Here is a 57,528-nt window from a genome sequence, read left to right as displayed (position 1 = left end):
GACGGGACCTGGCCGCCTTCCTCATCGACCACCTGTCACGGAAGGACCCAGCCGTGTCCCCGACCGCCGACTCCCTGGACATCCGCTACGCCGCCCTTTCCGACACGGGGCTTGTCCGCGAGAGCAACCAGGACACCGCCTACGCCGGATCCCGGCTGCTCGCTGTCGCCGACGGCTGCGGAAGCCAAGGAGCCCCTGCCGGCGCGGCCGCCATCGACGCGCTCAAGCACCTCGAAACCGAGGGCCTCCCAGCCGGCAATCTCCTCAACGCGCTCGACGACGTCATCGAACAGGCCAAGCAGGCCGTGCACGACGTCGCCGCGACGGGCACTTCATCCGGAGATACCGGCACGACACTCACCGCGATGCTCTGGACTGGATCACAGCTGGCCCTCGTCCACATCGGCGACTCCCGCGCCTACCTCCTGCGTGGCGGAGAGCTGTTCCAGATCACCCACGACCACACCATGGTCCAGTCGATGGTCGACGAAGGACGCCTCAGCCCGGAAGAAGCCGCCTCCCACCCCCAACGGTCGCTGCTGGTCAGGGCCCTGGGCCCAGGAGCCGACACCACCCCCGACATGCGCCTGCACGACGCCCGGCGGGAAGACCGCTACCTGCTCTGCTCCGACGGCCTGTCGACCGTCGTACCGACCCAAGACATCCACCGAGTGCTCTCCGAGACCCGTGAGCCCGAGCAGGCCGTCAGCGAACTCATCGCCCTCGCCAACGCCGCCGGCGGCCCCGACAACGTCAGTTGCGTAGTCGCCGACGTCATGGAACTCCAGCAGGAGGAGCGAGCGGCATGCACTTCGACTTGCACCACATCCGCTCCCAGGAACTCATCCGCGAAGCTGACGAGTACCGACTCGCCCGACAAGCCAGGAGAGCCAAGCCGGCTCCCCGCACCAGCGCAACCAGAACAGTGCGACCTGCCCCCGTCGCCTGCTGTCTTGGCTCCCCGGCTGGACACTGAACATCACGCTGTCTGCGGTTGAGCGGGACGCCGCCCACCATCTCTCCCACTCAATCTCAGGCAGCGTCGGGGCGATGCCACCCGCCCGCCCCGGAGGTGGATGAGACGGGCGTTCGTCGCCTGTCTTCCTCATCCGTCCAGTGGATTGTTCCTGCGGCTCGCAGGTCGGACGCGAAGGGCCGTCAGCTGATCTGTTCGGCCAGGGCGAGGATGATGCCGGAGGGACCGCGGAGGTAGCAAAGGCGGTAGATGTCCTTGTACTGCGCCACCTCGCCGATTAGTTCGGCGCCATGGGCGCGCAGGCGGGCGATGGTGTCGTCGATGTCGTCGACGGCGAACATGACCCGGTGCAGGCCCAGCGTGTTCGGCGGCGGGTTGTGCGATCCGCCGCCGATCGCCGAGGGGGCGTGGTACTGAGCGAGCTCCAGCTTGCCGTGGCCGTCCGGGGTCCGCATCATCGCGATGTCGCTGCGGACTCCGTCGAGTCCGACGGCCTGATCCGCGAAGAGGCCCTCGATCTGTGCCTTGCCTTCGACCTCCATGCCCAGTTCGGTGAAGAAGGCGACGGCGGCGTCCAGGTCTTCGACAACGATGCCGACGTTGTCCATCCGCTGAAGCGTCATGACGGTACTCCCTCTGCGTTGCGCGGCCCTTCGAGGCCAGGTACACCGAGGACGGAGCCAGCGGCCCGTTCTCGACACCCAGGATGATTCTTGCTGGTCAGGGGCGCCTTCTGCTGAGCTGATCACCTGCCGGACAGCCCGCTTCACGAAAGCACCAGGCTAGTACCCAGCCGTAGACCGTGATCTCCGTCAACGGGCTGTTGCGGTGAACGCCGGCGCCGGAGCCAGGCCGACGCCGCTGTCGGTCGACCGGCTGTCTTGCCGGGCATGCAGGCAGTGAACTGGGATGAGGTGCGACATCGGACCGTCGCTCTCTACTCGCGGCAGAGCACGGTCAGCCAGGCCACCGACCGCGCAGGACCTTACAGGATCTTCAACCCGGGAGAAGAGGAGAAGAGAGGGGGACGTGCGGGCACGGACCTCGCGGAGAAATGTGCTGTGCTCCTGCGGTCGCAGGGGTGCGGGACCACCGTGCGACCGACAGGTTCCGGTCCGTTCCGTGCTTCGCTGGGCGCATGGGCCGAAGCGAAGATGCGGTGCTCGAGCACAACTTCTTCACCGGTAGGATCGGCGTGATGCGCCCAGGACTTTTCCTGAGCCTGTCGCGGCTTGCCGCAGTCATGCTTTTCACCCTCTTCCGGCTGGAGTTCGGCGGACGGAGCGGGCTGGGCAACGGCGGACCGCAGGGGTTATCCGTTCGCCGCCTCGACCGGGCGACGCGAGCGGGAACCATCACCGGGCACCAGCGCAACCTGTTCGGCCGGTGCTCGGGTGGCCGGAGAAGTCCTGCGACCGTCCCGGGCCCACGGGGTGGCGCGTACGTTCATTGGTTCCTCACTCGTGGGTGAGGATGTTCCTTCGGGGGATTCCGTCATGTCCTACAGTCCTGTCGGCAGACCCGCCGGCAATCCCGCACTGCGCTCGGTCAGGGGTCTGGCTGTCGCCGTCTCAGTACTGCTCGGTGTCGCCGCTGCGGTGGACATCTTCGCCGTCTGGGCCGGTGTCGACCTGTACAGCCACCTGGGCAGTGCGCTGACCGGTCACACCGACCAGGCCGTTCACGACGCACGCGTCCTCGACGCGGCCGGGAAGGCCCAGATCGGTGCCGTTCTGGTCACGGGGGTCGTCTTCATCGCCTGGTTCCACCGGGTGCGCGTCAACGCCGAGTACTTCGCGCAAGACGTGTGCACCATGGCCCGTGGGTGGACCATCGGCGCCTGGCTGGTCCCCGTCGGCAACCTGTGGCTGCCCTACCGCGTCGCAAGCGAGATCTGGCAAGCCAGCGCCCAGAACACATCCGACGGCTCCTGGCGCACCGTGTCCAAGGCCCCGGTCACCGCCTGGTGGACCCTGACCATCACCTCCGCCGTCATCGGCCGGGCCGGCTCCGGCCTCACCGACTCGGCCACCACCCCCGCCGGCCTGCGTCACGCGGTCGCCTTCGCTGAACTCGGCGACCTCCTCAACGCGGTGGCAGCAATCCTGGCCATCGTCTTCGTCAACAGACTCACCCGCATGCAACAAGTGCCCAACCCTTCCGCCGCGGCCGCCGCCGTCCAACCGTGGCCGACATCCTGAGCCTGCCAGGCCCGACCTCCTGCCGGTCGGCAGCCCGGATGCCGCACGCATCGGATGGCTCATGACGAGGCGTCGGCCCACGCCGAGGCCAATGGGCCGGCGGGCGGGGAGGGCAGGCGTCGCACTGCTATGAGCGGTGTTCCTCGCGCCCGGCCCGGTGGTGAGGGCCGCAGACGCCGGAGCCGCGCCGGTGCTCACCCGTCGGCAGTGCGCCCGTGGTCTCCACCAGTGCCGCACACTGCGCTCGCTTGGCGCTGTCGACCATGCGATCGCTGTCGGATGCGGCGTTGGCCAGGCTCGCGCAGCACACGGTCAGCAGGACGGCACCGGCCAGGAAGGGCAGGCTTCGGCGCGCCGGAGGCGGCGCCAGCAGGGCCCGTACCCGCTGGGGCACCTCCCCACCGGTCGCGGCCAGCAGGGCGGGGCGGGATGCGCCCGCGGACGCGAGGGCGGCGCGCCCCACCGCACGGGCGACGACCACCCGGTCGCCCACCTGCGCTGCGGCCTCCTCGTCGGCCCAGCGCTCCAGGACGAAGGCGCCGGTGTCGGCCAGGGGGCGCAGCAGCGGATTCACAGCAGCTGCGAGCCGCCACAGGCGCAGGAAGAGGTGGTGCCGTGCGCGCAGGTGGGCGCGCTCGTGGGCCAGCAGGGCGTGGCGCTCGTCGTTGCCGAGACAGCGCAGCATTCCCCGGGAGACCACGATCCGTCCGGGCGTTCCCGGAAGGGTGAACGCCAGGGGAGCGTCCTCGTCGAGCACGGCCAGCTCCGTGTCGCCGGACAGCCCGGCGCACTCTCGCCGGACGCGCAGGACCTGACGGACCTGGCGGAGGGCGGTGACGCCCAGCGAGATGGCGCTTGCGGTCAGGGCAAGCGCGCTGATGGCCGCGACGACGAGGCACACAGGGTCCTCGGCGCGCAACGCGGTCACCGACCAGTGGCCCTCGGCCGCGACCTGGGGAATCTGCGCGATGCCGGTGAAGGCCAGCAAGGCGAGCGATCCGGTCCAGCCACCGGCCGTGACGAGTGCGGCGCAGGCCAGGGCCCAGGCGGCGGGACGCGGGCTGAGCCGCCGCGCCAGACGCGGCGCGAGCAGCGTGAGCACGGCCGCGACGCCGAACGGAACGTAGACGCTGATCAGCACCGGCTCACAGCCCCCCGCCGGAGCCCTCGCCCCGTGCGTCGTGCCCGGACAGCAGATGGTGCAGCAACTGCTCGTCCTGGGCGGAGAGTTCGGAAACGAAGCGGGTCAGCACCGCCTCGCGGTCGGAGCCTTCCTCCAGCAGCGACCGCATGCGCCGGGCCGTGTGTGAGGCCTCGTCGCGGACCGGTGTGTAGGCGTATCCGCGGCCCTGGCGGTGCCGGACGAGCATGCCCTTGTCGTGGAGGCGGGAGAGGGTCGTCAGGACGGTGGTGTACGCCAGGCCGCCCGGAAGCCGCCCGAGGACCTGGCGGGCGGTCAGTGGGCCGTCGGCGGCCCAGAGCGCGGCCAGCACATCGCTCTCGAGCTCGCCGCGCGCTCGCCTGCCTGATCCACCAGGGGGCTCCTCGTCCCTCGGGTCGCTCACCGTCCGCCCTTCCTCGCGCTTGGTCAGAACAGGCTACCCGGTCACCTCCTACTAGTTGTAGGAGATATGCTCCGGGCTTCGAAAGGCAACTACTACATCTTGTAGAGTTCCCAGCTCTCCCGACGGGCGGAGGACCAGCCCATGCCCCACGCCGGACGCACTCTTCCCCTGCCCGCACGCGCGGGCGCCGCACCGCGCCCGCGGAGCGAGACCATGCCCTCCCTCCGGATTGCGATCATCTCCGCGAGTGTCGGCGCGGGGCACGACGGTGCCGCCGCCGAACTCGCCCGCCGTCTTGACGAGGACGGCTTCACCGTGGACCGGTACGACCTGTTGGACCTGCTGCCGGCCCGGCTCGGCCGGGCCGTCCAGGAGAGCTATCACCGGATGCTCGTCCGTGCGCCGTGGGCCTACCAGCGCATCTACGCCGGTACCGAGCGTGCCGGAGGCGGCGGCCCGGCGGCGCGGGCACTGCTGCGATCCGCCGAGGACCGGGTGCTGCGCGCCCTGCCCGCGGGGACCGGCGCTGTTGTGTCCACCTACCCCGGAGCCAGCCGGGTGCTGGGCAACCTGCGCCTCTCGGGGCGGCTGACCGTCCCGGTCCTCACCTACCTGACCGACTTCTCGGTGCATCCGCTGTGGGTGGCGGACGGCGTGGACGTCCACCTCGCGGCCCACGCCGTGCCCGCCGCCCAGGCACGGGCCGCCGGCGCCCGGGACGTACGGGTGTGCGGACCGGTCACCGGCCCGCGGTTCAGACCCTGCGACGAAGAGGAACGCGGCCGGGCGCGGGCCGGGTTCGGGCTCCCTCCGCACACTCCGCTCGCCCTGTTGGTCGCGGGGTCCTGGGGTGTCGGACCACTCCGGAAGGCGGCACTGGAGGTTCGGGAATGTGGCGCCGCTGTCCCGGTCGTCGTCTGCGGACGGAACAAGGCCCTCGCTGAGCGGCTGCGCGCCGACGGTATCGAACACGTCTACGGTTGGGTGGACGACATGCCCGGCCTGATGCACGCCGCTGACGTGCTCGTCCAGAACGCCGGAGGGCTCACCTCCCTGGAGGCGTTCGCCGCGGGTCTGCCGGTCGCCAGTTACCGCTGCATACCCGGACACGGCCTGACCAACGCCGCCGCCCTGGACGAAGCAGGCGTAGCCGTCTGGATCCGTGACCCGGCCGACCTCAAGGCCGTACTGCACGACCTGATCGACGGCCCACTCGGGACACGTCGGCGCGAGGCGGGGCTGGCGTTGTTCGCCGGGGCGCCGGACGACGGCCCGGCAGCCGAGATAGCACGCGTGCAGCGCACCGGACTCCCGCAGCCGACTCCCCGGTCCACCGCTCGTCGGTCCGCCGCCCCCCGGCGGCTCGCCACCACGGTCGCCGCCGCGTGCGCCGTGTGGGGGTGCGCCGTCGGAACCGCAATCGCGACCGCGTACGACGGCCCGGAGCTGGCGCGCGCCATCGGCCACAGCCTCGACCTGGACGACCTTGTCCGCCACCACGACCCCCGCCCGGAAGGCCACCACTCGTGAGTGCCACCCGCGACTTCCGCACGCTCGCTCTGGCCGCCCTGCCCATGCTCGCCGCCGCTCACGCCGCGCCCGTCGTCTCCACGTTCGGACCGCTGCGCAACCGCCTCCTGCCCGGCCTCTCGGGCCGAGGCCGCCCCGATCATGTGGCCCTGACCTTCGATGACGGACCCGATCCGCGCTCCACCCCGCACTTCCTGCGGCTGCTCGCCGCGCACGGGGTGCACGCCACGTTCTTCCTGCTCGGCGAACAGGCGCACCGCTCACCCGGTCTGGTCCGCGAAATCGCCGCCGCCGGTCACGAGATCGGCATCCACGGCTGGCTGCACCGCCCGCTGCTCCTGCGCGGCCCGCGCGCCACCCACGGCGACTTCGCCCGCGCCCGCGACACCGTCGCCGCGATCACCGGACGACCGCCCACACTCTTCCGGCCGCCGTACGGTGTCATGTCGACCGCCGCCCACCTTGCGGCCCGCCGCCTCGGTCTCACGCCGGTGCTGTGGACGTGCTGGGGCGAGGACTGGACGGCGCGCGCCACCCCGGAGTCCGTCCACCGCACCGTGGCACGTGATCTGGACGGCGGTGGCACCATCCTGCTCCACGACTCGGACTGCACCTCCGCCCCGGGCGCCTGGCACTCCGCCCTGGGCGCGCTGCCCCGCATCCTCGCCACCTGCGCGGAACGGGGCTTGGAGGTGGGCCGGTTGGGTGAGCACGGATGGCTTGCATGACCGCCGCTCGGGAACGCTGTTCGGCCGCCGTTCGTCTGCGGTTCACCGGACCGTCCACGTGTGTCCTGTCGCAGCGCATCTGTCAGATGGCAAGCCGTTGACCTGCTGGGAAGCCAGGTCGTTCGAGAAGGCGGAGGCCCGGGGGCTCGAACGACCCGGCATGCGCGGAAGGTGCGGCCTCGACAGAGGAAGGAGCTCCGGTGGAGGGGGCCGGGTTGACCTGGCCGAGTACGGCTTGGACGAACTCGCCGGTCTTCTCGAGCCGGGCTGCGAAGTCGTTCATGTACTCCTTCGGGCCGGTGGAGCGCCAGAGGGCGGTGGTGCGGGGCGGGTTGGTCATGGTGTCGCTTTCCGGCCGGGTCCCGGTGGTGGGAGCGGGGGGAGGGGAATGCCGGTGTCGGATCGCCGACTTCTGTCGGGGGGAGGCGAGGACGGAGGCGCGAGGCGCTTGGGTTGTCGCTGACGCGGTCCGCTCGATGCCGCATACGCTCCGTCCCCTGGATCCGACCGATCCGACCGATGGAAGCACGGTCGAGTTGCCGGTGGTCGTCGGGTTCGACGACGACCTCGCTGCCGAGGGCCTGGCCGCCTGTGCCGGCCTGGCCTCGGTCACCGGGGCCTTGGGCTTGTCCATGCGTGGCGGGCATTCCGCCTGGCGCGGCAACAGGCGCCTCAGGCGTGCCTTTTCCTCGCGGTATTCGCCTCGCTCAAGCAGCCGGAGTCCCACGTTTGCCACGACGACAAGTGCAGGGAGGCAGGCACCCGGTGGCAGCGGTCATCGCGTTTGCTGGATGGAGGGTCGACGTCTTGTCGGCCGTGTTCCGTGACGACGCTCCTTGCCAGGTCCGAGCCGTCACATCTGCTTGACGAAGACTGTAGGGGTGCCCTTGGAGGTGGACCAAGTGGAGCGGCGGCGGGGTCGCGTCGCTGGTCAGTCGGCCGGGGCCTTTGGTGGCTCGGTGAGGGTGTTCGCCGGCAGGGTCTCGCGGACGGCGTCGATGGTGGCGGCGATCAGGCGGGACTGCTGCGGGGGCACCAGGTAGGGGTCTCCCCGGCTGTCGACGGCCGAGTCCATCGCCTCCACCATCAACCGGTAGGGGTCGACTGACGGGTAGGAGCGGTCCCGCCGCTCCTTGTCGGAGAGGAGACGGACGGGGCTGGTACCGGCACAGAAGGCCGGGGTCGACAGGCTCAGGGTGCCCGACGTTCCGGTGACGGTGAGATTCTCCGCCATCCTGCCGACGAGGGAACAGCGGATCTCCGCCGTACCCCGGCCGGGGAACTCCAGCAGGAACTCGGTGGCGGAGTCGGCAGAGCCGCGGTGCCACTGCTGCTGCTTCGCCCACACCACCCGGGGCGCGCACCATCCGAAGGCTGCGAGGGCGGCGGAGACGGCGTAGTAGCCGACGTCGTACAGGGCGCCGCCGCCAAGGGCGGGATCCAGCCGGTAGTTGCCTGTGGCGGGTTCCAGCCCGTCGAAACGGGCGGCGACGGTCCGGACGGTGCCGATGGCACCGCTGTCGATCATGGCCTCCAGGTCGCGCGTGCGCGGGTGCCAGCGGTTCCAGGCGGCTTCGACGAGGAGTCGGCCGGCCCCGCGGGCTGTATCGATCATGGTGTCGACTTCGGCTGCGGACAGGCCCAGTGGCTTCTCGCACAGGACGTGTTTGCCCGCGTCCAGGGCGCGCAGGGTCCACTCGAGGTGGGCGCTGTTGTGCAGGGCGATGTAGACGATGTCGACGTCCGGGTCGCGGAGCAGGTCGTGGTACGACCGGTATACCCGTTCTGGGCGGAGAGCCTGGGCGCGGACGTGGTCGCCGGAGGCCACCGCTTGCAGGACCGCTCCCCGGGCGGCGCGTACGGCGGGGGCGAGGGAGGAGCGGGCGATCGAGCCGGCGCCCAGGAAACCCCAGTTGGCCATGGTCAGCTCTCCTCGTCCGCTGTCACCGGCGCACGTTCCGGTGTTGCGCCGGGCTCGGCGGCTGCCGGGTCGCTCCGCGCCGCCGACAGGTCGAGCACGAGCGTGCTCCAGCCGAAGGAGCGCGCGCCGTGCCCGGCGGTGTCCTCCGGGCCGTAGCACTCCCGGGTCCCGGACGCGGCGACGAGCGCGCGTGTGCGCCGGGCGAGGTCGCCGGCTTCGGCGTGGTAGCCACGCTTTCGGAGTCCCCAGTACAGGTACCAGTTGAGGTTGACCCAGCTCGAGCCCCGGAAGATGGCCTGCGTGTCGAAGTCGGGGTCGTACGAGGGCTCGCTGGCGGCGACACTGGGCACCGGATAGGGCCGCCAGAACTCCTTTTCGTTCAGGAGGTGTTGTTCGATAACGCGTTCGGCGAGGTGTCGGGGGACGGAGTCGAGGAGGATGGGGAAGAGCGAACTGGCGGTGAGCACAGCGACACGGGTGCCCGATATGAGGTCGAGGTCGTGGAAGACGCCGGCGTTGTCGTCCCAGCAGTGCCGCACGAGCGCTGCGCCGACGGCCGCGGACTGCTCCGCGAGCCGGGAGGCCGTCTGCTCGGGCATCCGGGCAGCCCGGGCCAGCCGGGCCAGACAGGCCAGACCGTCGGCGTAGATGGTGTTGACCAGGACGTCGTTCCAGGCGAATCGGCCGAGTCCACGCAGTGGTGTCTCCGGGGAGCGGTCCGTGGAGGAGTAGGAGGCGATGAGGCCGCGCATGGCGGTGTGCCAGGCGTCGTGGACGGCGTGGTCGGGGAGGCCGTCGATACCGAGCGCGGTGTCGTACTTGGGACTGCAGTCGAGGCCCGATTCGTCCGGCTGGTAGATCTCCAGCAGACCGGTCGCCGGGCTGGTGCGGTGTTTCCTGAGCCAGGCGAAGAACCCCAGGAGAGCAGGCAGCACCCGGCTCAGCCACAGTTCGTCTCCGGTCGCCTGGTACACGCGTTCCGCGGCGCGGGCGACGACGGGCGGGGCGATGGTGACGGACCGCCAGCCTTGCCACAGGTCGATCCTGAAGTCGGCGGTGGCCGTGGCGCGCAGGTCGTCCTGCCACAGCACCATGTGCGGCAGGAATCCGGTGGGCGTGGCGGCGCTCAGCAGGCAGCGGATCTCGTCGCGGGCGCGGCGGGTGTCCACGTGGGTGAGCGCGATGGCGTGGTAGCTGCTGTCCCAGGCCCACTGGAACGGGTAGGTTTCCGGGGAAGGACAGGTGTAGTCGTAGGGTCGCTGGGCGGTTCGGGAGAAACCGCTCCGGTGGTTCCTGCGTAAGGTTTCGCGGGCGATGTCCGTGCTGATGCCGGTGAGCATCGTTATCCGATTCCTTGAGGTTCGGGTGACACCGTGCGGTGTCCGAGGGCGAGGAGCAGGGCGGCCAGCGGTATGAGCAGCCCCGCTGCGCCGAACGCGGTCCGCACGCCGAGCAGGTCGGACAGGGAGCCGAGCAGCAGAGGCGCGAGCATGATGGCGGCACCGACGAGGAGCTGGACGCGGGCGGTGGCCCGGTCGGCCTGTCCCGGTGCGCCGCTGACCGCCAGGGAGAGGGTGAGCGGGAAGAGGTTGGCCATGCCGAGGCCGCTGAGGAACAGTCCCGCGAGAGCCACCCAGGTGACGCTGGTGGTCACCAGCGCCAGGAATCCCGCGGCGCTGAGGGCCAGAGCGGCGACCACCAGCCGGGGCGTCGACCGCCGGGGAGCGCCGGTTGCGGTGAGGCTGCTTCCGGCGAGGCGGCCGAGCAGTTCGCCGGCATAGAACAGGCCCATGGATGTGGCGGCTTGACCGGTGGTCAGGCCGACGACCGTGGTGAGTTGTGGTGATCCGTAGAAGACGAGGCAGAACTCGGCGCCTACGACCACGCCGCACAGCGCGGCGAGGATCCAGAACGCCGCGGGAAGCCGGGGGGCCGCGTCCGGGACCGCGGTGCTGGGTGCGGGGTCGTGGGCGCGGGGCCGCAGCGGTTCGCGGCGGAAGACCGCGTACATGGTGACGGCCGCGGCGAGAGGCAGGACCAGGCTCCAGTTCCAGGCGGTGTTCGTGGCCTGCAGGCCGGCGATGACGACAGGCGCGGCGAGTGCGGTCGCGCTCGCACCCGCATTGGCCTCGACCAGGGCACGATCCCGGAGGGGGCCATGCCGATGGTGCTCGGCGAGCACGGCGAGCACGGTGGTCTGGAGCAGGGAACCGCCGATGCCTGCCACGGCCGCGGCCGTGAGCGTGACGGCCACGGAGGCTCCGGTGGCCAGCAGCAGCCCGCCGGCGACGAGGCCGACGGTCGACGCCCAGAAAAGGGTGCGATGGCCGAGGCGCGTACTCAGGCGTTCGAAGAGGGGGTTGGTGAGGACCGCGCCTGCCGCGAAGGCTGTGGAGTGCAGGCTCATCACCGCGTAGCCGAACCGCAGGTCCTGCCGCAGGAGCGGCAGCAGCGGGCCAAGGGCGTAGAGCGTGTAGGCGTAGGTGGCCAGTCCTCCGTACGCCATGCCGGTCAGCCGGTCTCGGACGAAGACGGAATGCCGTACCGGTGGTCCGCTCAGGCCTGCCGCGGTCACCGGGCGGTACCCGCGGGTTCCGTGAGGGTCTGGGCGGTGACCGCCGTTCGGGCCTCGCGCTCCATGTACGCCAGCAGCACCTCGGGGGCGAGCATGGAGGTCTTCATCGAGGCGCCGTCGCCGTAGCCGGTGAACGCCTGCCGGACCCCGGTCTCGTCGTCGAGGGCGACACGGGAGGTGACGAGGGGGCGAGGGTCCACCAGTCCTGTCTCGACGAGGCGCAGGGCGATGCCGGTGATGTTCGCTGACCGGGCCATCGGGAAGGCCCTGACGTCGAAGGGCGTCGACAGCAGCTTGAGCCCCTTGGCGAGGATCATCCAGGTGTTGATCCGCTGGGGGACGGCGGTGGCGCCGTAGATGACGTAGGAGCCTCCCGGCCGCAGCAGGCCCATGGCCTGCTCACGGATGTCCTTGCCTGTTCCCGGGGCAGGTGCGCCGATGTGGGGGAGAGCGTCGAAGACGTAGTCGGCGTACTGGTCGTGGTGGTCTCGGGCCAGGGCGTCCAGTTCGGAGCCCTGGGTATCGGTGTTGAAGGCGAGCGAGGCGCCGTGGCGCAGGACGGTGGCCAGCCGGGCGTCGTTGCGGTCCAGGGCGACGATGGAGCCGGCACCGAGGTAGCGGTCCAGGACCTGAACAGCCAGCAGCGCGCTGGGACCGCAACCGAGGACGACGCAGGTGTCGCCCGGGCGGGGCGGGTTGAGCAGCAGGGAGCGCAGCACCGAGGTGAGGGGTTCGATCACCGAGGCGAGGTCCGAGGGGACGCTCGGCGGCAGCACGACTGCGGCAGCCTGGTCGGCGTCGTAGAAGTTGCGGTGGGTGTACCAGGACGTCTCCAAGCCGAGACTCCCGGGAAAGATCGGACGTAACGCACGGTACTCCGCCATGCCGCCGAAATCGGTCTGCCCCCAGTAGGTGACTCTGTCGCCGACGCTCACCGAGCCACGGAGATTGCGGCCCACCTCGACGACCCGGCCGACGTATTCATGCCCCGGGATGACGGGCCAGGTGTCGGGGAAAAGGTGCCCCCGGAAGTAGGAGACGTCGGTGGAGCATATGGAGACCGCTTCAGTGTGGAGCAGGATCTCGTCGGGGCCGTGTTCCGGGTCGGGGGCGATGGCGCGCTCCAGCTCACCGGGCGCGTTCATGAGGTAGGCGTACACAGCACTCCTTCAAGTGTTCACATGAAACTGGCATAGAGAAGGCCCCATCGCCGTCGCTGCGCTTTATGGTTTCCCGTGACGTGACGTGTCCGGCGGGAGCGAGAAAGCCGACCGTCCCCCGCGGACACGTTCTCAGGAACCGCTGGAGGTCCGGGATGGGGAATCCGGCGAGTCGACTTGGAAGGCGACGTCGAGCGCGTACCGGTCGCCGACGTACCGGGATTCAGCCCATTCAAGCGGACGGCCGTCCTGGTCGAGGATCAGTCGCGTCTCGACGAGGAGGGCGGCTCCCGGCTCGACGTCCAGGTATCCGGCCTGGATCTCGTCGGCGACGTCCGCCCTGATGGAGGAGTGGCCGCGGGTGGGGATCCGGCCCAGGGAGACAAGCGCCTCGTGCATGGAGGCGACGGCGAAATCAACGTGCACGAGGCTGGATAGCTCGCCCGAGAACAGGGCGCGTTCCAACGCGGTTGGAACGTCGTCGGCCAACCGCACACGGTTGATTTCCACCACATGCGCCGACTTCTTCAGAAGAAGCCGATTGACCTCCTCGTCCGTAGCCGCGCGAATGGTGGCGGAAATCAAACGGGACGATGATTTCCGGCCCTTTCGGCGCATTTCCTCACTGAAGCGCACCAGGCTCTCCGCGCGGCGGTGAGTCGGTGGTTCGGCCACAAAAGTCCCTCGCCCCGAAACCCGGTACACCAGGCCTTCGCCGACGAGTTTCTGAACGGCTGCTCGGGCAGTCATCCGACTTACCCCGAATTCGGCACACAGTTCTGTCTCCGATGGAAGCGGGTCGTGAGGTTGCTGATCGGCGATTCGCCTTCGAAGCGCCTGCTCGATTTGGTAGTACCGGGGCGCGAAATCCGCTCCCACTGGGGCCTCCATGAAGAGAATATGCCAGCTAGCCGTATAGTCAACTAGCCTTGATGGCGGAAAGTGTGAGATCTGGTGTGAAATGTGAACAAAAGGGCAGCACCCTGTCGCGTGACCTGGGTCACTTGCAGTGGGGGCCAGGTGTCACAAGGTGGCTCCACCTACAGAAGGCGACCCGGCCGACCGCAGCAGTTTTGGGCTAGCCTGCTAGACGTATAGACAGCTTGCTTGCTAGCGTGACCCCAGCCGGTTCTCGTCGGGGGTTCGCGCACCCGGACTGCCATCGATTGCCTCCGTCGGCCGGACGAGATGGTTTCACGCCAGAAGAACGATCAAATTTGCCACACTCACCATAGGGACGGGCCCGTGGATCCCACCAGCTTGGAAGTGCAGCACGTCGCCAAGATGATCGACCACTCGTTGCTGCGCCCGGAGCTGACCGCCGACGACGTGCTCGCAGGCTGCGCGCTCGCCGCCCGCTACGATGTGGCGTCGGTGTGCGTGAAGCCGTCCGACGTGTCCCGGGCGGTCAAGGAACTCTCGGGCACCGGCGTCCGCGTGGGCACCGTCGTCGGCTTCCCGCACGGTGCCTCCGCCACGTCCACGAAGGTCGCCGAGGCGGCCGAGGCGCTGGCCAACGGTGCGACGGAGCTCGACATGGTGCTCAACATCGGCCGCTTGCGCGGTGGGGAGGACACCGTCGTGGCCGACGACATCCACGGCGTCGTGCGGGCCGCGGACGGCAACGCCGTGGTCAAGGTGATCTTCGAGAACGCCTATCTGGCGGACGACGAGAAGATCCGGGCCTGCCACCTGAGCACCCGGGCGGGCGCCGACTACGTGAAGACCTCCACCGGGTTCGCGCCTGGCGGAGCCACCCTGGAGGACGTGCGCCTGATGCGGGCTCATGTCCCGGCCCACATGAAGGTGAAGGCGGCCGGCGGTGTGCGCACGCTCGACCGGCTGCTGGAGATGGTGGAGGCCGGGGCCGAGCGGTTCGGGGCCACTGCCACCGCCGCCATCCTCGACGACCTCGCGGCACGCCGTTCTGCGACCTGACCGGTCCGACGTCCCGGGGCGTGATCACCACCGTTCGTCGCACGAACTCCCGTGACCTCCGGACGAGCACCCTGACGTCTCGACCGGAGGTCACGGGCCCGCGTCGCCTTCGTGGCCACGACGGGCTGCACCTGGCGGCAGTTGCCGCCGGTCCTCGGCCCGTTCGGGGCCGGTCGCGCACCGCCGTTTCACCGAGCCGACCGCCGCCCGGGTCCGGGCAGAGCCGCACCGTCTCAGCCTCGAGGAGCCGGCGACCTGTTCGGCGTCGGCCAGGACTCCGCCGGCACCCTGCTGATCGCGGCCGGCGGCAACCCCGACCGCCTGGCTCACGAAGCGGAGTTCGCCGCCCTGCGCGGGGCCGGCTCCGTGGAGATGTCTTCGGGCAAGGCCCAACGGCGTCGGCTCGACCGCGGCGGCAACCGTCAAGCCGACACCACCTTGTTCCGTGTCGTCCCCACCCGTGTCCGCCGGCACCCCGAGACCCGCGCCCACCCGCAACGACGGACCGCCGAAGGCCGAGGGAAGCGGAGATCATCGGGCGCCTGAAGCGTTACCTCGCCCGCCGAATCCACGAGATCAATTCGAGCGAGCACCGCTGTCGGCGCCCCTGCCTCAAGCACAGCAGTCGCGGCTCGACAAACAGAGGCTGGCGGCTTGGAGGACGGCAGCGGCGACTGCGTCGGGGTTGCGGACATTCCGAGCCCTGAGCCGGGCGGTGAGGCGGCGTCTGTCGCGGACTTGGCCGTGGCGGCGTATGGCGGCCGGGGTTTGGCGGTAGGTGAGCAGGGTGAGCGCGCCTTTGTGACCGGTGTGGTCGAAGGCCCGTTCCAGAGCCGGGAACATCCCGGTGAGCACGTCGCGGAGCCGGTTGAGCATGCGGACGCGACCGGCGATCAGATCGGTGTGTGTCCGGCGGGTGAGGTGTCAAGGTCGGGTTGCGGGTGGAGGGGTGCGGGTGGCATGTGGAGGGGAGCCGGTGCAGTAGAGGGGGCCGAGGAGTTCGCCGCCACCGTCGAGGACGACCCGGATGATGTGGGGGGCGGGGTCGGTGGATTGCTGGGCGCTGACGGCGGTGCAGACGATTTGGCTGATGGCGAGTGAGGAGAGTGCGCTTACGTCCATGGGAAGGGTCAGGTCTACTTTGCCGGGAGCGGTCCCGGCGTGTACGAGTGCGGGTGTGGTGGGGACTTCGGTGCCGAGTCCGCGGGCCTGTTCGCTGGGCAGGGGGCCGGCGAACAGGGTGTTGATGGCGGCTTCGGGGGTTGTCGGGCCTGCGGTGCGCCGTACCACGGGGGTGGGCCCGGCGGGGCCGAGGAAGTACAGGCTGGCGGTGGTTGTGATGCCGGTGGCTGGTTTGTCCAGGACGGTGAGTCCGCTTGGGCCGACGGTGCATCCGGTGGCGGTGGCGGCGAGAGGCAGCAGGAGGAGGGCGTGGCGGATGGTCATGGGAGGTGCCCGTTCTCGGTGGTGGGGTTGCGGGGGAGGGTGACCTGGAAGGCGGCTCCTGCGTCGGGGTTGTTGCCGGCTGTGATGGTTCCGCCGTGCAGGCGTACGTTCTCGGCGCTGATGGACAGCCCGAGGCCGCTTCCTTCGGAGGGGCTGCGGGCGGAGTCGGCCTTGTAGAAGCGTTCGAAGACGTGCGGCAGTACGTCGGGGGCAAGCCCGGGGCCGTGGTCGCTGACCTCGAAGAGGATGTGCTCGGCTGTGGCCTGGGTGCGGATCCGGATGGGAGGTTGGCCGTGGTGCAGGGCGTTGCCGACCAGGTTGGCGATCACCACGTCGATCCGGCGGGCGTCGAGGCGGGCGCGTACGCCGGGTTGCAACTGAACTGTCAGGTCGTTTTGCCAGTTGCGTCCTCTGAGGGCCTTGAGGACGAGTTCGGCGACGTCGACGTCGTGCAGGTGGAGGTCTGCGGTGCCGGCGTCGAATCGGGTGATCTCCATGAGGTCTTCCACGAGGCGGGCGAGTTTGGCGGTCTCGTCGACGATCAGTCCCACCGCGACGGCGCTGTCGGGCAGGAGGCCGGGCATGTCGTCGACGAGGACATCGGTGACGACCGACATCGCGGCCAGCGGAGTGCGCAGTTCGTGGGAGACGTCGGCGGCGAAGCGGCGGGCGTTCTCCTCCATCCTGCGTAGTTCGCTGACGGTGGCCTGCAGGGCTGCCGCGGTGTTGTTGAACGTGTGGGCGAGGTCGGCGAGTTCGTGGCCGCCGGAGACGGACAGGCGGACGTCGAGGCGGCCGGCGCCGAGTTGCTGGGCGGCGATGCCGAGATCGCGGACGGGACGCAGGACGCCCCGGGCGAGGAGAAGGGCGAGGAGCAGGGCCAGCAGCACGGCGGGTACGGCGCCGCGCTGCGCGGACCACCACAGGGTGCCCAGGGTGTGCTGCTCGGCCTTGAGGGAGGTGACCAGGTAGACCGTGAGCCCTGAGGGGGTGTTGGCGGAGGAGCCGGCGTAGCTCACGCTGAGCGCGACGGTGAGCAGCGGTTCGCCGTTGTGGACGATTCGCTGGTAGCTGCCGGTGAAGGGTGGGCTGGTCGCGCTGTCGCGCAGTTCTTTGCCGATCAGCGGGGAGGGGTCGGTGGGTGCGCTGGCGGTGATGTGGTCGTATTGTGCCAGGACGCGCCAGGTGCGTGAGCTGCCGCCGGCCGCGACGCGTGCGGCGAATCGGGTGAGTTCGTGCTGGTCGGGTGGGAAGGAGAGTTCGGTGGCGGCGGAGTCCACCTGCTTGCGGAACTCCTTGACCACGGTGTCCTGGGCGTCGTGCAGGACGGTCGCCCGTGCCTCGCGCAGGGTGAGGACGGTGGTGGCCAGCGTGCCGGCCACCGCGACCAGTACGAACGCCAGGACCATTCGCGTCCGCAGGCCGTACGGGAACGCGCGTAGCGGCCGCCTCACCGCAGGCCGAACCGGTAACCGAAGCCGCGGACGGTGTGGATGTAGCGCTGTGCGCCGGACGGGTCCTCAATCTGCTTGCGCAGTCTGGAGACGCATGCGATCACCAGTCGTGGGTCTGCGTAGTGGCTGTGTTCCCAGACGGATTCGAGCAACTGCTGGGGGCTGAAGACACGGCCGGGGGCCGCGGACAGTTCCAGCAGCAGACGCAGCTCCATATAGGCCAATTCGACGGGCTGTCCGGCGAGCCACACCTGGCATCCCGCCCGGTCGATCTGCAACTGCCCGTAAACCTCCGCTGGCTTGGGCGACGTGTCGCCGGTTGCGTCGACCCGGCGCAGTACTGCCCGCAGGCGTGCGTCCAGTACCCGGGCGGTGACCGGTTTGACCACGTAGTCGTCCGCGCCGGCTTCCAGTCCCAGCACGATGTCCTGGTCCTGTCCGCACGCGGTGGCCATGACGATGGCGGCCGGTGAGCATGCCCTGATCCGATGGCAGACCTCGTGGCCGTGCATTCCCGGAAGCATCAGGTCCAGGACGACGGCATCGGGCCTGAAGCCGGGAAGCACCGACAGGCCTTCCTCGCCCGATGCCGCGGCCTGCACCTCGTGGCCCAGTCTGCGCAGAGCGAGAAGCAGGCCCTCGCGCATCGACCGGTTGTCCTCGATCAGCAGCACCCTTGCCATGGGGGGAAGTATCACGTGCGTTTGGCTCGAACTGGTGGACGGGAAAAGGGCTGTTACACAATGGGCACGCTGCCCGGGCCCGCTCATGACCGGGTGGCCGCCTTCATGTGCCGGCACGCAGTGCCTCCGCCGGCTCCAGCCGCGCCGCGCGGAGCGAGGGGTGGAGACCGGCCACCAGGCCGACCAGTGCTCCGGACACCGGTGCCCCCAGGGCCAGTCGCATGTCCAGCACGGGTGTCCAGTCCTGGACGAGGCTGACGCCGACGACTGCCAGGATGCCGAAGCTCGCGCCGATGATCCCGCCGATGAGGCCGATCATTGTCGACTCCGCCAGGAACTGGGCGGCGATGTGCCGCCGGGAGGCTCCCAGCGACCGACGCAGACCGATCTCGCCGACGCGTTCCATCACCGTCACCAAAGTGACGTTGGCGATGCCGATGGCGCCGACCACGAGTGAGACCAGTCCGAGGATCACGAACAGGCCGTTGACGTCGTGCTCCACACCGGCGCGGAGTTTCGCCGGGTCCGGCGGTGCCAGCACCTGCACTTTCTCCGAGCTGCCCGGCGAGAGGGCCAGGGGTGCCTGACGGGCGATCAGCGGCGCTGCGCCGAGCCGGGTGGTGACGAGCACGGTGGTGACCCGCGAGATCCCGAACCGCTGCGCGGCCGTCCTGGGGGGCAGGATGACCGAGGATGCCAGCGTCGCGGCGTCGGGCCGCTGGATGTCCCCCAGGATGCCGATCACGAGAAAGGCGTCGTTGCCGATGAAGACGGCCGGGAGGCCGTTGAGCCGGTAGATGCCCAGCTGTCGCGCGGCCCGCTCGCCGAGCACTGCGACCCGGTCGGCCCGCTGGTCGTCGCCCGCGTCGAAGAAGCGGCCCTGCAGCACGCGGCCCTGGGCAGCTTCCGGCAGGGCCGTGCCGGCCGCGACCACCGGCAGGGTCTCAGCGTCGGCGCCCATCGGGTCGATCAGGTTGTTGGAGCGGACCGGTTCGTTGGACGTGTGGGAGGGCTGGGCCAGGGCAGCGGCGGCGACGACGCCGTTCAACCTGGTGAGCTGTGGCAGGGCGTCCCAGGACACCACCGGCGGTGCGGCGGGGTCGTGCGGCTGGGACTCCTCGGGAATGGTGGCGATGAGCCGAGTGGCCTCCGCCGCGCTGAACGTGCCGCTGATCTGGTTGCCGGCGGTGGCGCCGACACCGAGCGTGATGACCAGGGTGGTGATACCGAGCACTGTGCCCAGCGTCGTCAGCGCCGAGCGGACGGGGCGGGCCAGTACCCCCGCCAGCGCCTCGCTTCCCAGGTCGCGCCAGTGCATGCGCGGTCGCTCGGACCGTGGGCGCCCCTTTCCCGGGCGTCGGGCGCTCACCGGCCGTCTCCGGTGCGCAGGACGGGCGTTGTCCGGGCGCTCTCGGCGGTGTCCGCGGTGTTCGCGGCCTGCCGGTTCTGTGCCGCCTGCGCGGTCTGCACGGTCTCGGTGGTGTCCGCGGTCGGCGCCGCCTGCCGGTTCTGTGCCGCCTGCGCGATCTGCGCCATCTGCACGGTCTCGGCTGTCTCAGCTGTCTGGACGGTCTCGGTGAGAAGGCCGTCCTGGATCCTCACCCGCCGCCGGGCCCGCCGGCTCACCACGGTGTCGTGGGTGATGACCAGCAGTGTGGTGCCCTGCTCCTGGAGCTCGTCGAACAGGTCCAGCATGGAGGCGGTGTTGGCGGTGTCGAGGTTGCCGGTGGGTTCGTCGCACAGCAGCAGCGAGGGACCGCCCAGCAGTGCCCGGGCGATGGCCACCCGTTGGCGCTCGCCACCGGAGAGCCGGTCGGGGCGGAAACCGACCCGGTGGCCCACCCCGACCCGCTCCAGCGTCTCGACCGCGCGCTCTCTGCGGGTGGCCCGGTCCGCCCGCCGGTAGACCTCACCGAGCATGACGTTCTCCTCGACGGTGCGGTGGGCCAGCAGGTGGAAGGACTGGAAGACGAATCCGATCCGGCTGCCACGCAGCCACGTTCTGGCCACGTCCCCAAGGGCGGTGGTCTCCACTCCGTCCAGCAGGTAGCTACCGCTGGTCGGCCGGTCCAGCAGACCGAGCGTGTTGAGCAGGGTGGACTTGCCCGAGCCGGAAGGTCCGACCACGGCGAGGTAGTCACCCGAACGGACCGTCAGATTGACATCGCGCAGTGCGTGGACCGGGGGTTCGGAGGAGAAGGTACGGCTGATCCCTTCCAGCCTGATCACCTCGTGGCGGGCGCCGGTCGCCGGGGACGCAGTCACGAACGGCCCTCCTGACCGGTGCCGATGACGACCTGGTCACCGGGGTTGAGTGCGCCTTTCCGCGCGGGGGTCACCTGCACGTCGCCCGACACCGTCAGGCCGGGGGTGACCGCCACATCGGTGCTCTGCCCGTTGCCGCGGGCGACGCGGACCCAGGACTTGCCGTCGGCCTTGGTGGACAGCGCCGATGCCGGAACGACCAGCACCTGGCCCCCCGTGGAACCGACCTGCACTGTGATCTTGACTGACTGGCCGTTGTAGGAGGCGAGTGCACCGGGTTTCTGCGGCACCACGAGCATCGACGTGGTCGCCTGCGTGCTGCCGCCCTCGGAGGTGGCGCCGTCCGCTCCGCCGGCTGACGCGCCACCGGGCCCCGTACCACCGGAGGCCGGGACGCGAGACGTGCTCGCGCCACCGGTGCCGGATGCCGGGTTCTTGGAAGCGGCGGCCACGCCCAGGGCCGTCACGGTGGCGGGGAACTGCCTTCCGTCCGAGGTCTGGATTGTGGCCTTGGCTCCTGCCTTGAACAACTGGGCGTCGGGTGTCGGTACCTGCGCCTGGACCTGCAGTGCGGAGCTGGAGACCGAGCCGATCTTCCCAGTGGCCGGCGCTCCGACCGAGGCGGATACGTCGGTGAGCCGGGCCGGCAGGTCGGGAAGGAAAATGAGCTCCCCCGAGGGTACGGTCACTGCGGTCGCGGCGGTGGCCGATGCGGTGGCTCGGGCCGCGGTGGCCGGTGACGGAGTTGCCCGGGCCGTGGCGGCGGCGGACGGCTGCCGGCCGCCGTCGGGGGAGCCGGGCTGCTCGGAGGCCGTGGCGGGGGTGTAGTGGTGGCTCGCGTACCACAGGGACACGGCCCGTTCGGTCGCCGTGCCGTAGGTGCCGGTCACCGGGGTGGGGAAGCCGATGTCCGTGAGCCCCTGCTGCAGCTGCCGGACGTCGTCGCCGGTGGACCCGCGAGCCAGCGTGCGGTACATCGGCACGTTTCCCTTGAGCACCAGGACCGGCCGACCGCTTACCTCCAGCAGCACCGAACCTTCGGTGATACTGCCCGTCTGCGCCCCCTTTGTCACCAGCGGTTGCGAGCCGGCGCCCTGGGACGGCGCGACCGTTCCGGCGAAGTTGAGCGGGCGGGCGGCGGCGTAGCCGACCGTCCCCTGAGTGACCACGGTGCTGGTCAGAACACGTTTCTCCACGCCCGCGGTGATCAGTGAGGCCGCGGGCGGCCGGTGAGCCGCGGCCGCGTCCGCGGGGGACTGCACCTGGCTGCCCACTGCCCAGCCCACCACGCCCAGGACCACGACGCCGGACACCACGCAGAGCAGCACTTTCTTCGTCGTTGCCATGGCCGCTACAGTCCGTGCTTCTCGTCGTAGTCCTTGGTGCCCGGGATGTCGGCCAGCGCTTCGGCCTGCTTCTTCCTCTTGGCGTTGGCCAGCGGGAAGTAGTCCTTGCCGCACTTCAGATCATCCAGGGCCGCTTTGATCTCGTCGTTCAGCAGCGGCTGGGCCGTGCCCGCATCCAGCCGCCGGCTGAAGGAGTCGGACAGCTGCACCCGCTTCTGGTAGAAGGGCTCCGCCACGACGTGCTCGACCGAGTTGGGGCGGGTGTCGTTCACGACGTAGCCCTTGCCGCGCAGGCAGGAGGCGTACGTCCGCGCGGCGGCCACCAGCTGCGGATCAGTGTTGAACTCCTGGAACTGGCGTTGGTACAGCCCGTTGAGCTTCTGCAAGTCGGCGGCCGGCGGATGCGTGAGCCCGGCCGCCTTGTCTCCCTGGCCGTCGCACGACTTCGGGTCCTCGGAGTCCTTACCGGACCTGTTCCCGCGGAGCGCCTTGTCATAGGCCTGCTTCTGGTCGGGCGAGAGCTTGGCGACGATGTCGTCGTTGGGATCCTTGTACGTGCTGGAGGCGCCATCGAGACGCGGATCATTGGGATACACGTAGCCGGCGAAAACGCCGAAGCCGTACTTCGTGCGGAACGCCTTCATCTCGCTGTAGGTCGTCGGTGACTTGGTGCTTTCCTGCTGCGGTGGAACGGCTGCCACGTACTGGATCCCTGCTTGTGCATGCACGCAGCGACCGCGTCCGCCCTGACGCGCAGCTTCTCCTGCCGGTCCTGGGCGGACAGGCTCCGCAGCGGTGTGGGCTTCGCGCCGCCGCCCGAGGCGCCGCCGCTTCCCGCGGAGTCCGCGTTGCCTCCTCCGCAGGCGGACAACGCCGTGCACAGCGCCGCGGCTCCCGCCGCGCGGACAAGCAGTGAACTTGATCGAAGGCTCATGGCCGGCTCCCGTTTCCCCGTTCGTCCGTGGTGCGGGGTCGCCCGGCCAACCGGCCTCACCCGCACCTCCTTGGCGATCGATGATGGCCATCGCGGAGCATGAGCCGTGCCGCAGACGCTCATGAGCGTGTAACAGTCCAGGACAGTGCGCGAGAGCCGAATGCGCGGTACCGGAGCGCGCCGGCGGGCCTGTGGCACGACCAGGCCCCGGTGTCACGGGAGGGACTGCGGGGCTCGCTCATACCTGTGTTCGTCGCGCCTCACACCAGGGACGCCCTGCTCAGGGCCTTCCGCCCCCGCGTGAGGCCCGACTCGAAGACAAGCACTTGGTGCGGGGCGGCCCTGGCAGCCGCCCCGCACAGGCGCCGAGGACAGCGAGGACGTCGAGTTCACCGAGCTCTTCGCGTGCTGCTGACGCAGATTCCTCGCGTCAGCGCAGGCTGACGAGTGTTACGCCGATAGCCGCGACCACGAGTCCGGTTTGCTGCAGGGAGCTCAGATGTTCTCGATGGATGAAGTGGGCGAGAGTGACGGTCACCGCGGGATAGAGGGATGTGAGCACGGCCGCGATGCTGAGCATCCCGGCTCGCACCCCCAGGAAGTACAGAATGTTCGCTCCTGTGTCGAGGATTCCTGCGGTGAGAGCGAGTGTGATCGCGCTGTTTCCTGAGGCAAGGGGCGGGCCGACGTCGGAAACAGCGCAGGAGATGCGCTTGCGATTCCACGCAATAGTAGCGATGGCGCTCAGCATGACGACCAGGTTGGCGCAACGTGATGTCACCAATGGCCACAGCTCGCTGTCATTTCCTGATGCGCTCAGCAAGACGAAGAAAATTCCGAAACCCACGCCGGATATCATGGCGAGTCCGGGTCCGCCGGCCCATTTGCGAGGGCTGCGTCGCGCCATGGATGACGAATCGGGATCAACTGGCCGCCCGACTTTCAAGTTGACGCAGAGCAAGGCCGTCCCGCACAGCAGGACACCGAACAAGCGCCGCATCGTCAGGCGCTCTCCCATCAGCACGCCCGCAATGACCGGAAGGCCGGCGGCGACGAGCGCCGAGACGGGTGAGACGACGGTCATGGGGCCCAGGGCCAGGGCTCGGTAAAAAGCCAGGAGACCGATACCGCCGGCCAGGCCGGAAGCGAAACCCCAGATCAGGCCCCGGGGCGAGGGAGTGCCGTGCACCCAGGTCGCCGCAGTGACCAGCAGCACGAGTCCTACGGGGAGGTTCATGAGCAGGACGTTCACGGCGCCTCTGTGACGCGAAGCGATGCCACCGATGAACTCGCCCGTACCGTAGAGCAGTGCGGCCCCGAGCGCCAACAGAATTCCGGTCATCCTCCGCCCGTCAGTGATGCTCTGGGCCGGACGTCGAGCTCGGCGACTGCTCGCTCCTGTAGATGGGTGGATAGGCGTGCACGTTTCCTTGGTAGTCCTGTACCCGGTAGGTGTTGTCGCCGACTGCTTCGATGTACGAGGGACCGATCGGTACCTTTCCCTTACCCCCCGGGATGTCGAGCACGTACGTGGGCTGGCAGACCCCGGACACGCGGCCCCGCAGGGCACGCATCAAGGCCTGGCCCTCTTCGATCGAGGTTCGGAAGTGGCTTGTGCCTCGCGCGAGATCACCATGGTGAAGGTAGTACAGCTTCACGCGGGCCCGGACGAGCGATCGCAGAAGTTGTTCCAAAGTCGCAGGATCGTCGTTCACACCTCGCAGAAGAACGCTCTGGCTCAACACGGGGATGCCGGCGTCGACAAGCCGTGCGATGGCGGCTTCGGCCTCTGCGGTCAACTCGCGGGGATGGTTGCAGTGCACCACCACGTACACCGTCTTGCCCGCCTCCAGAGCCCCGACCATCTCCGCCGACACACGTGCGGAGTCGGCCACTGGGACACGGGTATGCACCCGCATGATGCCGACGTGCTCGATCTCGGCCAGCGCCTCGACCAGGTGCCGTATCCGGTCGGGATGCATGATGAGAGGGTCACCCCCGGTCAGGATGACTTCCCAAATCTCCGCACGGTCTCGGATGTAGTTCAAGGCCCCCCGCAGCTGATCTCGGGACAGGTGTTCAGCCCCGGGCCCCACCTTCTCCCGACGGAAGCAGAATCGGCAATAGACCGGGCAGACGTGGAGCGGCTTGAGCAGCACGCGGTCGGGATAGCGGTGAACGATTCCAGGAACAGCCTCGAACGAATTGTCGCCGATGGGATCGGCTAATTCCTCGGGGGTCGTCAATAATTCATTCTCCGTGGGGATGAATTGCCGGGCGATGGGATCTGTGACATTGTCGCGGTCAATGAGGTCCATCAGCTCCGGTGTTACGGCCATGGAAAATTCCTTGGCCACATCGTCGACAGAGGACAATCGGCGCTCATCCAGAAGCCCCTCACGCGCAAGGTCAGCTGCTCGGCGCGCAGTACGACGCTCAGCCACGCTCTCTCCCTCCGTTCGCCATTGCATGCCCATCTTATACAGAAAGAACGCCGGCAGGCGTGCACGCGTATGCGCCAGATCCTTCATTTTTCGACCTGGCCGTCTGCAGTTGAACAAGCACGGCGCAGCCAGTGTATTGCGCGAGGAATCAGACAATGAGCAGCTAGATGTCGACGACATTCAGTCGCCGATTGGTTTCGGGTCGCGCGCCCGCTTATGGCTTGATGGCTTGCCTCATCGCGGCCGGTCCTTTCTCCGGTTCGCCCGCCGCGTGGTGGTTCAGCGGGCAACGGCAGCCCTCGTCCCGATCGACAGGTGGATCGCAGTCGTGGAACGACGCGAGGCCGAGCGGCGCCGGGGCATGAGACGCGGCCGACCCCACCGGACCGGCTGATCCAGTACGGCCCGAACCGCACCAAGGTCAAGTCGCTGCGCAGCAGCCGAGAGCGGCCGGTGCCGACCGGCCACCGGGCAGCGCGGAACCAGGCGAGCGTTCGTGGCAGAGCTGTTCTTCCACTGCCGCCAGCCCGGCCGTCCTGCACCCGCCCGCGTCGCTGCGACCACCCGGTCCATGACCGATGCCTCTCCCGTCAGCAGGAGTCGATCCGCCGACTCCCGCGCGGGGAGCCGATCGCCAGATGGGAGCGGGTCGACGCGGTCCTGCGCGCCCTGTGCGGGATCGGTGGTCAGGGCATCCGGACCGCGGCGCAGCAGGCGCTGCATCGGCCCGGGCCGCGTATGACCGGCCTGTTCGGCCATACGTCAGCGGTTCTTCCGTTCGACGCTCGACAGCAGCCCGCGCAGGTGAGCGCGGGCTGCGGCCCGGGGCTCAACCCGTCTGAACCTGCCCGCGATCCGGGCCATGACCTGGTCGAACGTCGCCCGCCAGCGGGCAGGGTCTACGCTATGGCCCGCGGCCACCGCACGATCTTCAGGAGTCCACACAACCCCCGATGATCACGCGTGGCCTTCCCTCCTGCGGGCTGGGCCTCAGCGTGGTTGCGGAGTCGTTCGCGTGTCAGGCGGTGAAACCGCCGTCGACATGGATCGAGGCTCCGGTGATGTACGAGCCGTCCGCACTTGCCAGGTGGGCGACGGTGGCCGCGATCTCGGCCGCTCCCGCATAGCGGCCCAGAGCCGTGAAGCCGGCGATCACTTCGGCGTTCGGCCCGTCAGCGGGGTTGGTATCCGTGTCGGTGGGGCCGGGATGCACCAGATTGGCGGTGACTCCACGCGGACCGAATTCCCGGGCCAGGCCCTTCGTCATCCCGACCAGAGCCGTCTTGCTCATCGAGTACAGCGCCAGCCCGGGGAAGACCGCGCGTTCGGCGACATTGCTGCCGATGCTGATGATGCGGCCGCCCTGGCCCATGTGACGCACTGCCGCCTGGGACGCTGCGAACGGCGCCCGGACGTTCACCGCCAGGGTGCGATCGATCTCTGCCGGTCCCAGGTCTTCGAGTGGGCCAACGAGGAAGACGCCGGCGTTATTGACCAGGATGTCGAGTCTGCCGAACATCGCGGCGGCCTCGTCCACCGCGGCGGTGAGTGCCTCAGGGACGGCGCTGTCGGCCTGGATGGCCAGTGCCCGGCGCCCTCTGGCCTTGATCTGCTCCACCACCTCGGTGGCGCGTTCCGTGCTGCTCTCATAGGTCAGGACGACGTCGGCGCCTTCTTCGGCCAGCCGTAACGCCACAGCGGCACCGATGCCCCGGCTGCCGCCCGTGATCAACGCCACGTTTCCTTCAAGTCGCTTCATGACGTTGAGCATTGCGGGCACCAGCGCCGGAAGCCGGCGGGAATCCGACCTGACGTTCGGCCTTCCGGAGGGCAACACCATCCTGATCACGAAAACCGGACTGGAGTACTAGCGCCGGCGGGTGCGGAAGCCGCCGGGGGTGTCGCCGGTCTCGCGGGTGAAGAACTTCCCGAAGTTGGCGGGTTCGGAGAATCCGAGCATCCGGCCGATCGCGGCGACTGGCAGATCGGTGTGAACGAGCAGGCGCTGCGCCTCCAGAGCAACGCGGGCGTCGATGAGTTCTTTGGCGGTGCGGCCGGTGGCGGCCTGGCAGGACCGGGTCAGGGTGCGTGGTGAGTAACCGAGTTGGGTGGCGTACCTCTGTACGGAGCGGGTGGCGGCGAAGGAGCGCTCCAGCTCGTACCGGAAGGCACGGAAGACCTCGCCGCCAGCCCTCGCCGAGGCGGCATGGTCCGGATGGGGCAGCCGAGCCAGACGCAGCAGCACCGCTCCGAGGAGCTGGCGCAGCAGTGGGACGGTGAGGTCGGCGTCCGTGTCCTCCCGGCGGTCCTCAAGGGTGTGGTACTCGGCCGCGATCTCGGACAGGGCCCGGTCGAGGACCTGATGGTTGCCCGGGGAGAGCGTCCAGCCGGGCGGGCCGAAGCCGTCGAGGAGGGACGCGAGCTGAGGCAGGCGCGGTGGGAAGGCGGCGGTGAACAGCACCAGCACGGCATCCAGTTCCGCCAGGCGGCCCTCCGCATCGGCCGGGAACCGCTGGACCTGACCGGGCCGCAGATGCAGCAGTCTGCCCGGTGCGCAGGGCTGGGGGGCGAAATCGACCGTCATGGTTGCCTCGCCGCCTCGCACGAGGAGCAGTTGATGGAAGTCCGGTCGGCTCGCGGTGCGGGCGACGGCCCTTTTCAGGCGGCGGCGCAGGACGTCGAACGTCAGCACCTCGATGCCCAGCCGCGGGCGGTCGGGATTGAGGTAGGCGATGTCGATGACGTCGCGTTGTCCAACTTCGACCATGACAGGTCCCGACTCTACCTCGTCGCGAGAGGCCCTTGGCGGGGATCGTGGAGGCGTCGCCGCGTACCAGGGCCTGCGCCGCTGAGCCCGCGGCGCGCTCGTACATCCCTGCCCCGTTGCGCACACACCAGAGAAGGACCCACCACTGTGAAGACTGCGATCACCGATCCCGCACTCCTGCCCGGCGCGTTCCAGGATGCCCTGAACGGCGGTGACGTCGAGGGCGTGCTGGCCCTGTTCACCCCTGGAGCCACCATGCGCACGCCGGCCGGCGAGGTCATTACCGGTCACGAGGCGCTGCGCCGGGAGATCAGCGGGACCGTCGCCGCCCGTGGACGGCTCACCAACATCCCCCGGCACACCCTGGTCGGCGCCGAGGCCGCGCTGCTGGTCACCGACTGGACCCTCGAAGTCACCGCTCCCAACGGCGAGCGTGTCGCCCCGACCGGCACCACCGCCAACGTCGCGTGCCGAGGCGTCGACGGCTGCTGGCGGTTCGCCGTGCTCAATCCGCTCGGCACGGCCTGAGCGACCGCCTGAGCGCGGAATGTGCCGGCCTCCGCCGGCCCGACGGTGGTCCGTCCCGCAGGGTTCCGCGGCACCGCCGGGGCTCCCAGGCACCGCAAATAGCCCCATCAATAATGGCCCATCCTGCTGACAGCCTGGTCGTGCCAAGGTCCCGTCTCTGGGAAAACCTGCCCCGAGGCGGAAGCCGACACCGGTCGTCGGTCGGGGGCGGGCATGGAGGCTGTACATGACGGGAGCGTAGGTCCCCCAACAGGGTCCTGACGCACGCGACGGTGTTCCGCGGCCGGCCGTCCTCGATCCTCGACGGGATGCGGTACGGCAGGCTGCGCAGCTTCATCCCGCACGCGTGTTGGCGGAGGTTCCCCGTGTGCTGGCCGATCTCAAGCGCGAGGGCGGCGCATCCGATCTCGCGGCGGCGGAGCGGCTGTGGTGGCAGCAGTACGTGCCGCTGCTGCACGTCGTCTGCGTGAACGGGCTGCCGATGACGGCGTCCGCCGACGAGCTCGCTCAGGAGGACATCAGCGACATCGGCCGTATCGCAGACGTACGCAGAGGGGCGAAGAGCAGGCGTGCGAGACGACGAGTTGCGGAGGCCCCGGCCGCCGTCTACCGGGCGCTCCCGGCGCTGTCAACCATCCCGGACGGGGATCAGAGCCACCCGCGGCGAACTGCCTGCGCGCCCGCCTGGAACCGGCTCGTCGCCCCGAGGCGGACGGTCAGGTCGGTGATCCGGCGGCGCAGGGTGCGTTCGCTGAGGCCGAGTTGGCGGGCTATGGTCTCGTCCTTCAGTCCGGCGTGGAGCAAGTGGAGCAGAGCACGCTCCGCCTCGCTGAGGTCGGGATGGTCGTCCGTCTCCCGGGCCGCGCTGCCGAAGACGGGCGTGGCCTGCTGCCAACTCGCCTCGAAGAGGTCGACCAGGGCGTCGCACAGCGGTGACCGGTGGACCAGGGCGGCCGTACTGCGCAGGCCGTCGACGCCGGCGGTGAGCGGAACGATGGCATCGCGGCGGTCGAAGACCAGCATTTTCAGGGGCACATGGGGCAGCACCCGGGCCTGCTCCCCGCGGAGCACGAGGTGCTGGAGCAGTTCCGCGCGTTCGGGGATGGCCAGCACCTGGCTCGAGTAGACCGCCCGTGCCCGCACGCCACGGGCCAGCAGCTCCTCCTCGGACTGCAACGCACTCGCGTCAGCCGTGAGGTAGGGCGGGGTGTCGAAGCACAGCACCTCGTGCTCGGCGCCCGCCATCAGCGCGGTCAACCAGTCGGTGATCGCGGTCGGCCCCTCGATGATCTCGACCAGCCCACTCGGATCGGAGTTGAGCTTGCGTTCGTTGAACTCGGCGCCGTAGGCGTCCAGCGCGGCCTCCGCGCGCTCCAGCTCCAGACGGCGGGCGCGGATCAGAGCGGCCAGGCCGATGCGCGGATCCAGCGGGGCGTAGCGGGTGGGTCGTCCCGCCGAGGGGACCGCGAGGCCCGCCGCGACCAGGTCGTCGAGCATGCGGCGGGCCTGTGCCGTGCCGCAGGACTGATGCCTGGCCATTTCGGTCGCGGTCAGTGGCGGCGAAGCCAGCAGATGGCGGTAGGTGCGCTCGGTCGCATCGTCCAGACCCAGGGACTCCAGCACAGGTTCGCCTCCTCATGTATGTCCCGGCCGAGGCGGCGCATGGCCGCTACCGGCTGCTGACCGGTATCGGCCAGCCGTTCGTCTCCCGGTGAGCCGGGCTCGCTGGAACAGTACCGGCATCCCCCGCAGGGCGGTTCACCAGTGCTTCTTCGACACAACCGCCCTGCTCCCACACGAGAGGCGCGTGGTCACTTGAGAATGCGTGGAAAGGGCATACGCTCCGGCATGGTCGCCACCGTGCTGGGGCTCGCCGCCGGCCTGCTGGTCACACCGTCGGCTCAGGCGGTCCCTCAGCAGGGCGCGAAGAGCGTCCGGCTGACCGCCGCCGCGATCGAGAGGCTCAGCAGGCGGTACGAACCCCGGATCGACGGCACGCCCGGGCAGGTCGCCGCCCAGGAGGGGCCCGCGGCTGCCGCCCCGGTGCTGCCGGGCACGAAGCCGAGCGTGCCGGCCGGCCCGGGCGAGCACACGGACACCTCGTCCTCGTCCGTCGCCCCGGGTTTCCAGCGGACCGGTCGGTGGGAGACCGCCCGTGGCTTCGCCGAGAGCCTGGCGCTCGGCGGCACCAAGGACTGGGTGGGCGTCTTCAGCGGCGGGACCGTCGCCCGGTACGACGCCCAGGGCAGGCAGGTGTGGAGCCGCGGAGCCACCTCCTTGTACAAGGACTGGCAGGTGACCCCCGACAACTGGTTCCAGCCCTACCCGTATCTGCCGAGCCTCTATGCCGGCTACAACCCGTACCAGATGTCGGCCACCGGCAAGCAGCCGTACGTGACGGGCGACTTCGACGGCGACGGTGTCCAGGACGTCGCCGTCGCCTACGCGGTGGGCGACTGGCCGTTCCGGCCGTTCTCCTCACCCGGTTCGAAGGTGGACTACGGCACCTTCGTCACCGTCCTGGACGGCCGTAGCGGGAAGACGGCGTGGAGCAAGCTGGTTCCCGGCTACGTCGGCACCATGCTGTTCCAGGACGGAAAGCTGATCGTCGCCAACACGGTCGGCCCGGACTGGGGCGGCGATCCGGTACCCGAACAGGGCGACAGCCGCAGCAATCTGACCGCCTACAGCTTCGGCCACGCCGGTGACGGCAAGCTCACCGGGACCGCCGACTGGACCTACTCGACGCACGCGCCCTGGGCGTACTGGGGCGATCTGACGACGATGGGAAGCGGCCGGATCGCCGCGTCGTGGTCCGACACCCCGATGGACCTGGGAAGCCCGCGCCCGGCGGACGGCAACGTGCTGGTGCTCGAGACCTCCGACGGCAGCGTCATGGCGCACACCAAGACTCCCGGCTACCCGCGCATGCTGGTGAAGGATCCGGGCGCGGACCGTGTTCTGGTGGTCGAGCAGAACGACCCGTTCGACAAGGTGCGCTGGGACCTGACCGCGATCGATGCGCACAGCGGTGAGCGTGCGGTGCTCGCCTCTCGTGAGGGCACCGTGCCGGAGGCCTTCCACGTCCTGCCGAACGCCAGAGACGGCCGGCCCCGGTTCGCTGTCGCGGAGCTCGGCATCGACGCCGACATGTCCGACGGCCAGAGCACCATCTCCGGCTGGGACGCTCAGGGCCACATCCTCTGGTCGTACACCACGGCATCCACGATCGGCGGACCGAACGCCCCGACCATGGAGCTGGCCTCCGACGCGAAGGGCAGCGAGGTGTTCGCCTCGCTGTCCGACCCGACGACCGCCACCGCCGCCACCCCCGCGGGTCCCGAGCACACCCAGCTCATCGGACTGAACGCCGCGAGCGGTCGACTCGACTGGCGAAAGGACGGCGCCGTCTCCGGCGACACGCTCACCCGGTACCAGGGCGGACTCCTCACCGTCGGCTATGACGACACCGCCTACACGGTCAACCCCCACAGCGGTGCGTCGCACGCCATTCCCCTGGCCGGCGACCCGTACACGGCCGTCGCCACGGACGTGAACCGGGACGGGAGCAAGGACCTGGTCGTCGCCGGCCAGAGCCGTGGTGTCTTCGCCGTCGACGGCAGAACCCTGAAGAAGGCGGCGCCGACCGTTCTGTGGCGGGCCACCGTCGACAGCTCGGTGCACGCCCTGCGCCTCCTGCCGAACCCCGGCAAGGACGCGACCGGCGACTCCGTGGTGGCCGCGACCGACCACGGCTTCGCCCTACTGGACACGCACAGCGGTGAGGTACGCGCGAACGTGCACACCGGCGGCTACGCCGCTTCGCTCACGGTCGTGGGCGACGGCCGCGGCGGATCCGAGATCGTCGTCCCGGGCAGCAGCCTGACCGCATACAGCGAGCAGGGCAAGATGCTGTGGACGTACCGGCCGAAGGGGACGGCGGGCAAGAGCCTGGTCTTCTCCAGCGTCACCACGGACGGCGCCGGACACCTGTTCTTCGAGTACGGCGGCACACACCACGGCATCGGCCTGCCCACGCAGGCCACCGACCCGGCGCCGACGGCGGTCAGCCTGGACGCCGCCACCGGCATCCCGAACTGGACCGAGACCCCGACCGGTTCTGATGCCGTCGCGATCGTGCCGACCAACCCCGCCCTGGCCGACCCGAACATCCCGGGCGCCAACGGGCACGGTGTCGCCTTCGCCTACACCGGCGATTTCAGGAACTACCGCCACCTGGTCCAGATCCTCGATGCGCGCTCCGGCGCGGTGATCAAGAACTACGACAGCCCCGGAACGTCGCAGGGCTTCGTCGCGTCCAAGAAGACCGGCCTGGTCGAGATGCGCGAGTTCAACGACTTCGTGTACCCGGCGAACGGCGGTGAGCCCTACGACGTACCCACCTTCCTCGGCTTCCACTCCGCAGTGTTCGCCAGATCCGTCGGCGGAACCGAGGCGTTCGTCGGTGCCTACCAGAAACTGTGGTCCTACGACACTCCCTTCGCGGACAACGACGGCTTCCTCCGCGAGAGCGCGACGGACTTCGCCCTGGGGGCGAGCCAGGTGAAAACAGCGGCGCTGGGCGACGGCCCCGGTGACGACCTGATCGGTCTCGCGCTCGACTGGCGGGCTCTGAACATCGCGGCGCAGTCGATCGGTGACGCCGTCAACGACATCGACTACTTCCCGCACGGCCTGACCACCTACAAGCTCTCCGAGGACGAGCCCACTCGGATTCCGACTCCTCCGAACGGCGACACGTCGGCCGCGGCCCCGCAGACCGCCGCCAAGGCGGGTCAGTTCAACGGCGACCGGATGCGCAGCGCGAGCCCGCTGAAGGACCTCGGCATGCCGATCGGCACGGCCTCGGTCCCCATCGAGATCCAGTCGAAGGCTCCGGCAGCCAAGAGGCTGAGCGCGGGCCAGGACAACGTCCAGGAGGTCGCCCCCGGCTACACCCCGCAGCAGATCCAGGCACGCCTGGGCCTCAAGGGTGACGGCACGGGCCAGACGATCGCGATCGTCGACGCGTACCACTACCCGACGGCGAAGGCGGACCTGAACCACTTCGCCGCGCACTTCAACCTGCCGCAGACCTGCGATACGGCCGGCACGGGCGAGGACTGCTTCGACTTCCAGCAGGTCTACGCGGACGGTACCCAGCCGGACGTGGACACCGGCTGGAACGAGGAGGCGGCGCTGGACATCGAGTGGGCGCACTCGGCGGCCCCGCACGCCAAGATCGTCCTGGTCGAGGCCAAGGATCCGACCATGGCAGCGCTGTCCCGGGCCCAAGACGTGGCCGCGGCGCTGCACCCGGCCGCGGTCAGCAACAGCTGGGGCGCCGGCGAGTTCTCCGAGGAGGCCTTCTACGACGGCCACTGCAAGCTGGCCGACGCGGTCTGCGTCCAGTCCACCGGAGACTTCGGCTACCCCGGCAGCTACTCCGCCACCAACCCCTACGCCCTGGCCATCGGCGGCACCAACCTCCGACTGGACGCCGACGGCAACACCATCGACGAGACGGCGTGGAGGTCCACCGGCGGCGGCCTGAGCTACTTCGAGCCTCGCCCGGCCTACCAGGACGGCGTGCAGCCCTCGCCACTCAGGGCCACACCGGACGTCAGCTTCGTGGCCGACCCCGCCACCGGCGTGCCGGTCTACCTGACGATGACGTACGGCGGCGCCTCCCACTCCATGTGGTTCAAGGTGGGCGGCACCAGCCTGTCCGCCCCGATCTGGGGTGCGATCATCGCCTCGGCCGACCAGCTCCGGGCCGCCGCCGGCAAGCCGCACCTGGCTTCCGACGGTCCGGACGGTGACACGGCGCACACCGATGTCTACGCGCTCGGCAGCAGCTACCTGCGAGACATCACCGCCGGCTCCAACGGCCGATGCGGCGCGGAGTGCACAGCCGGCCCCGGCTACGACACCGTCACCGGCCTCGGCTCCCCCACCGCGGGCGTCGACGGGGCCCTGGCAGCCATGAAGTAGCCATCCGGTGTGAGCACGCAGGGTCCCGGCGTCCTTCTGGACGCCGGGACCTTGAGCTGTCTGTCGTCGAGGCTCTCAGCCGAGGTCGTGCAGAGGGCGCTGGGTGACCTTACGAGCGGCTGTTCGATTGCCGGTGCTTTTCTGATCTTGGGCACCTTCGCCGGCTTCATGGGGTGGAAAGCTGGCCAGGAATACCAGGCGTTGGCGTACCTCCGCGACCACGGCCGCAGGACCGACGCGACCGTGGTCGAGATCACCGGCCGGTCGGAGGAAGGCTGGGCGACCGCCCGTATCACAGTCGCACATCGTCTTCTCTGTGCGCTGAGCTCTAGGCGATCCACGCGGTGGTGAGCGCCTGGACGGCCGAGCCGTCACCGTCCGTGAGTTTCACGGCGGTGAACGCGCGTGCGGCCTCGGAGGTCTGGACCCGGAAGGCGGGCTTCTGGGCCTCCAGCAGTTCGACGATGCTTGCTGCCGCGCCCTGTGGCGTCTGCGCGGTGGCGAAGGCGTCACGGGTACGGGCCAGGTAGGCCCTCAGCGCGGGCGCGTACGGACCGGCCTGCTCCGGCGCTGTGTCGCGGCCGCCCACGTTGCTGACGAACTCACTGGCCACGGCGCCCGGCTCGACCACGCTGACGGCCACGTCGGCCGTCGCCGCTACCGGGGCGAGGGACTCCATAAAGCCCTCGACGGCGAACTTGGCCGCACAATACGCCTCGTTGAACGGCTGGCCGATCACGCCGCCCACACTGGTCACGGTCACCACGCGGCCCTTGCTCACCCGCAGCAGGGGCAGCGCCGCCTTGGTGACGTTCAGGACGCCGAAGAAGTTGACCTCCATCACGGCGCGTACCTCCTCGATGCTCTCCTGCTCCAGCGTGCCGAGGTGGCCCGCGCCGGCGTTGTTGACCAGCGCCTCGAGCCGGTCGAGACCGGCCAAGCAGGCTGCGACCGAGGCCGGGTCGGTCACATCCAGCGCGCGGACCTCGACGGCCACCCCGGCCTCCTGCGCCGCCGCGCGCAGTGCGCCCGCCTTGGCGGTGTCGCGCATGGTGGCGACGACACGCCAGCCGCGGCGTGCGGCGGCGACGGCCGTGGCCAGGCCGATACCGGAGGACGTGCCGGTGATCAGAACCGTCTTCTCGCTGGTCATCAAGGGTTCTCCTCATCAAGAGCAACTGGCGCCACCCAGTAACCGGGGAACTCCCCGGTTCGTCGCAACGGTAACTGGGGAATTCCCCGGTTGTCCAGTTAGACTGAATCACCCGACGAAGGGAGCAGCCTTGACCACCCGACCGAGCCCGTTGCGCGCCGATGCCCGCCGCAACCGGGAGCGCATCCTCGAAGCGGCCGTACGCGCCTTCTCCGAGAAGGGAGCGGACGTCCCGATCGACACGATCGCCAAGGCTGCGGGCGTCGGCTCGGCCACGCTCTACCGCCACTTCCCCACCCGCGAGGCGCTCATCGAGGCGGCCTACCGCAACGAGCTCGCCCGCGTCTGCGACAGCGCCGCCGAACTGCTGGCCGACAACCCGCCGGACAGGGCCATGCGCCTGTGGATGGACCGGTTCATCGACTACCTGGCCACCAAGCAGGGCATGGCAGACGCCCTGCGGGCCGCGGTCGCCTCAGGCGCGGACCCCTTCGCCCAAACCCTGGACAGGCTCAGCACCGCGGTCGGCACCTTGCTGCACGCCGGCGCCGACGCCGGGCTCCTGCGCTCCGACATCGAGCCCATCGACGTAGGCCTCAGCCTCTCCGGCGTCGCACTGATCACCAGCGCCCCCGCCCAACGCGGACGGGCCGGCCGCCTCCTCGACCTGCTCCTCGACGGGCTCCGCCACAGCGCTACGTCGTAGCGTGTGGCCCCAGGTCTCGACCAGTCGGCCTCGCTCATCGGCGGCCCGCCCGGGGTGATCCCGGACGCCTCCGCCGGCGCCAGGTCCTTCTCGGCCGATCAGCAGGTGGTCGCAGGCCGAACCCGGCACCCACGGTTCGCCGATCGGCAGGCCGCGGTCCAGGTGCAGCCGATGCCCACCGCAGTGGCAGCGGGCCGTCGCCGACGACGAGCAGGGAGACGTCGCGGTGCTCCGGCGGAAGGAACCGGAGGGCGTCCGGTGGATCATCCAGGGGCGCAGGCGACGCCCAGCAGGCCGGCCACGGTGGTGAGGGCCGTCCCCAGCGGGAGCGTGACCCGGGTGAGGGCGTGGCGGTCGCCCCGCGTCGGATCCCGGTTGACGATCAGCACCGGCTTCCCGGCCTGGGCGGCCTGACGGACGAACCGGAGCCCGGACATCACCGTCAGCGAGGAGCCCAGGACCAGCAGCGAGGCCGCTTCACGGACCAGCGTGCGGCAGTGCTCGACCCGCTGCGGCGGAACGGCTTCGCCGAAGAACACCACATCCGGTTTGAGGATGCCGCCGCAGACCGTGCAGGGCACCACGTGGAAGTCCCCGACCTGTTCGTCGGTGAGGTCGGCGTCACCGTCCGGGTTGATTCCCGCGGTCACCGGTTCGAAGCCCGGATTGGCCTCTTCCAGCCGCCGGGCGAGTTGGCGGCGCGGGCTGAAGGCGCCGCAGGAAAGGCAGACGACCCGGTCCAGACGTCCATGGAGGTCCACGACACCCTCACTGCCGGCTGCCTGGTGCAGGCCGTCCACGTTCTGGGTGATCAGACCCGAGAGGAGGCCGTGCCGCCCGAACGCGGCCACGGCCCGGTGCCCGGCGTTGGGGCGGGCCCGGCCGAAGGCGCGCCAGCCGAGGTGGCTGCGCGCCCAGTACCTGCGCCGGGCCTGGGCGCTCGCGGTGAAGTCCTGGTACGTCATGGGGGTGTGCCGGCTCAGACTCCCGCCCTCGCCCCGGTAGTCGGGGATGCCGGACTCCGTGGAGATGCCCGCCCCGCTGAGTACCAGCACACCACCGGTGGCCAGTGCATCGGCGACCGGCTCGAGATCCGTGGTGCCCGGTGGCGAATCCTCGGTGGGAGTCCAGCTCAGAGTGGGGCGCGTGCGCATGTCGCCAGGGTACGGAACAGGCCGCGCATCCGGTCGCGCGCACCGACCGGCAGGATGCGGGAACAGGCGTCCGTGCCCCGTACCTTGATCGTGCGCCACCGCACTCCGGGCGCCGGGCAACCAAGAGGATCGTGGCACTCGTCGCGGCTGACGTGCGCCGCCGGAACCTCCCGCTCGCCGCGCACCGTCAACCATCGGCAGCGGCGGCTGACCGGTGTCGACGGGGCTGGGCCGCGAGGCGGTGCCGGGCGGCGAGGTCGGCTGGTTTCGCCCCGGATCGGCGGGTACCCCCGACTCCATGGGATCTTTGGGTTCGCCACTGTTGCTGGCGTTGTTCATAACCAGTGCTGCTGTCATCTGGATTGCGGGTATCAAGCTGTCGGACACCACCGACGTGCTCGCCGAACGGCTGCACCTCGGCAGCGCGCTGGGCGGTCTCGTCCTGCTGGCGATCGCGACGAACCTCCCCGAGATCGCGATCACCGCGAGTGCGTCGATGGCCGGCCAGCTCGATGTCGCGGTCGGCAACATCCTCGGCGGTATCGCCATCCAGACCATCGTGCTGGCGGTCCTGGACGCGGCCGGAGTCCGCCCGCGCGCCCCGCTGACCCGCCTGGCGGCCAGCTTGCAACTGGTCCTGGAGGGCGCCCTGGTGGTGGTCGTCCTCGCCGTTGTGGTGATGGGCACCCAGCTCTCCCCGAACCTGCACGCCGCCCGCCTGGCCCCCGCTTCGACGGCGATCGCTCTCGTGTGGGTGATCGGCCTGGTCCTGCTCAGCCGGGCCGGCCGGGGTCTGCCGTGGCGGGAGGGCGGCGACGCCCCGGACAGCCAGCCCGAACCGCGCGGCCACTCCAAAGGCAAGAAGGAGAGGGCCGCCAGCGACAAGGGCGTGAGCACCGCACGCGCCGGGCTGGTGTTCGGTGTTTCCGCACTGGCCACACTCGTGGCCGGTGTCGTGATCGAACGCAGCGGTGAGGAGTTCTTCGCCCGGCAGGGCCTGAGCGGTGTGCTGTTCGGCGCGACCGTGCTGGCCGCGGCGACCTCCCTGCCGGAGGTCAGCACCGGCCTGACCTCCACGAAGCTGGGCGACTACCAGCTCGCCGTCAGCGACATCTTCGGCGGCAACGCCTTCCTGCCGGTGCTGTTCCTGCTCGCCACCGTCCTCTCCGGCAAACCGGTCCTTCCGGCCGCGCACGACACCGACATCTACCTCACCGCGCTCGGAATCATCCTCACGGTGGTCTACATGGCGGGGCTGGTCTTCCGTCCGCGCCGCCAGTACGCCCGCATGGGCGTCGACAGCATCGCCGCGGTGGTCGTCTATCTCATCGGCATCGCCGGACTGGCCACCATCGCCACCTGACCGAGAAGCGGCCTGCAGTGTGCGTCCGGCGGGGCGCCGGCATCGGGCGCCGGCGATCACCGTGTGACGACGGAAACCGCCCGGCAGCCGGTGGCCGTCGGCCCGGTGGGGCGATACCAAGGCAGTCGGGCAGGCATGTCCGGCGCACCGTTCCAGACGGTGAGAAGCGGTGACCGGCCGAGCGCCCTGGCGGCGGATCCGGCCGGTCCCGGGGGGTGCGGGCAGCGCGGTCAGTGCAGCTGGTCGAGTGCCTGCTGGAAGGCGGTACCGTGTCGGGCTTCGTCCGCGGCGGTGTCGCGGAAGTAGCGGGCGGCGGCGGTGTCACCGGCGGCGGTGGCCCGGGCGGCGAACCCCGGGTACAGGTTGGTGGCCTCGTTGTGCTCCCCGGTGACGGCCTTGCGCAGGTTCTCCTTGGTGCTGCGCACCAGCCCGGCCAGCACCGCTTCGCCGGCGAAGTGTTCGTGCAGTTCCACCGCGGCTGTGCCCTCGAACAGGCGGGCCAGCGCGGCGTTGCCGGTCTGCTTCGCGCGCGCGGCGAACAGCATGTACTTGGCGTGGGCCAGCGCCTCGCCGTGCATCGCGGTGTCCAGATTGGCCTTCGTACGGGCGGCCTTCACCTTCGGCATCCCCGCGGGCACCGACACGGTGTCGGCCTTCGGCGGTGCCGGAATCGTGCCACGGCCGGTGGTCACGACCGTGAGCGCGGTGCGGAAGGCATCACGGTGGCGACCCTCGTCCCCGGCGATCTCGGTGAACAGCTCGGCGGCGTCCAGGTCCCCGTCCTTGCGTGCCTGGTCTGCGAAACCGCGGTACATGACCTGGTGCTCGTACGTCTCGCCGTTGATGGCCTGGCGCAGGTCGGCAGCGTTCGTGCCGACCACTCCGGCCATGGTGGCCGCCTCTGCCAGGTGCTCGTTCAGCTCGGTCTGCGCTGTGCTGCGGAAGAGCCCGCCGATGGCGGGGCGACCCTCGCGGTCGGCTTGAGCGCCGAAGAGGTTGTAGGACGCGTAGGCGAACGCCTCGCCCTTCATGGCGGTGGTGAGGTCGGCGAGGGTCTGCGGGCGCAGAGCCCGGGCAGCGGCGTGCGTCGCCGAGTGGGGCTCGGCCGGCGAGGCGAGGGCCAGGGCCGCGGCCCCCTGGGACGTGGCACCCAGGGTGCACAGGCCGACCAGGAGCGTGCGTATCGAGTGGTGCAACATGATGTCCTCCTCCAGGGGCCTCTCGGAGAGGAGCGCCCCTCCCTCATACGAGCGGGGAGTGCGTGCCCCTGCCTCCTCACGTAACCCACCCGAGTGATTACTCTTGGTCACACGACTCGACGTGGCCGCGCGGTTCCGGGCGCGCGCCGCCCCTTGAGCCGACGCGCCACTGCTGCCGCCACTCCGTAGCCTGTGTGACGGTGGAGACGGAGCCCACCGCTCCATGGACCGCGCCGCAGGCCGGGGCTCCGGCACGAGACCGGCGCCGGCGCGCACACCGTCGTACGCAGCGGAGAACCGCTGGTGGGAGGAGTCGCCGGAGTGACGGGCTCGACCTGGCAGTACGAGGGCTACACGCCTGCCGAGGAACGCCTGCGGGAGTCCCTGTGCACGCTGGGCAACGGTTACTTCGCCACCCGGGGGGCGCTGCCCGAGTGCGCGGCGGACGACGTGCACTACCCGGGCACCTACGCGGCCGGCTGCTACAACAGGCTCACCTCACAGGTGGCGGGCCGCCGGGTCGAGAACGAGGACATGGTCAACCTTCCCAACTGGCTGCCGCTGCGCTTCCGCCTCACCGGGCGGCAGTGGCTGACGCCGGACACGGGCACGGTGCTGGACCACCGCCAGATACTGCGTCTGTCCTCGGGCCTGCTGGAGCGCCGCACCCGGTACGGGCTCGGCGGCGGGCGTACGCTCACCGTGCGCCAGCAGCGCCTGGTGCACATGGCGGACCCCCACCTCGCCGCCCTCCGCACCGAGTTCACCGCGGAGGGCGCCGCCGTCGCCCTTCAGGTCGAGGCCGCTCTGGACGGCGGTGTCACCAATGCCGGGGTGGCGCGCTACCGAGACCTGGAGGGCCGCCACCTCACCCATGTGCACACCGGTACCGACGCACCGGACACCGTCTGGCTGCGCTGCCGCACCCGCACCTCCGACATCCGGATCGGCCTCGCCGGCAGACTGACCACCCCCGCGCCCGTCGTCATCGGGCACCCGTTCCCCCGCGCCGTCCAGAGCCTGCGCCTCGACCTGGACCCCGGCCGGACCGTCACCGTCGACAAGACCGTAGCCCTGCACACCTCCCGCGACCCCGCCATCAGCGACCCGCTGCAGGCCGCGATCGACCGCGTTCGCCACGCCCCCGGCTTCGACGCACTGCTGGAAAGCCACCGCACCGCCTGGCGGCTGCTGTGGCGACGGGCCGACCTCGACATCCCCGGAGAGGCCGGCCGCGTGCTGCGGCTGCACCTCTTCCACATCCTGCAGACCCTCTCGCCGCACACCGCCGACCTCGATGTGGGCGTGCCCGCCCGTGGTCTGACCGGGGAGGCCTACCGGGGGCACGTCTTCTGGGACGAACTGTTCGTACTGCCGTACCTCAACCTGCACTTCCCGGAGGTCTCCCGGGCCCTCCTCCACTACCGCCACCGTCGCCTCGACCGGGCCCGGGACGCGGCGCGCGCGATCGGCAGGCGAGGGGCGCTGTACCCGTGGCAGAGCGGCAGCGACGGGCGCGAGGAGTCCCAGGAGCTGCACCTGAACCCGCGCTCCGGACGCTGGCTGCCCGACCACAGCCGGCTCCAGCGACACGTCGGCTCCGCCGTGGCGTACAACGTGTGGCAGTACTGCGAGGCCAGCGGCGACGCCGAGTTCCTGCACACCAAGGGCGCGGAGATGCTCCTGCAGATCGCCCGCTTCTGGGCGGACTCGGCCGGCTACGACGAGAGCCTCGGACGGCACCGCATCCGCGGCGTGGTCGGCCCCGACGAGTACCACGACGCCTACCCCGGCGCGGGCGAACCCGGCCTGGACGACAACGCGTACACCAACGTCACCGCGGCCTGGGTGCTCACCCGCACCCTGGAACTGGTGCGCACCCTCCCCGAACCCCGGCGCCTGGAACTCGTCGAGCGCACCGGGCTGAACGACGGTGAACTCCAGCGGTGGGAGGAGGTCTCCCGCACGCTCCACGTGCCGTTCCACGACGACGTCATCAGCCAGTTCGAAGGCTACGGCGACCTCGCCGAACTCGACTGGGACCGATACCGGAAGCGGTACGGCGACATCCGGCGCCTCGACCGGATCCTGGAGGCGGAGGGCGACACCGTCAACCGCTACCGCGCCTCCAAGCAGGCCGACGTCCTCATGCTCGGCTACCTGTTCGCACCGGCGGAGCTGCGGGCCCTCTTCACCCGCCTGGGTCATCGGCTGGACGAGGACACCTGGCGGCGCACCGTCGACTACTACCTCGCCCGCACCAGCCACGGCTCCACCCTCAGCGGCCTGGTCCACGGCTGGGTACTGGCCCGTACGCGGCGCGCCGAGGCATGGGCGTTCTGCCAGGAGACCCTGCGTGGCGACATCGCCGATGTGCAGGGCGGCACCACCGGGGAGGGCATCCACCTCGGCGCCATGGCAGGCACCCTCGACTTCGTCCAGCGCGGACTGACCGGCCTGGAGACCCGCCACGGCGCGCTGTGGCTCGACCCCGTGCCCCTGCCCGAGCTGTCGTCGTACGGGTTCGCCATCCGCTACCAGGGGCACTGGGGCGTGCGGCTGCGGCTGGAGCGCGGCCTGCTGGAGATCACGGTGCCGCCGTCCGACCGTTCCGCCATCGACGTCCGGCTGCCGGACCGCGCGGTGTGCCTCCAGCCGGGAGAGACGGGCCGGTTGGTCGTCCGGGAGTGATGCCGGGGTCGTCCCTGACCACAGGCAGGGCACCAGCGTCCTGACCCTCCGTGACCTGTGCGGATCACTGCGAGGAGGTTCGAGGAACCTCTGTCTGACGGGGCCCGGCGGTGCCGGTCGTGTGCGGTGCGACCGCGGGCGGACGACGGACCGTCCCCGGTCGCCGCAGCCGGGTGACGGTGCTGAAACGTGCCGCGCGGCGGCGCAGGTGCCGGTGCCCGAGGGCCGGTTGCGGCCGGGCCGGTGCGCGGGCCGCCCGGTAGAAGACCCGCTTGCCGATCTCCACGAGCAGGAGGTAGACGACGACCATGGCACCCACCGCGGCGAAGAAGCCGCTCGGCAGGAGCTGGAAGCCGAGGATGCGGGCCGGCGGGGTGGCGGGAAGGGCGGCGCCGAGGGCGACGACGCCCAGCGCCGTCAGTGTCAGGGGCAGGCTGGGGCGGCTTCGCCAGAAGGGGATGCGGCGGGTGCGGATGGCGAAGACCACCAGGGTCTGTGTGGCGAGGGACTCCACGAACCAGCCGGTGTGGAACTGGGCCGCGTCGGCGTGGAAGATCCTCAGCATCACCGCGAAGGTCGCGAAGTCGAACAACGAGCTGATCGGTCCGAAGCACACCATGAAGCGCCGGATGAAGGCGATGTCCCAGTGCGCCGGCCGTCGTACCTGCTCCCCGTCGACCTCGTCGGTGGGGATGGCGAGCTGGCTGGTGTCGTACAGAAGGTTGTTGAGAAGGATCTGGGACGGCAGCATCGGCAGGAAGGGCAGGAACAGTGAGGCGCCTGCCGCGCTGAACATGTTGCCGAAGTTGCTGGACGTACCCATCAGTACGTATTTGATGGTGTTGGCGAAGATCCGCCGCCCCTCCGCGACCCCGTCCGCCAGGACCCCGAGGTCCTTCTCCAGAAGGATCACGTCGGCCGCGTCCTTGGCCACGTCCGTGGCCGAGTCCACCGAGATGCCGACGTCGGCGGCGTGCAGCGCGAGCGCGTCGTTGACGCCGTCACCGAGGAAGGCGACGTCGCCCCCGGTCCGCCGCTGGGTACGTACGATGCGGGCCTTGTGCTCGGGGCTGACCCGGGCGAACACCGTGGTGTGCCGGATGGCGGTGGTGAGCTGGTCGTCGTTCATGGCGTCCAGGTCCGTCCCGGTCAGCACACCGACATCGCTCAGGCCCAGGTCGTGGCAGACCCTGGCGGCCACCGCCGGGTTGTCCCCGGTGACGACCTTCACGGTGATCCCCAGGGCGTTCAGCCGTTCGACCGCCTCGGCCGCCTCGGGCTTGGGCGGATCGAGGAAGACCAGCAGTCCGGCCAGGCGGAGGTCGCGCTCGTCGGCGGCCGTGAGGGCGGTGACCGCCCGGGTGGGCCGGGTCGCCACGGCCACCACACGGTTGGCGGCGGCGAACTCGGCGTCCAGCACCTGACGGGCCGTCGCGGGTACCTCCGTGCAGCGTTCCAGCACCGCCTCGGGGGCGCCTTTGGTGATCAGCGAGGTCGCACCGTCGGGATCGGTGACCGAGACGGAGGCCATCCGCCGCTCATGGTCGAAGGGCAGGACCCCGACCCGCTTCCAGGTCCTGACGGCCGAACGCAGGGAAACAGCGGCCGGAGAGTCCCACAAGGCGGCGTCCAGCGGATTGCCGCCCACCGGTCGTCCCCGGCCGTCGATCTCCGTCTCCGTGCACAGCAGCCCCAGGCGCAGCACCTCCTCCGGCGAGGCACCGCCGAGGGGCACGGCCCGCATGAAGTCGATGCGGCCCTGGGTCAGCGTCCCGGTCTTGTCGGTGAACAGCACATCCACATCGCCGAGGTCCTCGATGCACACCAGCCGCTTGACCAGCACCTTGCGCCGGCTCATCCGCCGCGAGCCCGCGGCCAGGCTGGTGGAGACGACCGCGGGCAGCAACTGCGGAGTGATACCGACCGCGATGGCCAGCGAGAACAACAGGGCGTCGATGAGCGGCTTGTGCAGGGCGACGTTGATGATGAAGATCGACGTGGTCAGCGCAGCGGCGACGTACACCAGCAGCATGGAGAACCGGCGCAGCCCCACCTGGAACTCGGTCTCCAGCTGGTGGCCGCTCAACCCGGCGGCGATCTTTCCGAACTCGGCCTCCGCACCGGTGGCGACCACCACCCCGCGGCCGCTTCCGGAGTGCACCACGGTGCCCATCAGGGAGCATCCGGACAGATCCGCCAGCCCCGTGCCGGCCGGCACGGGGGCGGTGTCCTTGGCGGCCGGCAGCGACTCGCCGGTCAGCACCGACTCGTTGCACTCCAGCCCGGAGACATCGAGCAGCCGCAGATCGGCCGGCACGATGTCGCCCAGCCGCAACTCCACCACGTCACCCGGCACCAGCCGGGTGACCTCCACCTCCTGCGGACGACCGTCACGCAGCACGACCGCCCGGTGACGGATCTTCGCGTGCAGCGACTGGGCGGTCTTCTCCGCCCGGTACTCGTTGACGAAGCCCAGACCGACGGAGAGCGCCACGATCACACCGATGATCAGGGCATCGCTGCGATCACCGACGAAATAGGAGACGAAGGCGGCGGCCAGCAGCAGTCCCAGCAGCGGGGACCGCAGCTGGTGCCACAGGACGAGCCAGCCCCGGGCCCGGTGCGAGTGGACCGCGTTGGGCCCCCAGCGCCTCAGCCGCCGTTCCGCCTCCTCCGATGACAGACCGCCGCCGGACACCCCGAGATCGCACAGCACCTCCGCAGTGGACCGGGTGGCCGCCGCAGCGGCACGCCCAGCGGTCCTGGACCGCTGGGGGGCGGTGGTCACCATCGCTGACCGCCTGCCGTGTCCCCGCCCGGCCCCACAGGGAGACGCACCCACGCCGCACCCGGCCCCGAGGGGCCGGCACACACCCACAGATCCAACGGGCCCCTCATCGTGAGTGCGGGGCACGGACGCGCTGATACCGGTGTCACAGCTCCACCTTCGGGCCGCTGCCGCCCACCCCCAAGGGGCCGTCCGGGCCCTGTCTCCGGGACCTGCGGCGCAGAGCCGGAGGTCGAGGGTTCTCCAGGGCCGTTGGTCCCCGGTCCGGGCGCTGTGGGAAGGGACCTTCGGGACCCCGGCGTGGGCTGTTCGCCCTCTGCGATCAAGGAGTGCACGCGGTGGACTGGAGGGGCCGACAGCGGCAACGACAGTGCAGGAGGCACGGCGATGGCGACACTCTCACGCAGGCAGAGGTTCCCGTTCCCGGAGATTCCCGAGTGGTTCGAGTCGTTCCCCGCGCGTTTCGGGATGCCCACGGCGGGCGACCTCTCCGCGCTGCGGATCGAGGACTACAGGGAAGGCGACCGCTACGTGATGCGGGCGGAGCTTCCGGGCGTCTCGCCCGAGGACATCGACGTCTTCATCAGCGAAGGCGTGCTGACCGTCAAGGCCGAACGCACCGAGCGCGATGTGGAGAAGAACCGCAGCGAGATCCGCTACGGCTCCCTGAGCCGCAGCGTCACCCTCCCACCCGGCGCCGACGAGGACGACGTCAGGGCCGACTACGGCGACGGCATGCTGACCGTCAGTGTGGGACTGGGCCGCCAGAAGGCCGAGGCGAAGCGCATCGAGGTCAGGCATGGTGAGTGAGCGTGCCCCCGCGGACCGCACGTCCCGGCGCCTCGGGCGGTGACTCCGAGAAGGGGGCCGAGGGATGAGACACCGCAGTGTGGGCGATCTGATGACGCCGACTGCCGTGAGCGTGCGACCGCAGACCACGGTCAAGGAGATCGCGCGGCTCCTCGACGAGTACGACGTCACCGCGGTTCCGGTGGTCGACGACGACGGCCGGCCGGTCGGGGTGGTGTCCGAGGCGGACCTGATCCGCAAGCAGATGTCCGCCGGCGTCGGGAGCAGCGCCCGGGAGCTGATGACGAGCCCCGCCGTGGTCGCCGAGCCGGGGTGGAACGCGGTGCGCGCGGCACGAACCATGGAGTGTCGCAAGGTCAAGCGGCTGCCCGTGGTGGACGGCGGCGGACGGCTCATCGGGGTGCTCAGCCGCAGCGACCTGGTGCAGCTCTTCCTCCGCAGGGACCGCGCGATCCAGGAGGAGATCCTCGAGGACGTCATCGTCCGGACGCTCGGCCTGGCTCCCTCCTCGCTGACCGTCGAGGTCACCGACGGCAGGGTCACGCTCAGCGGCACGGTGGAGCGCAGGAGCACGGTCCCGGTCGTCGTGCGGCTGTGCGAGAGCGTCGACGGCGTGGTGGACGTGGTCGACCGGCTCGGCTTCGAACGGGACGACACCGCGCAGGAGACTGCTCCGTAGCGGGGCGGGTCCGGTCGGGCTCGTCCGCGACCGGTTCCGCCGCGGTACGGCCGTGGCATGCTCGGCGGCGCCGGCCGCCGCACGGCGGGGCCCACCGTACGACGTGCGCTGGGGCAGGGGAGGGGTGACGCTGTACTTCCCGGGAGCGGACGCGTGCGTCAAGCACCCGGGTGTACGCGCTGCATGCCCTGAACGCGGCTCATGACGGCTCGCATTCAGGCAGAACGGCTGGAGTTGACCATGGCCCGACCTGATGCCCGCCCGCCGATCGTGGTCGGTGTGGACCCCGACCCCGCGAAGCGGATGGTGCTGGCCTGGGCGGCCGACGAGGCCGCACGGCGGGGGGTGCCCCTCCGACTGGTGCACGCCGAGAGCGTGCCGACCGTCGGGTTCGGGCGAGGGGAGGTACCGCCCTCATGGGAGGCGTGGAACGAGGCGCTGCACCGGGCCGGCGAGCGTGTGCTGAAGGAGGCGGTGTCCTTCGTGGAGGCCCGGCAGCCGCAGGTGAGGGTGTCCGGGCTGCTGGCAGAGGGGAACCCGGCGTGGGTCCTGCGGGAGGAGAGTCGTCAGGCCACGGCCGTCGTGCTGGGCTCGTGGCACCTCAGCCGAGCGCGGGAGGTGTTCGGCTCCACCTCCGTCGTCGTCCCCGTCATGGCGCATGCCCGCTGCCCGGTGGTCGTGGTACCGGAGCCGGAGCACGTCACCCAGCAGCCCGCGCACTTCGTCGTGGGCGTGGACGGCAGCCCGCATTCCGCCGCCGCCGTCGACTTCGCGTTCCAGGAGGCCGCCTTGCGTGGCGCCGCCCTGCGCGCGCTGCTGGTGTGGCAGCCCGGGCCGTTGCACTGGATGTTCGACGAGCAGGCGGAGCAGCAGGAGCACCGACGGGTGCTGTCCGAAGCCGTCGCCGGGCGCCGCGCGGCGTACCCGGACGTGGAACTGCATCACGAACTCGTCAGCGGCCATCCGGTGGAGGCGCTGGCCGAGGCATCCGCCCACGCTCTCGGCCTGGTGGTGGGGACCCGCGGTCGTGGCGGCTTCGCCGGCATGCTGCTCGGCTCGGTGAGCCAGGGCGTGCTGCACTACGCCCGTTGTCCCGTCATCGCCGTCCCGCACGCCTCGGCGTGAGCCGTGAACACGAAGTCAGGTGGCCGTGGCGGGCGGCGGGAGACGAGGGCGGTGCCGGCTCGGCAGGGCCGGCGTCTGCTGGAGTCCGGACTCCCGGTGGCGACCGCAGGCACTCTGCCCGCCGGTGGGATCGCGTGGCTGCCGGGCCGCCGCGATGTCGCCGGTGCCTGCTGGGCGGCCGGCCCCGCGCCGGCCCGCGTGCCCGCGGCCGCCCGGGTGGTGGGCGATCTGCGCGGGGGACGGGCCGGCGTCGATGTGACACGGTGCCGGCACCGGCGGGAACCCTGGCGGTCGGCGAGTACCCGAGGGCGGCCCTGGGCGTGGACGACGCAGGCCACGTACGCGCCGGGCAACCGCCCACCGGAGGAACACGAGCTCTACCCCCGCGCCGGACCGGCGACTCGGCCCGGAGACCACCGACACAGCACGCGCCGCGCCCACGCGGGGACCGAACGCCTGGCGGAGCACATCGCCACCCACGTGCGCCTCGCCGACGGGGAAGAGGGCTCCGGCCGGAGCAGCTCGACGACCCGCGCGCCCGGCTGTACGGCCTCCCCGGTGCGCCTGCATTTCGCGCAGGAGAGCTGCGTCTCGCCGGCGCAGTGCCCGTTCATTGACGGCTCACGGCAACTCCGGTACGACGGCCACCGGGCACTGGGCGTGGTGGAGCAGCGTGTGTCCCACCCTGCCCAGGCGGAGTGCATGGGGGTCGTGGCCGCGGCGGGCCCCGATGACCACGAGGTCCGCGGCGGCCGAGCGGTGCAGCAGCACCTTGTGGGCGGGCCCCTCGACCGTGGTCCTCTTCACCCGGGCGTCCGGGTGATCGGCCGCCGGGTCCTGCAGCAGGGCGTCGATCAACGTGGACGCGCGCTCCTGTTGGTAGAGCGCCGGATCCCCGGTGAGCAGGGGGTGCTGCGGGGGTTCGTGCGCCGGACGGCGCCAGGCACGGACGACATCGAGGACACAGTGGCGCACCTCGGCCTCCCGAAGCGCGAACCGCGCCGCCGCACCGCTCGTGCCGGGTTCGCCGGCGCCGAGCAGGATCCGCTCGTGGCTGCCCCGAAGTCCCGCCTCGTCACCGCGGACGACGATCACGGCTCCGTAGGCGCGGCCCGCGACCGCCAGACTGACCGTGCCGAGGAGCAGCCCCTGCAACTCGCCACGGCCACGGCATCCCGTCACCACGGCGGTGGCGTTGCCACTCTCGCGCAGGAGGGCGTCCACCGGGTCCTCGGGCAGCACCTCCGCGGTGACCTCCACGTCCGGGCAGCGGCGTCGGGCGCGTTCCGCCGCGGTGGTGACGACGATGTCCGTCAGCACCTGGTGGGCCGGCTTCTCCAGACCGGCCGAGGGCAGGACACGGTCGTAACGCTCCCACAGGGACGCGTACACGACCCGCAGAGGCAGGCCGTGCCGAGCTGCCTCGTCGGTCGCCCAGTCCACCGCGAGGAGGCTGGAGTCCGATCCGTCGACGCCCACGACCACGGGCAGTCCCATGCCCTCACCGCCTTTCCCTCAGTCCGGGCCTCTCTTCATCCCGGGCTTTCCTCAGTCCGGGGAACCCGCGCAGGACCAGGTACTGCCACCATCACGCCGACCAGGGGCCACAGGAAGGGCATGTTGCCCTCTTCGGTGCGGCATTCGGCCCAACCCGCCCCGTGCAGGGGGTACACGTCCGCGTCCGGAAGACACGGGTCCGCATGGTCCTCCAAGAGGTCCGAACGGCCCTACCCGGCGTCCCGGGCGCCCCACAGTCTGGAAGGCGATCAACCATCCGGACCGCTTCCGGAGGGGGCTCAGTGACCGCACCGCCCTTGGACGTGTCCGTCATCACCGCATTGGTCGAAGACGCGACGGCCGCCCCGTCTCAGCACAACGCACAGCCCTGGAGATTCCGGTTCCTCGCTGGCAGGGGCGTTCTCCAGCTGTACGCCGACCCAGAACGCACCCTCCCGAAGACCGACCCCGACGGGCGCGGCATGCACGTGGGCTGCGGTGCCGCGCTGTTCAACCTGCGGGTGGCCGCGGTGGCGGCGGGCCGGGAACCCGCCACCCGGCTCCTGCCCGACGCGTCCGCTCCCGAGCTGCTGGCCGAGGTGGACCTCACGGGCGACGCACGCCCCGGCGACGATCTCGCCCTTCTCCGCCCGGCGATCCACCGGCGCCACACCAGCCGGCATCCCTTCCGTGAGGACGACATCCCGGCTGCCCTGAGGGACGGACTGTGCGCGGCGGCCCGCCTCGAAGGCGCCCGGCTCGTGTTCCCCGACGCCTGGCACGTGCGATCGGTCCTGGACCTGGTGCGCGACGCCGAGGGCCGGGAGGCACGCGACCCCGGTGTGCGGGGCGAGACGGCCCGTTGGGCCCGGACCGAGCCCGCCGGCGATACCACGACGTCGGACGGGATCCCCGCCGAGGCGTTCGGCCCCCGCCAGTGGGGAGCCGGCTCCCCCGTACGGGACTTCGCCGCCGGCCGTGAAGTTCCCGGGCGCGGTTGGGCCCCGTTCGAGAAGCGGCCTCGGATCGCACTGCTGGGTACGGCGCAGGACCGGCCGCTGGACTGGCTGCGGGCGGGCCAGGCGCTGGAGCGGGTCTGGCTCCAGGCCACCCTGGACGGCCTCGTCGCCTCTCTGACCTCCCAGGCCCTCGAATGGCCCGAACTGCGGTGGGTGGTGCGGGACCCGACGACGGCCATGGGACACGTGCAGATGGTGATCCGCCTCGGATACGGCCCCGAGGGCGCCCCGACTCCGCGGCGACCCGTGGCCGACGTGCTCGACATCGTCTGACCGCTCACCCGCGCCGCGAACCCCTTTCCACAGCCACGAGGCCTGTGATCACGCCTGGAAGGAGTGGAGACATGCAGCACCGAACAGTCGCCGAGGTCATGACGCACAGCGTCGTCACGGCACGCCCCCTCTGGTCCTTCAAACAGATCGCCCAGTTGTTGCGCGACAACGACGTCACGGCCGTCCCCGTCGTCGACGACGAGGGGCGCCCCCTCGGTGTCGTGTCGGAGGCGGACCTGCTGCGCAAGGCGGCGAGCCTGCCGGACCCGGAGGGACGGCCGATCGGACACCGGCTGGGGCCGGAGGAGCTGGCACGCGCCGGTGCCGAGACCGCGGAAGCGATGATGAGCACACCCGCGGTGATGGCACGTCCGGGCTGGAATGTCGTCGAGACGGCAAGAACCATGTACCGGCACAAGGTGAAGCGGCTGCCCGTGGTCGACGAGACCGGCAGGCTCGTCGGGATCGTCAGCCGGTCGGATCTGCTGCGACCGTTCCTGCGCAGCGACACGGCGATCAGCGACGAGATCCACCAGGACGTGCTGCGGGCGACCCTGGGTCTTCCCTCGGACGCCGTGCAGGTCGACGTGCGGGACGGCGTGGTGACGCTGAAGGGCCGGGTCGAGGAGAGAACGCTGCTTCCGGTCATCGAGCGTCTGTGCCGTTCCGTGGACGGCGTGGTCGCCGTGCACCAGTCCATCGGCTACGTGTACGACGACTTCGGACCCGACCTCGAGCCGCCACGGCTGCCGGGCAGGGGAGGCAGCAGCCACGAAACATCCGCTCACCGCCGGTGGAGGTGATGACCGCCGCGCAACCGGGGGAGCCGTCGGGATCTGATCGATGCCTGGGCCGGTGGGGCTCAGCGGCTTCCAGTTCGCTCGCTGGCCGGACTCGGCGTGGGCCATGCGGTCGTCCCTGCCCGGCCAGGACTTCGCGGGTACGTCCGTCGGCCCGCTGAGGTCTCTGCCCCTGACCTGCCGCCGCCCGTCGGCCGGCGGTGCGACGGCGGAAGGCACTCACCCCACTGGCCCGCTCCTTCGCAGACCTGGTCGGACAGCAGCGCGGGGCGGCCACCGAGAACCCACGCAGCAGCAGTGGCCGACGACGTGACCGATCTCGGCCCGCCGATGCCGGCACAGCACCGGCTTTCGACCGGACGGCGACCAGGCACCGGGGACTACCTGACCGAGTGCCTGAAGGCCCCCCAGGCGCCCCGGCACTCCTCGACCGAGGTGACGCCGCGAAGGATTTCCGGTGCCGACGCCTCGGAAAGCATGCGTTGACGCCGTCTTGCCCCCCACCCGTCGGCATCCGGGAGCAGGTGGCCCACCTATCGGTGCCCGAGATCGCGCCCACCCACCGTCGGACGGAAGCAGGCATGGACGATTTTGCCATCGGGGCAGGGCCGTGCCTGCCATTCGTCGGCGAGGGCGTCCACCAGCAGCATGCCTCGCCCGCCCAGCCGCTGGGTGCTCGGTGGACGAGGGGCGGGCAGGTCCGTGGAGTTGTCGTGCACGGCGACGTGGAGACAGTGTGTGTCCCAGGTCAGCATCAGCTGCGCGGAGCTGCGCGCGTGCAGGTGCGCGTTGGTCACCAGTTCCGAGACGGTCAGGAGTACGGCCTCCACCGTCTGCGGCGCGCTCTCGGTCCAGCCCAGCGACTCCAGATGTGTGCGCGCCCAGTCCCGAGCCGTCTTCACCTCGCTGTTCAGCGGCATGGAGCGTGCCCACCCCACCGCCTTCACCGACGAACCGCTCACGGGTATCCCTCCCTGTGCCGCTGTGCCCACCCCGAGTACCCGTTCGGTAGGCCTTGACGCCAGGCCCGCCGCGACGTCACCTCGTTCCGTCGGCCGGCGTGTTCGGAGGACCGTCAGCCGGCTGGAACCACCGGCTCGTAGCAGGGGCCGGCGGCGCCCGCGATGCCGACGCGAACGGCCCCCGCGACATGCACCACCTGCTGCCGCACCGCACGCTGAGAAGGACCCCACCCCGTCGCACAGCGCCGAGTGCGCCGAGGCCGGTCCCCGCACCCGGGGAGAGGTGAGGGCGCCGGCCGCCGCACGAGGTTGCGAGGGCCGGGGCACGCCGCTCGGCGGCCCCTTCCGGTCAGCTCGTCAGGTGGCGCTGGATCCAGTCGGCCGAGGCCCTGCGGAAGGTGCGGCGGTTGTCCGCGCGCTGGAAGTAGTGACCCTCCTGGTGCAGGATGAGGAGTTCCGCCTCCAGTCCGCGTTCCCTTGCGGCACGGACGAACTGGCGTGATTCGTCCGGCGGCACGTTCGTGTCGTGTTCGCCGTGGACGGCCATGACCGGCACGCGCAGCGCGTCGATCCGGCTCATCGGCGACAGGGCACGCAGCAGATCCCGGTCGCGTTCGGGGTGTCCGTACTTGTGGGCCGCCGACTGCGCGAGCCACGGCTCGGTGCCGGCGAAGAACGTGGTGAAGTCCGACATGCCGCAGACCGCGACGCCGGTGCGGAAGAGGTCCGGATGCCACACCAGGGAAGCCATCACCAGGTAGCCGCCGTAGGAGTGGCCCATCACAGCGAGTCGGCGGGGGTCGGCGAGGCCCGCCACGACGATATGGGCCGCGCAGTCGGCCACATCGTCGATGGCGGCGAACCGGCCCGCGCCCAGGTCCGCTTCGACGAAGGAACGGCCGTAACCGGAGGAGCCGCGTACGTTCGGGGCGAAGACGTCCAGGCCGCGGCCCAGCAACTCGTGGTAGAGGGGATCGAACACCGGGCGTTCCTGATCCTCCGGGCCGCCGTGCAGATGCACGACACAGGGAGCCGGTTCCCCTGCCGGGCGGCCCGGTGCACGGTAGTACCAGCCGCCCAGGGCCAGTCCGTCACGGGCGACGGGGCGCATCGCCACGGGCCGTACGGGCCGGTGGCTTCCCGGAGCCACGTCCTCGTCGGCGGAGGACCACCGGGTGCGCAGGACGGCGTCCTGGTGCAGCCACCACACCCCGGGGCGGCGCTGGGACCCGGAGAGAGCTATGACCGGGGCCCCCGGATCGGCGGTGACGGCCACCCGGGTGACGACCTCGTGTGGTAGCGGAATCCTGCGGCCCGGGCCCACCACCACCCCGGCCGGGGCGGTGGCCCGGGACGAGGGGGCGGTGCCCACGGCACCCTCCTGCCCTTCGTACAGGGGGCGGTCGGCCGGGCCCACCTGGAGCAGCGCATCGACCTCCAGCTCGCTGACGCCCCCTGCGTTCCATGCCAGCACCGCACCCGTGCCGTCCCGGTCAAGGGCCCACAGCTCCAGGTCGCAGTCCTCGCGGTGCGCCGCCACCGTCATGGCGCGCCGTTGCCCGCGCGCATCGAGCCGGACGGCGTACAGGACGGCGTATTCCCGGCCGTCGTCGCTGCGCAGCCAAAGGGTCCGGCCGTCCGGTGCGAAAGCCCCGATCCACGGGTCGCCGTCCGCGACCGGAACCCTGCAGGTCACCCGGAGGTCCCCGGTGCGTACGACGAGAGCCTCGCGATGGCCCCGCGGGCCGCGGCGCAGCAGGGCCAGCGTCCCGTCACTGCTCAGGTCGCACAGGCGCAGGGTGGCCGCGCCGCGTTCACTGGCCACCAGAACGGGGGCGGCCGTGCCCTCCGGATCGACGAGGTAGACCGACAGCGTCTTGGACGACGGCTCACCCGCGGACGTGAGCGCCTCAGCCGCGGTCAGGCCCCCGTCAGTGAGGCGGTCGAGGCGGTACGACGGCCCCGTCGGAGCGGACCACGGACCGGTGGGCGGCGGCGCACCGCCGCCCCCGGCGCCCCGGGGAAACGGAACGTGCTCTGCATGGCCGATGGCTGCCGGGTCGGACGCCCGGTCCTCCGGGAAGCCGGTCGCCACGGCTTCGGCGACGGTCACCGCAACGGCCGCCCCGTCGAGCTGCCAGCAGCCCAGGTGCGCCGAGCTGCCCGGCTCGCCGCCCGCCAGGAGCCGCCGCCCGGTGCCGTCGGGACGCACGCATAGCACCCGTGTGTGTTCGCCGCCGCCGGGCGCGGTGGTGTAGGCGATCCAACGGCCGTCGGGGGACCAGGAGACCTCGGTGACCGGATCGGGATCGGCGTCCAGCAGGTGCACCTCGTCGCCGTCGACCGGGCCGGCCCACAGTTGAGGGATACCGGTCCGGTCACAGACGAACGCCACGTTCCGGCCCTGCGGATCCGCCGACGGGTACCAGCATCCGTGCGCCGTGAGGACATGAGGGACCTCAGGGATGGCGGTGCCGGGCAGCGGAAGGGGAGCGGGCGCGGTCTGCGTGATCGCGGACAGGGCGCCTTCGGGCAGCTCCGTGGCGGACACGGCGTGGGCCGTGTCCGCGGCTGCCATGGCGCGTCGGCCGTGCGGGGCCGCCTCACCGGGCGGCGCAGCACCGCCCGCGGGGCGGGGGAGCGGCGTGGCCTGCGGCTCCTCGGAGGCCGGCCGGGCGGCTCCGTACGCCGTGCGCGGCCGTCCGCCGGTCAGCGGATTCCGTGCGTCTGCAGCCATATTTCCAGCGAAGCGACCTGCCACAGCGTGTTCGCCCCCCGCTTGGTGCGGTGCGCGTTGGGCGCCGCCAGCAGTTCGGCGAGGTATTCCTGGCGGAACACACCCCGGTCCCTGGCTTCGGGGGCGATGAGGGCCTCGTGGACCCGCTGCAGTACCGGTCCGGCCATGTGCTTGATCGCCGGGACGGGGAAGTAGCCTTTGGGCCGGTCGACCACCTCCCGCGGCAGGACCTTGCGGCCGGCGGCCTTCAGCACCCCCTTGCCGCCGTCCGCGAGCTTCAGCTCGGGCGGGCAGGCGGCAGCCAGCTCGACGAGCTCGTGGTCCAGGAACGGCACCCGGGCCTCCAGACCCCAGTCCATCGTCATGTTGTCCACGCGTTTGACGGGGTCGTCGACCATCATCACATGGGTGTCCAGACGGAGATCCGCGTCCAGGGCGGTCTCGGCACCGGGGGCCGCCATGTGCCCGCGTACGAAGTCGCCCGAGAGGTCACGGTCGGGAAGCACGGAGGGGTCGAGCATACGGGCGAGCTCGGTGTGCGACCGGTCGAAGTAGGTCTCGATGTACGCGTCGGCCGCCCGTGGCCGGGGCACCCGCGCCATGGCCGGATACCAGTGGTAGCCCGCGAAGACCTCGTCGGCGCCCTGACCGCTCTGCACGACCTTGACCTCCTTCGCCACCTGCTCGGACAGCAGGTGGAAGGCGACCACGTCATGGCTCATCATCGGTTCGCTCATGGCCTGGACCGCTGCGTCCAGCGCCGTGGAGACCCGGTCGGAGGGCACCATCAGCTGGTGGTGTTCGGTGCCGAAGTGTCGCGCCACCATGTCCGAGTAGCGGAACTCCTCGCCCTCCTCGCCTCCTTCGGAGTCGAAGCCGACACTGAACGTGGCCAGGTCGCTCTGCCCTTCCCCGGCCAGCAGCGCGACGATGAGACTCGAGTCCAGTCCGCCCGACAGCAGCACGCCCACCGGCACGTCGGCGACCATCCGGCGGCGTACGGCGGTGCGCAGCGCCTCGAGGACCGCGTCCGCCCAGTCCCCGGCCGCAAGCTCGGCGTACTCGGGGCGACGGGTGTAGTCGGGCTGCCAGTAGCAGCGGTCCTGGCGCGTGCCGTCCGGTTCGATGACGCGGACGGTGGCCGGCGGTAGTTTGCGCACCCCGTTCAGGATGGTGCGCGGCGCGGGAACGGTGGCGTGCCAGCTGAGGTACTGGTGCAGTGCGACCGGGTCGAGGGAGGTGTCCACGCCGCCGGCGGCCGACAGTGCGGGCAGCGCGGAGGAGAACCGGAGCCGTCCGGGCGTCTCGGCCAGATACAGCGGCTTGATGCCGAGCCGGTCACGGGCCAGGACCACGCGTCCGCTGTCCAGCTCCACGAGCACGAAGGCGAACATACCGTGGAAGTGCTCGACGCAGGAGCTGCCCCACTCCTGGTACGCCTTGATCACGACCTCGGTGTCGGAGTCGGAGAAGAACTGGTGGCCCAGTTCCCGCAACTCGTCGCGCAGTTCGCGGTAGTTGTAGACGCAGCCGTTGAAGACGCCGACGAGGCGTGACCGCGGGTCTGCCATCGGCTGGGCGCCGCTCTCCGACATGTCGATGATCTTCAAGCGGCGGTGGCCGAGCGCGACAGGACCCTGGGACCACAGTCCCCGGCCGTCCGGCCCGCGGGGAGCCAGCCGGTCGGTCATGCGCTCGACCGCCGCCAGATCGGGTTCTTCGCCGTCGAAGCGGATCTCGCCGCTGAGCCCGCACATCAGGAGGACCTCCTTTGCGTAAGGCCGACACGTGCCGCACACAGCACCGCGCCCCGGGCGGCCCGGGGGCCGGGCCGCCCGGGGAAGGACGTCCGTTCCCGGGCTGCGGCGCCCGGTTCGGCGGCGGACGAGGGCGGGGGAGGAGGGATACGGAACATTGGGGTACTGACTCTCCTGGGATACGAGCCCGGGTGCACGTCCGGAGACGGGGCACGGGAAGGGCGCCCTGTGCACCGTGCGACGGGGGGCCGGCCGGGCCGCCGTGGTGACGGGGTCGGCAGCCCGCCGCGATGGTGGGAACCGTCGTGTGTTCGCCGGCTCGGAGCCGTTGCTCTCGGTGGTCATCGGTCAGCCGCCCAT

The 57,528-nt window shown here is 70.6% G+C and carries 47 protein-coding genes and 3 pseudogenes (1 of these 50 only partly in view); 20 read left to right on the top strand and 30 right to left on the bottom strand.

Annotated elements, in window-relative coordinates:
* A pseudogene (locus tag AC5WS8_RS34895) lies at nt 1–779 on the top strand (MerR family transcriptional regulator); its annotated part reaches 286 nt to the left of the window's first position; the annotation flags it as partial.
* 379 nt (nt 780–1,158) lie between these two features.
* On the opposite strand, the gene AC5WS8_RS34890 reads toward AC5WS8_RS34895, so the two are convergent.
* Complete coding sequence (locus AC5WS8_RS34890; protein ID WP_496107531.1) at nt 1,159–1,599, bottom strand: VOC family protein; 441 nt, start codon at nt 1,597–1,599, stop codon at nt 1,159–1,161.
* A gap of 873 nt (nt 1,600–2,472) precedes the next feature.
* Here AC5WS8_RS34890 and AC5WS8_RS34885 point away from each other — a divergent pair.
* On the top strand, nt 2,473–3,177 hold the full coding sequence (locus AC5WS8_RS34885) for a DUF4328 domain-containing protein (protein ID WP_496107530.1): 705 nt from the start codon (nt 2,473–2,475) through the stop codon (nt 3,175–3,177).
* A 127-nt stretch (nt 3,178–3,304) separates the two neighbouring features.
* Here AC5WS8_RS34885 and AC5WS8_RS34880 read toward each other — a convergent pair whose 3' ends face one another.
* Together AC5WS8_RS34880 and AC5WS8_RS34875 are read right to left on the bottom strand one after the other, a co-directional pair.
* A complete protein-coding gene (locus AC5WS8_RS34880) occupies nt 3,305–4,318 on the bottom strand; it encodes a M56 family metallopeptidase (protein WP_496107529.1) in 1,014 nt (337 codons plus the stop codon).
* A 4-nt stretch (nt 4,319–4,322) separates the two neighbouring features.
* Nucleotides 4,323–4,742, bottom strand: coding sequence for a BlaI/MecI/CopY family transcriptional regulator (locus AC5WS8_RS34875; protein WP_496107528.1), 420 nt, complete (start codon nt 4,740–4,742; stop codon nt 4,323–4,325).
* A gap of 141 nt (nt 4,743–4,883) precedes the next feature.
* Here AC5WS8_RS34875 and AC5WS8_RS34870 point away from each other — a divergent pair, with 141 nt between their 5' ends.
* Nucleotides 4,884–6,272, top strand: a complete 1,389-nt coding sequence (locus tag AC5WS8_RS34870) for a glycosyltransferase (protein ID WP_496107527.1) — start codon at nt 4,884–4,886, stop codon at nt 6,270–6,272.
* Nucleotides 6,273–6,316: 44 nt separating this feature from the next.
* Nucleotides 6,317–7,000 (top strand): polysaccharide deacetylase family protein, encoded by a 684-nt coding sequence (locus tag AC5WS8_RS34865; RefSeq protein ID WP_496107536.1) that lies wholly within the window; start codon nt 6,317–6,319, stop codon nt 6,998–7,000.
* A gap of 82 nt (nt 7,001–7,082) precedes the next feature.
* Here AC5WS8_RS34865 and AC5WS8_RS34860 read toward each other — a convergent pair whose 3' ends face one another.
* The gene (locus AC5WS8_RS34860) at nt 7,083–7,340 is read right to left on the bottom strand and encodes a hypothetical protein (RefSeq protein WP_496107537.1); all 258 of its coding nucleotides are present in this window, start codon (nt 7,338–7,340) and stop codon (nt 7,083–7,085) included.
* A gap of 58 nt (nt 7,341–7,398) precedes the next feature.
* Between AC5WS8_RS34860 and AC5WS8_RS34855 the strand changes: the two are divergent.
* Nucleotides 7,399–7,578: pseudogene (locus AC5WS8_RS34855) on the top strand (IS110 family transposase); the annotation flags it as partial.
* Nucleotides 7,579–7,931: 353 nt separating this feature from the next.
* Here the strand turns inward: AC5WS8_RS34855 and AC5WS8_RS34850 are convergent.
* The 5 genes from AC5WS8_RS34850 to AC5WS8_RS34830 all read right to left on the bottom strand — a co-directional run bounded on the left by AC5WS8_RS34850 (nt 7,932) and on the right by AC5WS8_RS34830 (nt 13,547).
* Nucleotides 7,932–8,921: a Gfo/Idh/MocA family protein gene (locus tag AC5WS8_RS34850; RefSeq protein ID WP_496107526.1), complete on the bottom strand. Its 990-nt coding sequence runs from the start codon at nt 8,919–8,921 to the stop codon at nt 7,932–7,934.
* Between the two features lie 2 nt (nt 8,922–8,923).
* The gene (locus AC5WS8_RS34845; protein WP_496107525.1) at nt 8,924–10,261 is read right to left on the bottom strand and encodes an MGH1-like glycoside hydrolase domain-containing protein; all 1,338 of its coding nucleotides are present in this window, start codon (nt 10,259–10,261) and stop codon (nt 8,924–8,926) included.
* 2 nt (nt 10,262–10,263) lie between these two features.
* Nucleotides 10,264–11,427: an MFS transporter gene (locus tag AC5WS8_RS34840; protein ID WP_496107524.1), complete on the bottom strand. Its 1,164-nt coding sequence runs from the start codon at nt 11,425–11,427 to the stop codon at nt 10,264–10,266.
* A 65-nt stretch (nt 11,428–11,492) separates the two neighbouring features.
* Nucleotides 11,493–12,656: a zinc-dependent alcohol dehydrogenase gene (locus tag AC5WS8_RS34835; RefSeq protein ID WP_496107523.1), complete on the bottom strand. Its 1,164-nt coding sequence runs from the start codon at nt 12,654–12,656 to the stop codon at nt 11,493–11,495.
* A 132-nt stretch (nt 12,657–12,788) separates the two neighbouring features.
* Complete coding sequence (locus tag AC5WS8_RS34830) at nt 12,789–13,547, bottom strand: GntR family transcriptional regulator (RefSeq protein ID WP_496107522.1); 759 nt, start codon at nt 13,545–13,547, stop codon at nt 12,789–12,791.
* Between the two features lie 354 nt (nt 13,548–13,901).
* On the opposite strand from AC5WS8_RS34830, the gene deoC reads away from it, so the two are divergent.
* Both deoC and AC5WS8_RS34820 read left to right on the top strand, forming a co-directional pair.
* Nucleotides 13,902–14,594, top strand: coding sequence for a deoxyribose-phosphate aldolase (gene deoC / locus AC5WS8_RS34825; RefSeq protein ID WP_496107521.1), 693 nt, complete (start codon nt 13,902–13,904; stop codon nt 14,592–14,594).
* 111 nt (nt 14,595–14,705) lie between these two features.
* Nucleotides 14,706–15,140, top strand: coding sequence for a transposase (locus tag AC5WS8_RS34820; RefSeq protein ID WP_496107520.1), 435 nt, complete (start codon nt 14,706–14,708; stop codon nt 15,138–15,140).
* A gap of 99 nt (nt 15,141–15,239) precedes the next feature.
* On the opposite strand, the pseudogene AC5WS8_RS34815 reads toward AC5WS8_RS34820, so the two are convergent.
* From AC5WS8_RS34815 to AC5WS8_RS34760, 12 genes and pseudogenes are all read right to left on the bottom strand, one after another.
* Nucleotides 15,240–15,497 (bottom strand): annotated as a pseudogene (locus AC5WS8_RS34815) (IS110 family transposase); the annotation flags it as partial.
* 21 nt (nt 15,498–15,518) lie between these two features.
* A complete protein-coding gene (locus AC5WS8_RS34810; protein ID WP_496107519.1) occupies nt 15,519–16,040 on the bottom strand; it encodes a hypothetical protein in 522 nt (173 codons plus the stop codon).
* Nucleotides 16,037–17,449: an ATP-binding protein gene (locus tag AC5WS8_RS34805; protein ID WP_496107518.1), complete on the bottom strand. Its 1,413-nt coding sequence runs from the start codon at nt 17,447–17,449 to the stop codon at nt 16,037–16,039. Before AC5WS8_RS34805 ends, AC5WS8_RS34810 begins: the two co-directional genes overlap by 4 nt.
* Nucleotides 17,450–17,490: 41 nt before the next feature.
* Nucleotides 17,491–18,177 (bottom strand): response regulator transcription factor, encoded by a 687-nt coding sequence (locus AC5WS8_RS34800; RefSeq protein WP_496107517.1) that lies wholly within the window; start codon nt 18,175–18,177, stop codon nt 17,491–17,493.
* A 103-nt stretch (nt 18,178–18,280) separates the two neighbouring features.
* Nucleotides 18,281–19,495 (bottom strand): ABC transporter permease, encoded by a 1,215-nt coding sequence (locus AC5WS8_RS34795; protein WP_496107516.1) that lies wholly within the window; start codon nt 19,493–19,495, stop codon nt 18,281–18,283.
* A gap of 47 nt (nt 19,496–19,542) precedes the next feature.
* A complete protein-coding gene (locus AC5WS8_RS34790; RefSeq protein ID WP_496107515.1) occupies nt 19,543–20,442 on the bottom strand; it encodes an ABC transporter ATP-binding protein in 900 nt (299 codons plus the stop codon).
* Nucleotides 20,439–21,788 (bottom strand): peptidoglycan-binding protein, encoded by a 1,350-nt coding sequence (locus AC5WS8_RS34785; protein WP_496107514.1) that lies wholly within the window; start codon nt 21,786–21,788, stop codon nt 20,439–20,441. Before AC5WS8_RS34785 ends, AC5WS8_RS34790 begins: the two co-directional genes overlap by 4 nt.
* 5 nt (nt 21,789–21,793) lie before the next feature.
* Nucleotides 21,794–22,489, bottom strand: a complete 696-nt coding sequence (locus AC5WS8_RS34780; RefSeq protein ID WP_496107513.1) for a hypothetical protein — start codon at nt 22,487–22,489, stop codon at nt 21,794–21,796.
* Nucleotides 22,490–23,152: 663 nt separating this feature from the next.
* A complete protein-coding gene (locus tag AC5WS8_RS34775) occupies nt 23,153–24,064 on the bottom strand; it encodes an EamA family transporter (protein ID WP_496107512.1) in 912 nt (303 codons plus the stop codon).
* Nucleotides 24,065–24,074: 10 nt separating this feature from the next.
* The gene (locus AC5WS8_RS34770; RefSeq protein WP_496107511.1) at nt 24,075–25,253 is read right to left on the bottom strand and encodes a lysine-2,3-aminomutase-like protein; all 1,179 of its coding nucleotides are present in this window, start codon (nt 25,251–25,253) and stop codon (nt 24,075–24,077) included.
* 931 nt (nt 25,254–26,184) lie between these two features.
* Entirely contained in the window at nt 26,185–26,925 is a 741-nt protein-coding gene (locus tag AC5WS8_RS34765; protein WP_496107535.1) for an SDR family NAD(P)-dependent oxidoreductase, read from the bottom strand.
* Between the two features lie 108 nt (nt 26,926–27,033).
* The gene (locus tag AC5WS8_RS34760) at nt 27,034–27,933 is read right to left on the bottom strand and encodes a helix-turn-helix domain-containing protein (protein ID WP_496107510.1); all 900 of its coding nucleotides are present in this window, start codon (nt 27,931–27,933) and stop codon (nt 27,034–27,036) included.
* Between the two features lie 147 nt (nt 27,934–28,080).
* Between AC5WS8_RS34760 and AC5WS8_RS34755 the strand changes: the two genes are divergently transcribed.
* The gene (locus AC5WS8_RS34755; RefSeq protein ID WP_496107509.1) at nt 28,081–28,461 is read left to right on the top strand and encodes a YybH family protein; all 381 of its coding nucleotides are present in this window, start codon (nt 28,081–28,083) and stop codon (nt 28,459–28,461) included.
* A 648-nt stretch (nt 28,462–29,109) separates the two neighbouring features.
* Here AC5WS8_RS34755 and AC5WS8_RS34750 read toward each other — a convergent pair.
* The gene (locus tag AC5WS8_RS34750) at nt 29,110–30,084 is read right to left on the bottom strand and encodes a TrmB family transcriptional regulator (protein WP_496107508.1); all 975 of its coding nucleotides are present in this window, start codon (nt 30,082–30,084) and stop codon (nt 29,110–29,112) included.
* A gap of 225 nt (nt 30,085–30,309) precedes the next feature.
* Between AC5WS8_RS34750 and AC5WS8_RS34745 the strand changes: the two genes are divergently transcribed.
* Both AC5WS8_RS34745 and AC5WS8_RS34740 read left to right on the top strand, forming a co-directional pair.
* Entirely contained in the window at nt 30,310–34,455 is a 4,146-nt protein-coding gene (locus AC5WS8_RS34745; protein ID WP_496107507.1) for a S53 family peptidase, read from the top strand.
* A 9-nt stretch (nt 34,456–34,464) separates the two neighbouring features.
* Nucleotides 34,465–34,806, top strand: coding sequence for a hypothetical protein (locus AC5WS8_RS34740; protein ID WP_496107506.1), 342 nt, complete (start codon nt 34,465–34,467; stop codon nt 34,804–34,806).
* Here AC5WS8_RS34740 and AC5WS8_RS34735 read toward each other — a convergent pair.
* Nucleotides 34,784–35,608 (bottom strand): SDR family NAD(P)-dependent oxidoreductase, encoded by an 825-nt coding sequence (locus AC5WS8_RS34735; protein ID WP_496107505.1) that lies wholly within the window; start codon nt 35,606–35,608, stop codon nt 34,784–34,786. The genes AC5WS8_RS34740 and AC5WS8_RS34735 overlap by 23 nt on opposite strands.
* A gap of 130 nt (nt 35,609–35,738) precedes the next feature.
* Here AC5WS8_RS34735 and AC5WS8_RS34730 point away from each other — a divergent pair, with 130 nt between their 5' ends.
* Nucleotides 35,739–36,314 (top strand): TetR/AcrR family transcriptional regulator, encoded by a 576-nt coding sequence (locus AC5WS8_RS34730; RefSeq protein ID WP_496107504.1) that lies wholly within the window; start codon nt 35,739–35,741, stop codon nt 36,312–36,314.
* A gap of 263 nt (nt 36,315–36,577) precedes the next feature.
* On the opposite strand, the gene AC5WS8_RS34725 is transcribed toward AC5WS8_RS34730, so the two are convergent.
* Nucleotides 36,578–37,468 (bottom strand): NAD-dependent protein deacetylase, encoded by an 891-nt coding sequence (locus tag AC5WS8_RS34725; RefSeq protein ID WP_496107503.1) that lies wholly within the window; start codon nt 37,466–37,468, stop codon nt 36,578–36,580.
* A gap of 298 nt (nt 37,469–37,766) precedes the next feature.
* On the opposite strand from AC5WS8_RS34725, the gene AC5WS8_RS34720 reads away from it, so the two are divergent.
* Nucleotides 37,767–38,831 (top strand): sodium:calcium antiporter, encoded by a 1,065-nt coding sequence (locus tag AC5WS8_RS34720; protein WP_496107502.1) that lies wholly within the window; start codon nt 37,767–37,769, stop codon nt 38,829–38,831.
* A 230-nt stretch (nt 38,832–39,061) separates the two neighbouring features.
* Here AC5WS8_RS34720 and AC5WS8_RS34715 read toward each other — a convergent pair whose 3' ends face one another.
* Nucleotides 39,062–40,030, bottom strand: coding sequence for a ferritin family protein (locus AC5WS8_RS34715; RefSeq protein ID WP_496107501.1), 969 nt, complete (start codon nt 40,028–40,030; stop codon nt 39,062–39,064).
* Nucleotides 40,031–40,351: 321 nt separating this feature from the next.
* On the opposite strand from AC5WS8_RS34715, the gene AC5WS8_RS34710 reads away from it, so the two are divergent.
* Nucleotides 40,352–42,721, top strand: a complete 2,370-nt coding sequence (locus AC5WS8_RS34710; RefSeq protein WP_496107500.1) for a glycoside hydrolase family 65 protein — start codon at nt 40,352–40,354, stop codon at nt 42,719–42,721.
* A gap of 64 nt (nt 42,722–42,785) precedes the next feature.
* Here AC5WS8_RS34710 and mgtA read toward each other — a convergent pair whose 3' ends face one another.
* A complete protein-coding gene (gene mgtA / locus AC5WS8_RS34705; protein WP_496107499.1) occupies nt 42,786–45,512 on the bottom strand; it encodes a magnesium-translocating P-type ATPase in 2,727 nt (908 codons plus the stop codon).
* 384 nt (nt 45,513–45,896) lie between these two features.
* On the opposite strand from mgtA, the gene AC5WS8_RS34700 reads away from it, so the two are divergent.
* From AC5WS8_RS34700 to AC5WS8_RS34685, 4 genes are all read left to right on the top strand, one after another.
* Nucleotides 45,897–46,319 carry an Hsp20/alpha crystallin family protein gene (locus tag AC5WS8_RS34700; RefSeq protein WP_496107498.1) on the top strand — a complete coding sequence of 141 codons (423 nt, stop codon included), beginning with the start codon at nt 45,897–45,899 and terminating at the stop codon, nt 46,317–46,319.
* Between the two features lie 64 nt (nt 46,320–46,383).
* Nucleotides 46,384–46,998 (top strand): CBS domain-containing protein, encoded by a 615-nt coding sequence (locus AC5WS8_RS34695; protein ID WP_496107497.1) that lies wholly within the window; start codon nt 46,384–46,386, stop codon nt 46,996–46,998.
* 52 nt (nt 46,999–47,050) lie between these two features.
* Nucleotides 47,051–47,203 (top strand): DUF1918 domain-containing protein, encoded by a 153-nt coding sequence (locus AC5WS8_RS34690; protein ID WP_496107496.1) that lies wholly within the window; start codon nt 47,051–47,053, stop codon nt 47,201–47,203.
* A gap of 35 nt (nt 47,204–47,238) precedes the next feature.
* The gene (locus AC5WS8_RS34685) at nt 47,239–48,123 is read left to right on the top strand and encodes a universal stress protein (protein WP_496107495.1); all 885 of its coding nucleotides are present in this window, start codon (nt 47,239–47,241) and stop codon (nt 48,121–48,123) included.
* 621 nt (nt 48,124–48,744) lie between these two features.
* Here the strand turns inward: AC5WS8_RS34685 and AC5WS8_RS34680 are convergent.
* Complete coding sequence (locus AC5WS8_RS34680; protein ID WP_496107494.1) at nt 48,745–49,620, bottom strand: universal stress protein; 876 nt, start codon at nt 49,618–49,620, stop codon at nt 48,745–48,747.
* A gap of 302 nt (nt 49,621–49,922) precedes the next feature.
* Between AC5WS8_RS34680 and AC5WS8_RS34675 the strand changes: the two genes are divergently transcribed.
* From AC5WS8_RS34675 to AC5WS8_RS34665, 3 genes are all read left to right on the top strand, one after another.
* On the top strand, nt 49,923–50,912 hold the full coding sequence (locus AC5WS8_RS34675; RefSeq protein ID WP_496107493.1) for an Acg family FMN-binding oxidoreductase: 990 nt from the start codon (nt 49,923–49,925) through the stop codon (nt 50,910–50,912).
* A gap of 71 nt (nt 50,913–50,983) precedes the next feature.
* Nucleotides 50,984–51,715 carry a CBS domain-containing protein gene (locus AC5WS8_RS34670; RefSeq protein WP_496107492.1) on the top strand — a complete coding sequence of 244 codons (732 nt, stop codon included), beginning with the start codon at nt 50,984–50,986 and terminating at the stop codon, nt 51,713–51,715.
* Between the two features lie 294 nt (nt 51,716–52,009).
* The gene (locus tag AC5WS8_RS34665; protein WP_496107491.1) at nt 52,010–52,198 is read left to right on the top strand and encodes a hypothetical protein; all 189 of its coding nucleotides are present in this window, start codon (nt 52,010–52,012) and stop codon (nt 52,196–52,198) included.
* A 47-nt stretch (nt 52,199–52,245) separates the two neighbouring features.
* Here the strand turns inward: AC5WS8_RS34665 and AC5WS8_RS34660 are convergent, their stop codons facing one another.
* The 3 genes from AC5WS8_RS34660 to AC5WS8_RS34650 all read right to left on the bottom strand — a co-directional run bounded on the left by AC5WS8_RS34660 (nt 52,246) and on the right by AC5WS8_RS34650 (nt 57,168).
* Complete coding sequence (locus tag AC5WS8_RS34660; protein WP_496107534.1) at nt 52,246–52,632, bottom strand: ATP-binding protein; 387 nt, start codon at nt 52,630–52,632, stop codon at nt 52,246–52,248.
* Nucleotides 52,633–53,023: 391 nt separating this feature from the next.
* Nucleotides 53,024–55,411 carry an alpha/beta fold hydrolase gene (locus AC5WS8_RS34655; protein ID WP_496107490.1) on the bottom strand — a complete coding sequence of 796 codons (2,388 nt, stop codon included), beginning with the start codon at nt 55,409–55,411 and terminating at the stop codon, nt 53,024–53,026.
* Entirely contained in the window at nt 55,384–57,168 is a 1,785-nt protein-coding gene (locus tag AC5WS8_RS34650; RefSeq protein WP_496107489.1) for an N-acetylglutaminylglutamine amidotransferase, read from the bottom strand. Before AC5WS8_RS34650 ends, AC5WS8_RS34655 begins: the two co-directional genes overlap by 28 nt.
* Nucleotides 57,169–57,528: the final 360 nt, after the last annotated feature.

This window comes from Streptomyces sp. PTL18 (assembly GCF_059510295.1).
The sequence above is the reverse complement of the archived record's forward strand: the minus strand, read 5'-3'. Positions and strand labels throughout refer to the sequence as shown.

Coding starts and splice junctions, on each gene's coding strand:
- AC5WS8_RS34890 (WP_496107531.1), bottom strand. CDS start 1,599: ATGACGCTTCAGCGGATGGACAACGTCGGCATCGTTGTCGAAGACCTG.
- AC5WS8_RS34885 (WP_496107530.1), top strand. CDS start 2,473: ATGTCCTACAGTCCTGTCGGCAGACCCGCCGGCAATCCCGCACTGCGC.
- AC5WS8_RS34870 (WP_496107527.1), top strand. CDS start 4,884: ATGCCCCACGCCGGACGCACTCTTCCCCTGCCCGCACGCGCGGGCGCC.
- AC5WS8_RS34865 (WP_496107536.1), top strand. CDS start 6,317: ATGCTCGCCGCCGCTCACGCCGCGCCCGTCGTCTCCACGTTCGGACCG.
- AC5WS8_RS34860 (WP_496107537.1), bottom strand. CDS start 7,340: ATGACCAACCCGCCCCGCACCACCGCCCTCTGGCGCTCCACCGGCCCG.
- AC5WS8_RS34850 (WP_496107526.1), bottom strand. CDS start 8,921: ATGGCCAACTGGGGTTTCCTGGGCGCCGGCTCGATCGCCCGCTCCTCC.
- AC5WS8_RS34845 (WP_496107525.1), bottom strand. CDS start 10,261: ATGCTCACCGGCATCAGCACGGACATCGCCCGCGAAACCTTACGCAGG.
- AC5WS8_RS34840 (WP_496107524.1), bottom strand. CDS start 11,427: ATGGCGTACGGAGGACTGGCCACCTACGCCTACACGCTCTACGCCCTT.
- AC5WS8_RS34830 (WP_496107522.1), bottom strand. CDS start 13,547: ATGGAGGCCCCAGTGGGAGCGGATTTCGCGCCCCGGTACTACCAAATC.
- AC5WS8_RS34810 (WP_496107519.1), bottom strand. CDS start 16,040: ATGACCATCCGCCACGCCCTCCTCCTGCTGCCTCTCGCCGCCACCGCC.
- AC5WS8_RS34805 (WP_496107518.1), bottom strand. CDS start 17,449: ATGGTCCTGGCGTTCGTACTGGTCGCGGTGGCCGGCACGCTGGCCACC.
- AC5WS8_RS34800 (WP_496107517.1), bottom strand. CDS start 18,177: ATGGCAAGGGTGCTGCTGATCGAGGACAACCGGTCGATGCGCGAGGGC.
- AC5WS8_RS34795 (WP_496107516.1), bottom strand. CDS start 19,495: ATGCACTGGCGCGACCTGGGAAGCGAGGCGCTGGCGGGGGTACTGGCC.
- AC5WS8_RS34785 (WP_496107514.1), bottom strand. CDS start 21,788: ATGGCAACGACGAAGAAAGTGCTGCTCTGCGTGGTGTCCGGCGTCGTG.
- AC5WS8_RS34775 (WP_496107512.1), bottom strand. CDS start 24,064: ATGACCGGAATTCTGTTGGCGCTCGGGGCCGCACTGCTCTACGGTACG.
- AC5WS8_RS34770 (WP_496107511.1), bottom strand. CDS start 25,253: ATGAAGGATCTGGCGCATACGCGTGCACGCCTGCCGGCGTTCTTTCTG.
- AC5WS8_RS34765 (WP_496107535.1), bottom strand. CDS start 26,925: ATGAAGCGACTTGAAGGAAACGTGGCGTTGATCACGGGCGGCAGCCGG.
- AC5WS8_RS34760 (WP_496107510.1), bottom strand. CDS start 27,933: ATGGTCGAAGTTGGACAACGCGACGTCATCGACATCGCCTACCTCAAT.
- AC5WS8_RS34745 (WP_496107507.1), top strand. CDS start 30,310: ATGGTCGCCACCGTGCTGGGGCTCGCCGCCGGCCTGCTGGTCACACCG.
- AC5WS8_RS34735 (WP_496107505.1), bottom strand. CDS start 35,608: ATGACCAGCGAGAAGACGGTTCTGATCACCGGCACGTCCTCCGGTATC.
- AC5WS8_RS34725 (WP_496107503.1), bottom strand. CDS start 37,468: ATGCGCACGCGCCCCACTCTGAGCTGGACTCCCACCGAGGATTCGCCA.
- AC5WS8_RS34720 (WP_496107502.1), top strand. CDS start 37,767: ATGGGATCTTTGGGTTCGCCACTGTTGCTGGCGTTGTTCATAACCAGT.
- AC5WS8_RS34715 (WP_496107501.1), bottom strand. CDS start 40,030: ATGTTGCACCACTCGATACGCACGCTCCTGGTCGGCCTGTGCACCCTG.
- mgtA (WP_496107499.1), bottom strand. CDS start 45,512: ATGGTGACCACCGCCCCCCAGCGGTCCAGGACCGCTGGGCGTGCCGCT.
- AC5WS8_RS34700 (WP_496107498.1), top strand. CDS start 45,897: ATGGCGACACTCTCACGCAGGCAGAGGTTCCCGTTCCCGGAGATTCCC.
- AC5WS8_RS34695 (WP_496107497.1), top strand. CDS start 46,384: ATGAGACACCGCAGTGTGGGCGATCTGATGACGCCGACTGCCGTGAGC.
- AC5WS8_RS34685 (WP_496107495.1), top strand. CDS start 47,239: ATGGCCCGACCTGATGCCCGCCCGCCGATCGTGGTCGGTGTGGACCCC.
- AC5WS8_RS34680 (WP_496107494.1), bottom strand. CDS start 49,620: ATGGGACTGCCCGTGGTCGTGGGCGTCGACGGATCGGACTCCAGCCTC.
- AC5WS8_RS34670 (WP_496107492.1), top strand. CDS start 50,984: ATGCAGCACCGAACAGTCGCCGAGGTCATGACGCACAGCGTCGTCACG.
- AC5WS8_RS34660 (WP_496107534.1), bottom strand. CDS start 52,632: ATGCCGCTGAACAGCGAGGTGAAGACGGCTCGGGACTGGGCGCGCACA.
- AC5WS8_RS34655 (WP_496107490.1), bottom strand. CDS start 55,411: ATGGCTGCAGACGCACGGAATCCGCTGACCGGCGGACGGCCGCGCACG.
- AC5WS8_RS34650 (WP_496107489.1), bottom strand. CDS start 57,168: ATGTGCGGGCTCAGCGGCGAGATCCGCTTCGACGGCGAAGAACCCGAT.